The 45,447-nt window shown below is 53.7% G+C and carries 38 protein-coding genes and 2 pseudogenes (1 of these 40 only partly in view); 13 read left to right on the forward strand and 27 right to left on the reverse strand.

The genetic code is table 11. The features are described from left to right. The 5 genes from SACSAC_RS07795 to SACSAC_RS07815 form a co-directional block, all read right to left on the reverse strand. Positions 1-267, reverse strand: partial view of a site-2 protease family protein gene (locus tag SACSAC_RS07795; protein WP_037285116.1) — the start only. Its footprint begins 843 nt before the window's first position; 267 of the gene's 1,110 nt are visible here — the first part of the coding sequence; it begins with the start codon at positions 265-267; the stop codon falls past the left edge of the window. Positions 268-321: 54 nt separating this feature from the next. Next, entirely contained in the window at positions 322-1,620 is a 1,299-nt protein-coding gene (locus SACSAC_RS26925) for an ABC transporter permease (protein WP_051506959.1), read from the reverse strand. Then, entirely contained in the window at positions 1,617-2,513 is an 897-nt protein-coding gene (locus SACSAC_RS07805; RefSeq protein WP_037285117.1) for an ABC transporter ATP-binding protein, read from the reverse strand. The genes SACSAC_RS26925 and SACSAC_RS07805 overlap by 4 nt, the downstream gene beginning before the upstream one ends. Positions 2,514-2,971: 458 nt before the next feature. After that, positions 2,972-4,468, reverse strand: a complete 1,497-nt coding sequence (locus SACSAC_RS07810; RefSeq protein ID WP_037285119.1) for a sensor histidine kinase — start codon at positions 4,466-4,468, stop codon at positions 2,972-2,974. Continuing rightward, on the reverse strand, positions 4,465-5,142 hold the full coding sequence (locus SACSAC_RS07815) for a response regulator transcription factor (protein WP_037285121.1): 678 nt from the start codon (positions 5,140-5,142) through the stop codon (positions 4,465-4,467). Before SACSAC_RS07815 ends, SACSAC_RS07810 begins: the two co-directional genes overlap by 4 nt. Positions 5,143-5,415: 273 nt before the next feature. On the opposite strand from SACSAC_RS07815, the gene SACSAC_RS07820 reads away from it, so the two are divergent. The 3 genes from SACSAC_RS07820 (at position 5,416) to SACSAC_RS07830 (ending at position 8,571) form a co-directional block, all read left to right on the forward strand. Then, on the forward strand, positions 5,416-5,799 hold the full coding sequence (locus tag SACSAC_RS07820; protein ID WP_037285123.1) for a hypothetical protein: 384 nt from the start codon (positions 5,416-5,418) through the stop codon (positions 5,797-5,799). 196 nt (positions 5,800-5,995) lie between these two features. Beyond that, positions 5,996-7,786: an alpha-glycosidase gene (locus SACSAC_RS07825; protein ID WP_037285124.1), complete on the forward strand. Its 1,791-nt coding sequence runs from the start codon at positions 5,996-5,998 to the stop codon at positions 7,784-7,786. Between the two features lie 167 nt (positions 7,787-7,953). Continuing rightward, on the forward strand, positions 7,954-8,571 hold the full coding sequence (locus tag SACSAC_RS07830) for a hypothetical protein (protein ID WP_037285126.1): 618 nt from the start codon (positions 7,954-7,956) through the stop codon (positions 8,569-8,571). Between the two features lie 27 nt (positions 8,572-8,598). Here SACSAC_RS07830 and SACSAC_RS07835 read toward each other — a convergent pair whose 3' ends face one another. After that, positions 8,599-9,087: a GNAT family N-acetyltransferase gene (locus tag SACSAC_RS07835; protein ID WP_051506960.1), complete on the reverse strand. Its 489-nt coding sequence runs from the start codon at positions 9,085-9,087 to the stop codon at positions 8,599-8,601. A gap of 40 nt (positions 9,088-9,127) precedes the next feature. Then, entirely contained in the window at positions 9,128-9,640 is a 513-nt protein-coding gene (locus SACSAC_RS07840) for a GNAT family N-acetyltransferase (protein WP_037285128.1), read from the reverse strand. Between the two features lie 192 nt (positions 9,641-9,832). On the opposite strand from SACSAC_RS07840, the gene SACSAC_RS07845 reads away from it, so the two are divergent. Continuing rightward, positions 9,833-10,558: a serine/threonine-protein kinase gene (locus SACSAC_RS07845; RefSeq protein WP_037285130.1), complete on the forward strand. Its 726-nt coding sequence runs from the start codon at positions 9,833-9,835 to the stop codon at positions 10,556-10,558. A gap of 488 nt (positions 10,559-11,046) precedes the next feature. Here SACSAC_RS07845 and SACSAC_RS07850 read toward each other — a convergent pair whose 3' ends face one another. Then, complete coding sequence (locus SACSAC_RS07850) at positions 11,047-11,775, reverse strand: amino acid ABC transporter ATP-binding protein (RefSeq protein WP_037285132.1); 729 nt, start codon at positions 11,773-11,775, stop codon at positions 11,047-11,049. Then, positions 11,768-13,240: an amino acid ABC transporter substrate-binding protein/permease gene (locus SACSAC_RS07855; RefSeq protein ID WP_037292363.1), complete on the reverse strand. Its 1,473-nt coding sequence runs from the start codon at positions 13,238-13,240 to the stop codon at positions 11,768-11,770. Before SACSAC_RS07855 ends, SACSAC_RS07850 begins: the two co-directional genes overlap by 8 nt. A gap of 537 nt (positions 13,241-13,777) precedes the next feature. Between SACSAC_RS07855 and SACSAC_RS07860 the strand changes: the two genes are divergently transcribed. The 3 genes from SACSAC_RS07860 (at position 13,778) to SACSAC_RS07870 (ending at position 19,775) form a co-directional block, all read left to right on the forward strand. After that, on the forward strand, positions 13,778-14,908 hold the full coding sequence (locus SACSAC_RS07860) for an NADH-dependent flavin oxidoreductase (RefSeq protein WP_037285134.1): 1,131 nt from the start codon (positions 13,778-13,780) through the stop codon (positions 14,906-14,908). A gap of 788 nt (positions 14,909-15,696) precedes the next feature. After that, complete coding sequence (locus SACSAC_RS07865) at positions 15,697-17,151, forward strand: sensor domain-containing diguanylate cyclase (RefSeq protein ID WP_037285136.1); 1,455 nt, start codon at positions 15,697-15,699, stop codon at positions 17,149-17,151. 272 nt (positions 17,152-17,423) lie between these two features. Beyond that, a complete protein-coding gene (locus SACSAC_RS07870) occupies positions 17,424-19,775 on the forward strand; it encodes a glycoside hydrolase family 65 protein (protein WP_037285137.1) in 2,352 nt (783 codons plus the stop codon). Positions 19,776-20,316: 541 nt separating this feature from the next. Here the strand turns inward: SACSAC_RS07870 and SACSAC_RS07875 are convergent. Further along, positions 20,317-21,054 carry a transcriptional regulator gene (locus tag SACSAC_RS07875; protein WP_245608603.1) on the reverse strand — a complete coding sequence of 246 codons (738 nt, stop codon included), beginning with the start codon at positions 21,052-21,054 and terminating at the stop codon, positions 20,317-20,319. A gap of 584 nt (positions 21,055-21,638) precedes the next feature. Here SACSAC_RS07875 and SACSAC_RS07880 point away from each other — a divergent pair. From SACSAC_RS07880 to SACSAC_RS07890, 3 genes are all read left to right on the forward strand, one after another. Further along, positions 21,639-23,762, forward strand: coding sequence for a BglG family transcription antiterminator (locus SACSAC_RS07880; RefSeq protein ID WP_037285139.1), 2,124 nt, complete (start codon positions 21,639-21,641; stop codon positions 23,760-23,762). After that, on the forward strand, positions 23,759-25,723 hold the full coding sequence (locus tag SACSAC_RS07885) for a PTS mannitol transporter subunit IICBA (protein WP_037285141.1): 1,965 nt from the start codon (positions 23,759-23,761) through the stop codon (positions 25,721-25,723). Before SACSAC_RS07880 ends, SACSAC_RS07885 begins: the two co-directional genes overlap by 4 nt. Positions 25,724-26,068: 345 nt before the next feature. Beyond that, entirely contained in the window at positions 26,069-27,217 is a 1,149-nt protein-coding gene (locus SACSAC_RS07890; protein ID WP_037285143.1) for a mannitol-1-phosphate 5-dehydrogenase, read from the forward strand. A 152-nt stretch (positions 27,218-27,369) separates the two neighbouring features. On the opposite strand, the gene SACSAC_RS07895 is transcribed toward SACSAC_RS07890, so the two are convergent. The 5 genes from SACSAC_RS07895 to SACSAC_RS07915 all read right to left on the reverse strand — a co-directional run bounded on the left by SACSAC_RS07895 (position 27,370) and on the right by SACSAC_RS07915 (position 33,221). Then, positions 27,370-28,476 (reverse strand): metallophosphoesterase, encoded by a 1,107-nt coding sequence (locus SACSAC_RS07895; RefSeq protein ID WP_037285145.1) that lies wholly within the window; start codon positions 28,474-28,476, stop codon positions 27,370-27,372. A gap of 485 nt (positions 28,477-28,961) precedes the next feature. Then, on the reverse strand, positions 28,962-29,777 hold the full coding sequence (locus SACSAC_RS07900; RefSeq protein ID WP_037285146.1) for a carbohydrate ABC transporter permease: 816 nt from the start codon (positions 29,775-29,777) through the stop codon (positions 28,962-28,964). Between the two features lie 27 nt (positions 29,778-29,804). Then, positions 29,805-30,689, reverse strand: a complete 885-nt coding sequence (locus tag SACSAC_RS07905; RefSeq protein ID WP_425414799.1) for a carbohydrate ABC transporter permease — start codon at positions 30,687-30,689, stop codon at positions 29,805-29,807. A gap of 13 nt (positions 30,690-30,702) precedes the next feature. Further along, positions 30,703-31,974, reverse strand: a complete 1,272-nt coding sequence (locus tag SACSAC_RS07910; protein WP_037285148.1) for an ABC transporter substrate-binding protein — start codon at positions 31,972-31,974, stop codon at positions 30,703-30,705. After that, the gene (locus SACSAC_RS07915) at positions 31,971-33,221 is read right to left on the reverse strand and encodes an LLM class flavin-dependent oxidoreductase (protein WP_037285150.1); all 1,251 of its coding nucleotides are present in this window, start codon (positions 33,219-33,221) and stop codon (positions 31,971-31,973) included. Before SACSAC_RS07915 ends, SACSAC_RS07910 begins: the two co-directional genes overlap by 4 nt. Before the next feature lie 186 nt (positions 33,222-33,407). Between SACSAC_RS07915 and SACSAC_RS07920 the strand changes: the two genes are divergently transcribed. The 3 genes from SACSAC_RS07920 (at position 33,408) to nspC (ending at position 37,006) form a co-directional block, all read left to right on the forward strand. Beyond that, a complete protein-coding gene (locus SACSAC_RS07920; protein WP_037285152.1) occupies positions 33,408-34,283 on the forward strand; it encodes an AraC family transcriptional regulator in 876 nt (291 codons plus the stop codon). Positions 34,284-34,641: 358 nt separating this feature from the next. Next, entirely contained in the window at positions 34,642-35,841 is a 1,200-nt protein-coding gene (locus SACSAC_RS07925; protein WP_037285154.1) for a saccharopine dehydrogenase family protein, read from the forward strand. Positions 35,842-35,863: 22 nt separating this feature from the next. Next, a complete protein-coding gene (gene nspC / locus SACSAC_RS07930) occupies positions 35,864-37,006 on the forward strand; it encodes a carboxynorspermidine decarboxylase (protein ID WP_037285156.1) in 1,143 nt (380 codons plus the stop codon). Positions 37,007-37,314: 308 nt separating this feature from the next. Here the strand turns inward: nspC and SACSAC_RS07935 are convergent, their stop codons facing one another. The 12 genes and pseudogenes from SACSAC_RS07935 to SACSAC_RS07990 all read right to left on the reverse strand — a co-directional run bounded on the left by SACSAC_RS07935 (position 37,315) and on the right by SACSAC_RS07990 (position 45,043). Beyond that, positions 37,315-37,809, reverse strand: coding sequence for a glycosyl-4,4'-diaponeurosporenoate acyltransferase CrtO family protein (locus SACSAC_RS07935; RefSeq protein WP_037285158.1), 495 nt, complete (start codon positions 37,807-37,809; stop codon positions 37,315-37,317). A 121-nt stretch (positions 37,810-37,930) separates the two neighbouring features. Then, entirely contained in the window at positions 37,931-38,800 is an 870-nt protein-coding gene (locus tag SACSAC_RS07940) for a DUF3349 domain-containing protein (protein ID WP_037285160.1), read from the reverse strand. Between the two features lie 589 nt (positions 38,801-39,389). Next, complete coding sequence (locus SACSAC_RS26930) at positions 39,390-39,881, reverse strand: CPCC family cysteine-rich protein (protein WP_051506961.1); 492 nt, start codon at positions 39,879-39,881, stop codon at positions 39,390-39,392. A 12-nt stretch (positions 39,882-39,893) separates the two neighbouring features. Further along, positions 39,894-41,021: pseudogene (locus SACSAC_RS07955) on the reverse strand (suppressor of fused domain protein). 127 nt (positions 41,022-41,148) lie between these two features. Beyond that, a complete protein-coding gene (locus tag SACSAC_RS07960; protein WP_051506962.1) occupies positions 41,149-41,487 on the reverse strand; it encodes an SMI1/KNR4 family protein in 339 nt (112 codons plus the stop codon). Positions 41,488-41,551: 64 nt separating this feature from the next. Continuing rightward, positions 41,552-41,818 (reverse strand): hypothetical protein, encoded by a 267-nt coding sequence (locus tag SACSAC_RS07965; protein ID WP_037285164.1) that lies wholly within the window; start codon positions 41,816-41,818, stop codon positions 41,552-41,554. Between the two features lie 7 nt (positions 41,819-41,825). Then, the gene (locus SACSAC_RS07970; protein WP_037285166.1) at positions 41,826-42,245 is read right to left on the reverse strand and encodes a hypothetical protein; all 420 of its coding nucleotides are present in this window, start codon (positions 42,243-42,245) and stop codon (positions 41,826-41,828) included. A 55-nt stretch (positions 42,246-42,300) separates the two neighbouring features. Then, positions 42,301-43,380, reverse strand: coding sequence for an RHS repeat-associated core domain-containing protein (locus SACSAC_RS07975; protein ID WP_037285168.1), 1,080 nt, complete (start codon positions 43,378-43,380; stop codon positions 42,301-42,303). An 82-nt stretch (positions 43,381-43,462) separates the two neighbouring features. Then, positions 43,463-43,819 (reverse strand): ribonuclease toxin immunity protein CdiI, encoded by a 357-nt coding sequence (gene cdiI / locus SACSAC_RS07980; RefSeq protein ID WP_037285170.1) that lies wholly within the window; start codon positions 43,817-43,819, stop codon positions 43,463-43,465. Positions 43,820-43,836: 17 nt separating this feature from the next. Then, positions 43,837-44,277 carry a CdiA family toxin C-terminal domain-containing protein gene (locus tag SACSAC_RS28290; protein WP_211251382.1) on the reverse strand — a complete coding sequence of 147 codons (441 nt, stop codon included), beginning with the start codon at positions 44,275-44,277 and terminating at the stop codon, positions 43,837-43,839. Positions 44,278-44,280: 3 nt separating this feature from the next. Next, positions 44,281-44,655: pseudogene (locus SACSAC_RS27940) on the reverse strand (polymorphic toxin-type HINT domain-containing protein); the annotation flags it as partial. A 172-nt stretch (positions 44,656-44,827) separates the two neighbouring features. Beyond that, positions 44,828-45,043 (reverse strand): pre-toxin TG domain-containing protein, encoded by a 216-nt coding sequence (locus tag SACSAC_RS07990; protein ID WP_156950969.1) that lies wholly within the window; start codon positions 45,041-45,043, stop codon positions 44,828-44,830. Positions 45,044-45,447 lie beyond the last annotated feature (404 nt).

Genomic DNA, 45,447 nt, shown 5'->3' on the forward strand with positions numbered 1-45,447 from the left:
AGGTCCCCAATATAACCGGGTCACGCGGCTGCGGACCGCAATCGCGCCAAGGATATGCCCGAGCTCATGAATCAGAATCGCGATCAGCGCGATCGCGGCGGCGCCGAGGATCACCGCTGCCGGATTCCAGCCGCCGAAGGCCTGCCGGGTCGCGGATTCCAAGACAATCCTTTCTTGAATCCCGTCCCGGCTTAGCCGAACGGCGACGGTGGCCACAAACGCGCCGGCGCAAGCTCCGATCAACAACGGAAACACTTTTCTGAACATAAGCCGCACTCCTTTCCTTCACCTTTATTACCCCTGCTGCATCGTTGCTCTTCGTTAAACCGCGTCTTTGGCTTGGCCTTTGGATGGCACGATCTTGGCACGGGCAGCTTTGTTTCCTGCGGAGCCGAGCATTTTCAGCATCATGCCCACGGAAGGTTTCTGTCCGTAGAGCAGCACGCCGTTACGGTAAACTTTGCCCGACAGCCAACCGACCAACAGCGTCGATACGGCCAAGATCACGATCGGAAGCACGATTTCCGGCAGCGCCGGTTCGCCTGCGCCTACTCGGGTTAGCAGAACCATCGGCGTCAAGAACGGAATGTAGGAAGAAACGACAGCCAATGTTCCGTTGGGATTCGCCAAGATCATCAAGGCGACGATAAAGCACGCCATCAGCAGCATCGACACCGGCATCATCGCTTGATTCAACTCTTCGCTCCGGCTGACCATCGAACCCGCCGCCGCAAACAACGTCGCATAGAAGAAATAGCCGAGGATGAACAATGCAGCCGCAACAACCAGAGTTTGGCCGCCCAGAATCGATAGATCGATAGACAAGTTGCCGATCGACAGCGCTTCTCCCGTTCCGCCGAAGCTCATCAGCAGCACGCCGAAGCCCGCGATAATGGCAAACTGGAGAATTCCCGCTACGCCGACGCCGAACACCTTGCCTGCCAGCAGTTGACCGGGGCTGACTTTCGTAATGAGAATCTCTTGAATGCGCGAGCCTTTTTCGACCGAGACCGAAGTGGCGACGTTGCCCGCGAACAGATAGATCATGAAGAACATCAGGGTAAGCAGCGCATAGACCGGCATGTAAGTCTGGGTGAACGACTTGCCTCCGGCGTTCAACTCGTTCAGTTCCAAGGAAGGCCGGGCCGTAACCGAAGCCGCCTGCTCTGAAGACAAGCCGAGCGCTTCGACGCGTTCCTCCACGTTCAACCGTTCCACGTAAGCCGATAGATTCGGCGCGAACGGAACATCTTCCTGACGGTTCACCGACAACGTGATTTGCGGAGCCGCCGACGCTTCGGCCGCAGGCGCAATCGCGACGATCGCGGACAGTTCTTCATTTTGCAGCAATTTCGCTTGGTCAGCCTGCTCGCTCTCCGGCACTATTTTCCATTCATATAACGGGGATACGGAAGCTCCCAATCCTTCCGCATCGACCGGCAGCGAGGTGGTATTGACGACCGCAACCGTTCCTTGCGTCGATGTTCCTCCGCCCGTGAGTCTCGGAATAAGCACGATCGCCGCGATCAGCGCGACAAGCAGCACCGTCATCCACAAAAACGATTTGGAACGAACCCGTTCCTTGAACGAATAGCCGAATACGATTCCGAATGATCTCATACCGCTTCCCCTACCTTTTCAATAAAGATTTCATGCAGCGACGGTTCTTTCAGTTCGAACTTGAGCATCGGCACGCCGGCTTGACCGAGTTCGCGCATCAGTTCGTGTGCCTGCGCTTCGTTGTTCACCTTGAGCGTCCATTCCTGCGCGTCCCGGCGAATGTCGGTCAGGCCGCGCGTTTCCAGAAACGGCATTAGATCCGCTTCGCTGCGCAGGATCAGATTGCTGCGTCCGTACGAGCGCTTGATCTCGGACAGGCGTCCGTCGATCTGCACCCGGCCCCTTTTCAAAATGCAAATCTGTTCGCAGAACTGCTCGACCTGCATCATCTGGTGGCTGGAGAAGACCAACGCTTTGCCTTTCGCGATCTGTTCTTTCACCACCGAAGCGAGCATGTCCGCATTGACCGGATCAAGTCCGCTGAACGGCTCGTCCAGAATGACCAACTCGGGATCGTGGATCAGCGCCGAGATAATCTGCACCTTCTGCTGATTGCCCTTCGACAGCTGCTCGACGCGCTTGTGTTCGTGCTCCGCGATGCCGAGACGCTCCAGCCAACTTTTCAAAACGCTTTGCGCCGCGGTTTTCTTCATCCCTTCCAGCCGCGCCAGATAGATCAACTGCTCGCTCACCGTCTCTTTCGGATACAATCCTCGCTCCTCCGGCAGATAACCGACGCTCGGACGATTGCTAAGAAAAGGTTTGCCGTTCCACAGCACCTCGCCGTGTTCATGTTCCAACAATCCCAGCACAGACCGGATCGTCGTCGTTTTCCCCGCTCCGTTCCCGCCCAGCAGCCCGAAAGCTTCGCCGGATCTGACCGTCAGCGATATATCGTCCACGACTTTCACCTCGCCGTATTGTTTGCCCAAATGCCTGATTTCCAATGTCATCCCGTTCTCCCCTTTCGAGTGGTGCGCGTCTGCGCGATGTATAAATTCGAGTGAAACGCATAATCAAATTCAGGTGTATATAGAGTGATTAGTGTGTATGTCTATATGCACACTATATTTGCAGAAGGGTGATTTTGTCAACGGTTTGGATAAAAAAAGAGGATCGGATCAGAAAAATACGTAAGCAAAAAAGTAGAATAAACCGCGCGGTTGCAGCATTTTCAAGGGTAACAAAATAGTTCGGAATTTTTGGGGGTCCAGGGTTCGAGCTGTGTATAGGTGTGCTTACGAGTGTGTATAGAGGTGTGCTCATTGAGCTTAAAAAAGACAAACAGCAAAAAAGCGTGCCGCAGCAGGCACGCTTCGGAATGGTACTTTTCAGAAACTCATGGAGACCCTATCGATCCCATCCTGTCCCCTGCATCCCCGTGTACATAAATTTGAACCAAATTACCGAGTTAAGGATAAATGGCGATCACGGTTCCGTCGGGGCTGCCGTGGATGCTCCAGCTCATATTCATTTCGCGGATCATGAGGTCTACGATGGACAGGCCGATGCCGGCTCCGGCAGAAGGACTGCGCCGAGTCTCCGGCTTTACGGAGTCGGATTCCCCGGACGCATCAGGCGCGGCGGAGAGATTGCCGAGCGAAGGAAGACCCGGGCCTTTGTCGCGGATCAGCAGCGGACGAACTCCGCGGTCGTCGGCTTCGCCGAGCGACAGGCCGATGTATCGTCCTTCTTTCGCATGGCGGACGGCGTTTTGGAACAGATTGTCGAGGATGCGGACGAACCATTCGCGGTCGACGTTCCAGAGCAGCGCTTCGTCGGGCAGGTCGGCGTCGACTTCCATGCCTTCTTTTTCGAATACCGGATACCATTGCGCGGCGGCGGTTCGAACGATGCGCAGAATGTCGGTTTCCTCCAAGCGCATCGGATAACGTCCTGCGGCGATCAACGTGTAGGACAGCAGATTATCGATCAGTCCGCCGAGGTCGTCCAGTTTGCGCGACATCAGCCGCAGCGATTCTTGGCCGCGTTCGCCCAAAGGTTCGCTTTCCAGCGAATAGGCGTGGCTGCGAATAACCGTCAGCGGCGTTCGAAGATCATGCGACAGATTGGCGATCAGCTTTTTGCGCAGTTCTTCCTCTTCCCGCTCGCGTTCGCGGCTGTCGCGCAGTTTATGCACCATGGCGTTGAACGTGTCTTCCAACGCCGCCACTTCGTCTCGATGCTTGCCCGGGCCCACCGGTAAAGGAAGACCGGCTTCGTCGTAGGCGGTCATGGCCTCCTGCAAACGAATCAGCCGTTTGCGAATCCGGTAGAAGAACGCCCAGGACATGAAGGCGAACAATACGAACAACAGCAGGAACAAGGATACCGCTACGATTTGCGGGAATCTGTCGTTTTGGTCAGGCACGTTCGTATCCATATGCTCGCGCAAGATCTCGGCAACCAAGAAGCCCTGCCGGGCATCCCGCATCCGGTCTTCTCCTTCTCCGATAAACGCGACGACGGAAAAACTGCGGGAATTGTAGGCGGTTGCTCGCTTCATATACTCGGCCGTCCAGCCGGGCGTCCATACGTCAGGAATTCCCGATTGCTGCGGATCTTCCAGGATCGTGCGGCCTTCGGCATCGACGGCGGCGACCGAGATCAACGGATTTTTGATACGAAAAGCCTCGAGCGACTCCACGATTTCTTCCGCCGAAGCCCCATCCAGCTTAGCCGCCAGTTGATGCCAGCCCTCCTCCAGGGCCGACAACGAAACATATTGCTGATCGGGTTCGATTTCCTGACGACCCGGCTGCCAAACGAAATAGGTGTAGCCGAGGTAAATCACCATCACGAAGATCAAAATCATCGGCAGCAGAAAAATGGCAAAACCGATCAGCATCAGATAACGGGCCATTAACGAATGACGAAATTTTTCAGTCGATCCTTTGCGCCGCTTCATCCCCGCACCCGATATCCGATCCCCCGAATGGTTTCCACGATCTCCGGATTGCCGGGATCGCGTTCGATTTTTTCCCGCAAGTACCGAATATGCACCATCAAGGTCTTGTCTCCGTCGATGTAAGGTTCTCCCCATACCGCTTCATAGATCTGTTCTTTCGTCAGGATTTGTCCCAGATGGCGCAGGAAATACATGAAAATATGAAATTGTTTGCCCGTCAACGGAATCTCTTCGCCGCTTTGCGCGTCTTCGATCCGATTCTCGTGTTCATGCACCAATAAATGCCCGATACGCCGGGCTTCCGGCTCGGCCGGACCGCTTCGCCGCAGCATGACTTCGATCCGCGCCGCCAATTCGTCCGGGTGAAAAGGCTTGGTCAAATAATCGTCGGCAAATCGCAGCGCTTCGAGCTTATCATCAATAGCGGTTCGAGCCGATAACATCATTACGGGCAGTGTCGGATGGTCGCGCTTCAGGCGCTGACCGACCGTAAAACCGTCCAGTCCCGGCAGCATGATATCCAATACCGCCGCATCGCATGCTCCGGCCGCGTCGGACGCGCCGTCGCCGCTTTCCAGCCAGACCACGCCGTATCCGCGCTCTTCAAGGTTACGCACGACCCATTCGCCGATCTGACGCTCGTCTTCGATGTAGAGTACCGTTTTTTTCGTCACAGATAGTATCCTCCCGTTTTCGGCGCTTCGGTAAAAAAGCTTGATTCGCCTTTGCGCCGCCTTGCGTCCATGATACCAGCATTTATTCTTTCAGGCACATTGAAAGCGCTCTTTTAAATCTTCTGTTTCGCTGAAAATCCCGTTTCTTGCAGCTGTGCACCCGGGTAATAACAAGTACTGTTTTCGCTTATTTTCCGACATCCATTCTCCATTACGTCCACTTCGCTGCTTGAATATAATCTTCCATCCCATGATCCGAGGAGGAACCCCGTCATGACGCCGATCACTATCACGCTGCTGCTCGCAGCTGCCGCACTGGCCGGTTCGACCGCCGCCTGGCTCATTGTCCGTTCGAAGCTTATGCGCAAAAAAACAAGCAACATCGTCGATCTGGCTGCCGCCCGCCGCCGCAAAATGCGGGAAGCTTCGCTGAATCCGATCCGGACCGACGTGCCCAAGCGAAAATCCGGCTCGGTTTCCGGCGCGGAAATTCGCGGGTTCACTCCGAAAAACGGCGATGCGCGTCTGCAAGCCTGCATCCGCTGCCAGAAGAAAAGCGACACGGTAGGCTTCTACGTCGATGAATACGGCAAGTTGGTCGGCGTGTGCAACGAATGCCGCAAATCGGCCAAAAACCGGGATCTGATGCCTCTATAGCAGCCGAATCAAAAGACGTCTTTCAGGCTCGTCCCCCTGCCGTGCGCGGTTGGGGAACGGGTTTTTTTCTCGTCCCTGCTTTTTTGCGGACTCCGCTTTGTTTCTCGTTTCCCTTTTCACGGGTATACCATCTTGTCGGTGCATGCGCGCCATTTCATCATTCCACTATTCCAACAACTCAAGGGGGACTTATCTCATGCTGCTCGAAGCGATCGAACACCGGCCGAAAATGAACTGGGCCTACACGGTAGACAAAGAGACGATTCACCTGCGAATCCGCACGAAAAAAAGCGACGTGGAGCGGATCTTCGTGATCGGCGGAGACAAATACGCGTGGGACCGGACGAAACAAGAGATCCCGATGCGCGTATTCGCGTCCGACGAGCTGTTCGACTATTGGGAATGCGAAGCCAAGCCTCCCTACCGCCGCCTGAAATACGGATTCAAGCTGGAAAGCGGCAGCGAGACGGTATGGATGAACGAGGACGGCTTCCACCATACCGAACGCACGTCGTCCGACGATTTCTACGAAATCGCCTATATCAATCCCGAAGACATCATCAAGACGCCGGAGTGGGCCAAAAACGCCGTGTTTTATCAGATCTTCCCGGAACGTTTCGCCAACGGCGATCCGTCGCGCGATCCCGAGAACGTGCAGCCGTGGGGCGGCAAGCCCGAAGTGGACAGCTTCTTCGGCGGCGACCTGGAAGGCGTGCGGCAGCATCTGGACTATATCGCGGATCTGGGCATCAACGCGATCTACTTCACCCCGATCTTCGAAGCGCCGAGCAACCATAAGTACGATACGCAGGATTATTTGAAGCTCGACCCGCATTTCGGCGATATCGACACGCTCAAGCAGCTGATCGAAGAATGCCACGGCCGAGGAATTCGGGTTCTGCTGGATGCGGTATTCAACCATTCGGGCAAAACGTTCAAGCCGTTCGTCGACGTGAAAGAAAACGGCGCGGATTCGGCGTATGCCGACTGGTTCCACGTCCGCGAGTTTCCGATCGAGGTTAAGGACGGCATCCCGAGCTACGAGACCTTCAGCTTCGAGCCGAACATGCCGAAATTCAACACGGGACATCCCGAGGTCAAAAAATACCTGCTCGAAGCCGCGCGTTACTGGATCGGCGAAGTCGGCTTCGACGGCTGGCGGCTGGACGTGGCGGACGAGGTGGATCACCGCTTCTGGCGCGAGTTCCAGACGGTAGTCAAAGAAGCCAACCCGGAAGCCTACATCGTCGGCGAACTTTGGCACGAGGCCACGCCGTGGCTTCAGGGCGACCAATTCGACTCCGCGATGAATTATCCGTTCACTTACGCGGTTCGCGACTTCGTCGCGCTCGGCAAAACGGATGCGCAAAAATTCGCCTATTCGCTGTCCAAGCAGTTGGCCCGCTATCCGCTGCCGGTCAGCCAAGCCGCGTTCAACCTGCTGGACAGCCACGATACGGAGCGGATGCTGACCGTTGCCGGCGGCGACAAAAATAAGCTGAAGCTGGCCGTCGCCATCCAGATGACGTATCCCGGCACGCCGTGCGTGTATTACGGCGACGAGATCGGCATCGACGGCGGAGCCGATCCGGACTGCCGCAAGTGCATGGAGTGGGACGAATCGAAGCAGGACCGCGAGCTGCACGAATTTTATAAAACGGCGATCGGCCTGCGGCACGAATATGCCGCGCTGCGTACGGGACGCTTCGACGTTCTGCACGCGGAAGAAGGCGGACACGCGCTGGCTTACCGCCGCGAAGACGAAGAGGCTGTGCTGATCGTCGCGCTGAACGCGTCGGACAAAGCGCAGACGATCGAGATCGACGCGGACGGCGGCAGCGGCACGAAGACGGCCAAAGTCTGGAGCGTGCTAACAGCGGGCGGCGTCAAACCTTCGCTCAACGCGGAAGACCGTCTCGACGCGAAAAAAGGACGCTTGACCGTCGAGCTGCCGGCTTACGGGTATGCGGTGTTGAAGGCGGAGTAGCGCGAAGTCAAAGGTAAGGCGGAACAAAATTGAACGCATAAAAAGCCCGGGTCCAACGGAGTTTTCCGTTTGCCCGGGCTTTTCGCGTTCAATTTCGGTTTTGCGGGTAATCCAAAATGACAATCCCGATAAAAACCCGAATCTGCCGCCGAAAAGGAGAATCCGATATGTCCCTGTCTTCCAGCGTAGTGAAACGTCTGGCCGCCCGTCGCAACGAAGATCCCGATCTGCTGGAGCGCACCTCGTTTCCGGCCGAATTCCGCATTTCTTGGGGAGGTTACGCGCTCGCCGTTCTGGGAATCGCGATGGGCATTTCTTTTATCGCTGCCGGTTTTTATCTGTACTCCGAGGATAGCAGCAATCTCTACGCGCTGTGGCTCCCGGTCGTGATCGGCTCCCTGTTCGCCCTTCTCGGCGCTTACCTGATTTACGCCGGGCGGCAATTCCGCTTCATCGTCGAACCGGATCGGATTCGTTTTCGGGAACACGCGAAATGGACCGAATTTTCCGCAGCCCATATGACGGTCGAAGAACGCAACGGTTTTCTTGTGCTGCATTATCCCGGAGGAAAGCATACGGTCAACACGATGGTCCGGGATTATCCGCTGCTCGCTTCCCTTCTACTGCGTCTTGCCCATCAAACCGGGCAGGACGGAGACCTTTCGTACGACGAAGCCCGGAGAGAATCGAAGGCGCGCGACGAAAAGCGGAACCGGAAAGGACTTGTCGTCGTTTTTGCCGTCCTGCTTCCGCTGCTTGTCGTTTACTATGCCTTCGTTCAATAGGACGAAGCGAACGTCTTTTGACCGGCTTCACTTCAACTCGAACAACTGAAACCGCCGATCGCTTTCCATTTGTTCCAGCAAAGGGGCTGCCCCGGTCAGATCCCGAATCACCCGGTCCCAGAATTTCTGCGCCGGGATGTTATTCGCGAGCTGGTGCAGCCCCCACCGGCCCGGCTTCGTACTGAAAACGAGCCTGGCCGCGCGCATTCCGATCCCGGAGCGGCGGTATTTGCGCATAATGAAAAACTGCGACAAATACGCCGCTTCGTTTTCCCAAAATTCGTGCACCATCGCGAATCCGGCAATCTGCCCGTCCGCCAAGATGAGGTATGCACAGTTGCCGCCCCACTTTTTCCAATACAATTCGAACTCCGGGAAATACGGATATTCGCCGTCCGAACGCACGTCCATCCCCGTAAACTCGCTAAAATCATACAGGTACAGCTGCCATAACTGTTCAAACAGCTTCCTGTCCGTACTGCGCGCTTTCCGAATCTCTACGTTGCCGATATCCATTGCAGGTCCCCTAATCTATGTAGTCTATGCATTGCGCGCGTTACCTTAACTCAATCCAATACTTGCAGGAAGCAGTTGCCGACTGTTCCGGTTTGCCGCCGCAGCCTTCAATAATGCTTCGCGAAGCGGCGTTTTCTGCGTTGCAGGTCAGCAGCACTCGGTCCAATCCGCCTTTTTCGGCTTCGAGCAGCAGTTCCTTCAGCATCTGACGTCCGTAACCTTTGCCCCTCGCGGAAGGTCGGATCACGTAACCGATATGTCCTCCATGCTCCCGCAACGCGTCGGTTAGCGAAAATCGCAGCTTCCCGTATCCTACTGGATGCTCCCCGTCATATAGCCAATAAATCCGCTGGCGCACATACCCCGGCGGCAGATGATCTCCGATCGCAATCCGGGCATTTTCCGCAAGCTTGGCTTGGTAATCCTCTTCCGTATCCGTGTAAAGACCGTTTACAAAGCCATTTTCCCCCGGACCGATCTCTTGGATCATGACTCGGATTTCCGGCGTTTCTTCCGCTTGCAGCGGCCTGAGCCGAATCGAATGTTCGCGCATGAATCTGCCCCCTTTGCTTATCTGCCTTCGTATCGTGTATCCTCTAATTTACCAAATGCCTTTCCAAAAATCTATTCATTACAAGAACGATACTCCGCCTCAAGACGGTTGCCCGGATAGTCTCGGCGGACTATGATAAGAAAAACAACAAGGCAGGGTCAAGCGCCCATTTCCTCCAAGGAGTGAACAACCATGATGCACAGCGGCGAGCAAGAACCCTCGATCCGCCTGATTGAAGATACGCTGCTGCCCGACGTTCAACTGGAGAGCATCGATCCGTTCAACCCGGTTGTCGTGCATCTTACGCCGACAGATTGGACGCTGCTGGGTGCCGGCAATTACGCCGCAGTCTTCGAGCATCCGTCGCTTCCCGGCAAAGTCGTCAAAGTCTATGCGCCCGGACGGCCCGGTTGGCGGGAAGAATGCGACGTCTATGAACGACTCGGCACGCATCCTGCTTATTCGACGCTGTACGCGGCGAACGTGCTAGACAATAAATATTATCTGGTCCTGAAAAAGCTCGAAGGCAAAACGCTCTACAACTGTCTTCGCGACGGTACGTACATTCCTTCAAAAGCCGTGCGGGATATCGACAGCGCGCTCGACTACGCCCGCTCCCGCGGACTGAATCCGAAAGACGTCCACGGCAAAAACGTCATGCTCAAAGACGGACGCGGCCTCGTGGTGGACATCTCCGACTTCCTGCAAGCCGGACCGTGCGTGATGTGGAAAGACTTCAAGAAAGCTTACTTTAAGCTCTACAAGCCCTTGATGCCGAAAAAACATACCTTCCCCATGCCCGACTGGTCGATGAACGCGATTCGCTACGTTTACCGCCGCCTGCGCAAAAAAGCCCGCCTCGACGGCCGGCATCCGCAGGGAAAGAGATATAAGGTGAAGGCTCGGAAGTCGAGTTAAAGGACGACTCGGGGAGAGCGGAAGGAATCGGATCGAAGGCGCAGGAAGTCAAACGAAGTCGGAGACAGGCAGACGGGATAAACATCAAAGTCGCGGAAAAGCGTCATAACCTCAGAAAAGCCTAATAGTAGCAGAAGGTCGTCGAGCAGGAAGAACAGGCGAAGGCAGGCAGCAAAGCAAACGAGCTACATTGCCTTTTTGGCTGTGTAGAAGGGTTCGATTGGCGCTTTGGAAAAGCTATGTTGATCTTTTGGCAACGTAGAGCATACTTATAGCTTGGATTCGCTGCATTGAAGGTCTCCACGTTGTCGAAAAGTCAACGAAGCTCGAAAATCAGCAAATTTCCGTCTTCTACGTTGTTTGAACGACAATGTAGATGTCTGTCCGATCGAAAAAACGATCGAAGTGCGCTACCCGATATGTCTCCGGCGTAAATTCCGGACACGCGCAAAAAAGGCCGACTCCACCGCGAGTCGGCCTTCCCTTTTTTACAAGACTTTTTCCAAAAAGCTAATCGTCCGCTCGTGTTTCGGACTGCCGAACACTTCCTCCGGCGTGCCTTCTTCCACGATGTAGCCGCCGTCCATGAAAATAACGCGGTTGCCGACTTCGCGGGCGAAGCCCATTTCGTGCGTAACGATGATCATCGTCATGCCTTCGCGGGCCAAGTCCTGCATAACGCCGAGTACTTCGCCGACCATCTCCGGGTCGAGCGCCGAGGTCGGTTCGTCGAACAACATCACGTCGGGGTTCATCGCAAGCGCGCGGGCGATCGCCACGCGCTGTTTCTGACCGCCGGACAGCGATGCAGGGAAAGCGTTGGCTTTATCGGAAAGACCGACGCGCTCCAGCAAGCTCATTGCCGTTTTTTCGGCTTCGGCTTTCGTTTGCTTTTTCAACTCGACCGGCGCGAACGTAATGTTCTGAAGCACCGTCTTGTGCGGGAACAGATTGAAATGTTGGAATACCATGCCGATATTTTCGCGAATTTTGTTGATATCCGATTTTTTGTCGCTCAGGTCGTGGTCGTCCACGACGACTTTGCCTGCCGTGATTTCTTCCAACAGGTTCAAGCAGCGCAAGAAGGTGCTTTTGCCGGAGCCGGAAGGTCCGATGACGCATACGACTTCGCCTTCTTGGACCTCCATATCGATGCCTTTAAGCACTTCGTTGCTGCCGTAGCTTTTTTTCAAGCCTGTGACTTTAACTTTACCCACGGCTTACTCTCCTTTCGAGACGATCCGCAATCTTTGTGAGAATCGTAATGACGATCAGGTACATGATGCCGATCGTCAACCAAACTTCGAACGATTGGAAAGTTCGCGCCACGACCAGTTTACCGGACTGCGTCAGTTCGACCAAACCGATAATGGACATGATCGACGTATCTTTCAACGTAATGACCATTTGGTTGATAAACGAAGGTACCATGACTTTGATTGCCTGCGGCAGGATGATTTTGCGCATCGCCGTTCCGTAAGGAACGCCCAACGAGCGGGCAGCTTCCATCTGCCCTTTGTCGATCGATTGAATGCCGCCGCGAATGATTTCCGTTACATAAGCGCCCGCATTCAGGGACAAGGCAAGGATAGCCGCTGTCCAGATCGGCATCGTGAAGTTCAACGCCTGCGGAATCGCAAAGTAGATGAAGAAGGCCAGAATCAGCAACGGAATACCGCGGAAAATATCAACAAATACAGTAGCGATACCGCGCAGAACTTTGTTGTGGCTTACCTTCATCGAACCGAAGATCAGACCGAGAATAAAAGCGAAGAACAATGAAATGAGCGTGTAGTATATCGTATAGCCAAGCCCTTTGAGGAAAGCCGGCATGGAAGTCCAGATCAGTTCGAATCCGCTCATTTTCGCCGTGGCCGCGATTTCGATCTCTCCGCCTTCCGAAGCGAACGAATCGCCCAGGTAACTCGCTACGATTTCTTTATACTTGCCGTTTTCTTTAATGTTTGCCAAGCCTGCATTGAACATTTCCAGCAGCTCGGCATTTTGGCCTTTGTTCACGGCGAATCCGTAAGAGCCGCCCGGTTCTTTCGGCAAAGGCATCTTCATGCCGTTACCCTGCGCGATTCCGAAAGCGACAACCGGATAATCCTCGAAGTAAGCGACCGAACCGCCCGCTTTGACTTCTTCGATCAACTGCGGGGAATCGTCGAACGTAATAACGGTAAACCCGTACTGATCCTTAATGGAATCTGCGAAGGCCGCGCCTTCCGTGCCGGTTTTGACCGCTACGCGATGCCCGCGCAAATCTTCGTAAGACAAAATTGCGCTGTTGTTCGCATCCACGCCCATGATCGGTCCCGAGTCGAAATACGGCTCGGAAAAGTCGAACGTCTGCTTGCGTTCGTCGGTAATGCTCATGCCGGCGATTACGCCGTCTACGTTACCGGATTGAAGCGCTTGAACCGCCGCGTTGAACCCTAAAGGCTGAAGACGATACTCAAACCCTTGATCCTCGGCGATCGCTTTGAGCAAATCCAGGTCGATCCCGACATACTCTCCGCTTGCATCCTGGTACTCGAACGGCGGGAACGTCGTGTCCGTCGCGATCGTGTACGTTTTCTTCGCTTCGGCGGCTTGTGCCGATGGCACCAAACTTCCCGCGAACGAGAAGAAGAAAATCAATAGAACCAAAAACCCCGTAATCTTTTTCTGTGTACGCATATTTTCCTCCAGTCGCTTTGCGCGGCTTTTGAATTTTCTCTCCATTTTACATGACCTGTGAACTATTGACTACGCTTATCCATTAAAAATTTTAATAAACCGCATAAAATTCCTTAATGGACCTATCGCACGGTGTAACGTTACATGTCGTGTAACTTGGATACGAAAACGGCTTCGGCTCGGGTTACTTTTGCACGTTTGCGGCATCGATTTTGAAAGAAAAACACCTCCGAACCACGATCTTTTTTTATTGTTCTTCGATTGTTAAAACCCTTCGGCTTTCAACATTGAACGATTTCTCTGAAAAAGTTGAACGATTTCGTTTTCGCCTATTCTCTTCCTATTGGAAATTTAAAGCGTTATCCGCCTCAAGAAACTTAAATTTTCATTTTAAATTGACCATAATTTAGTTTTTTAAAATTTTTATCTCGTTTTGGCTCATCAGGCATTGAAAATTAGAAACCTTGTTACTATAATATACCTATGTGCTTTTGATAACGAAAAAAAATCCGACTTTCAGAAAGGAAGTTTTTTATAATGACAAACGCTAAATTCGCCAAGCTGTTCGACAAGGTTCAATTAAACGACGGCATCACCCTGCAAAACCGTATCGTACTCGCGCCGATGACTCACTCTTCGTCCAACGAAGACCTGAGCGTATCGGATGCCGAGCTGAGCTATTACGAGCGTCGCACGGGCAAACTGGGACTCGCGATCACGGCAGTCGCACACGTAATGCCGGGCGGCATCGGTTTCCAAAACCAATTCGCGGCATTCGGCGAAGAGAATCTCCCGGGCTTGACCAAGCTTGCGACATCGCTCAAAAAAGGCGGCGCCAAAGCCGTTCTGCAAATCTTCCACGCCGGCATTCAAGGCCCTCGCGCACTTGTGCCGAACGGCGACGTTGTCGGACCGAGCGCAATCGAATTGCAAGACGGTTCGCAATCGCGCGAACTGAGCCACGACGAGATCGAATCGATCATCCTCGATTTCGGCCGCGCAACCGAACTTGCGATTCGCGCGGGATTCGACGGCGTCGAAATCCACGGGGCCAACGGCTACCTGATCCAACAATTCTTCTCCGGTTGGTCCAACCGCCGCGAAGACAAATGGGGCGGCAGCGTTGAGCAGCGCCTGACGTTCCCTCTGGCCGTCGTGGACGAAGTGCAGCGCGCCGCTTCCGAGCATGCCAAAACGCCTTTCATCGTCGGATACCGCTTCTCGCCGGAAGAGCCGCAAGAAGAAGGCCTGACTATGGATCATACCTTCACGCTCCTGAAAGCACTGGCTGCCAAAAACCTCAGCTACCTGCACGTATCGCTGATGGAGTACAACTCCAAACCGCGCCGCGGCGGCGATCTGGAGCGTACGCGCCTGGAACAAATCGTCGAAGTATCCGGCAATGTTCCGGTGATCGGCGTCGGCGGCGTTCATACGCCGGAGCAAGCCGTTGAAGCCATCGAACTTGGCGCAGCCATGGTTGCTCTGGGCCGCGAACTGATCGTTGAACCGGATTGGGTCGAAAAAGTCGAGCAAGGACAAGAAGCGGACATCGCCGTGACCTTGACGACGGCCGATCAAAACCGTCTCGTGATCCCGGATCAACTGTGGGGCATGATCGTAGGTCTTCCGGGCTGGTTCCCGGTCGTCGAACCTGCGGCCGAGTAAGGCTTGCTTCAACTCTCCCGTGAGAAAAACGAGCAGCAGTCGGACGGACGCGTTCCGTCGTGGGAAGCTGCTCCCCTTTTTCACGGATTGATATAGATGAATAAGAACCCCGTATTCGCCGATCGGCGGGTGCGGGGTTCTTTTTTTCGGACGTGACGAGCGGCAGATGTCGGCTTGGCTAACGGATCGTATGTCCTTTACAAGCCCAAATCAACCCACTTCGCGATTTTAATGGATTGCATATCCGTTAACCGTTGATTTTGCTGCTTTCCTCCTCGAAATCCGGCCTTTTTTTTGCGCTAAGCGTTATCTCGCTCCGTTAGATTTTTCAAAAGCTCAAAATTAGCCTCTAAGCGTCTCCTCGTTCCGTTAGAGTTCCAGCTTGAGCCTATAGGGCATTTTCCGTGCTCGCTTCTCTCCGGCTTTCGCCGATTCGACACACTCCATGCGCCTGCGTTCGCCTGCGCGAAGCACCTCTTTTTCCTACAAATTTTGGGATTTATTTTACATCCATTGGAACTTTTCGTCCCTTTTTCTTATTGCTTCCGGTTAAAAAATCCCATACCTTTACATCATGGGGGTTGTATGCGCTGTCGAGAACGTTCCGATATCACTGCGATGCAGGTTTCGGCTCGCGGCATGAAGGCTGCTATCCCTCTTCGCCTTTGCCTCCGGGTCGAATGCCGAATATCGGCCGGGTTCAATTCGAGCCTCAAGCCGCCGATATTCTTATGAAGGGTTTAATGAACACGGTCAATACTTGATTTACGGGGAAAGGAAGGCTCTTCTTGAACATACTTTTTTATCATGATTCGCAGGATCAGCTTTTCCATATCACTCCGCGTCAACGTCGGGTCGCTTTGTCGCTTTCGTTAATTATGGTTGCTTTCACGTTGATCGCTCTCTTTTTCGCGCAGCTGAAACTTCCGGTGTTGGCCGTTTTTTTTCCGGTCATCAGCGCTTGGGGCATATTCGGGGACATGCTGACGGCTTTTATTTTGTTCAACCAATTTCGGGCTTCCCGCATTCTTCCGCTTTTGATTTTGGCTTGCACGTTTTTATTGACGGGTTTGCTCAGCCTTTTTTACCTGCTTGCGCTGACCGATATGATGCCGATCGCCGGAATCCTGTCTCCCGGCTCGCAGAGCGCGGTCTGGCTGTGGTGTTTCTGGCATACGGCTTTTCCGCTCGGCATTCTGGCTTTCGCTTGGTCGATGCGCGCGAGGAGAGATATCATTCCCCTCGACCGGATTCCCCGACATCTTTTCGTCGCCACGTTATCCGTTCTTGTCGTCGCGGCGTCGATTTTGCTGTTGGTTACGGCAGGGCGCGATTTTCTTCCCGTCATGATCGAAAACGGCAACTATCACAGGCTGATCCAATCCGGAATCGGGCCCGCATTGTGGATGGTCAGCGCGGCGGCTTTTTGCTTTTCCGCGTTTCCTTACAAAAAAAGAGGCGTCCTTCGCGTCTGGCTCAGCGTCTCCACGCTCGCTTTCCTGCTCGGCATCACGTTGAGCCTTGCGGCCGGAGAACGTTACACGATCGGTTGGTACGGCTCTCGAATCGATTCGCTGATCGCGTCGACGGTCGTCGTGATCGCGATCATCAGCGAAGTGAACAAAGTATTCGTCCGGCTCAGCCGACAGCACGAAGAACTCGAAGAGTCCAAGCAGGCGCTGGAATCGGCCAACGAACAGCTTAAGGAACTCGCCGGAATCGACAGCTTGACCCGCATCGCCAACCGGCGAAAGTTCGACGAGGTGCTGAGACAGGAACTGAACGCGCCGCAGCGGGCCAAAGAACATCTGTCCCTGCTCATGATCGATATCGACTTTTTCAAAGCGTACAACGACAACTACGGCCACCTCGGCGGCGATATGGTGCTGCGCAGCGTGGCGCCGAAGCTTGAATCCGAGGCGCTGGCGCACTTCGGCTTCACGGCCCGTTACGGAGGCGAAGAGTTCGCCATCATCCTGCCGGGACATAGCGAGCGCGAAGCCGAGCAGATCGCCGAGTTGATGCTGGAGTGCGTCCGTTCGCTCGGCATTCCGCATCATTACTCCGGCGTGTCCGACCAGATCACGATCAGCATCGGCGGCTGCACCTTACACCCTGGGGAAAAGGCCACGCCTCACGACCTAATCGGACGTGCCGACGAAGCACTGTATCAGGCCAAAGCCGAAGGCCGCAGCCGGTTTATTTTCGCCAAACCGGTGCGTCCCAGGCGTCCCTTCTCCTGAGCATGAGGTATTCCTTCGTTAACCGCATAGCCTTTTCGGTTCATGCCTGAGCATGAGTTATTCCTTCGTTAGCCGTATAGCCTTTTCGGTTCATGCCGCAGCCCTGCACCGCCCGACCCGGGTACGTGCAGGGCTGCTTTTTGCGAAAAGATTCGTTTACATCGCCTTGCGTTTCAATTAACATGTAGGCAGCAAAAATCCCCTTTTACCCTTCCGGCAACCAGAACTTCCCGCACGCTTCATACCATCATCCGACGAGGAGAGATTGAGCGATGAAACCGTATCTGAAGGTCAACGAATGGCGCATTATTGAAGACAGCTTCGATCCCGAGCGCAATGAAGTATCCGAGAGCGTATTCAGCATCGGCAACGGCTATATGGGACAGCGCGCGAATTTCGAGGAACGCTATAGCGGCCCGTCGCTTCAAGGAAGCTATATGGCAGGCGTTTATTATCCGGACAAAACACGGGTCGGCTGGTGGAAAAACGGCTACCCCGAGTATTTCGCCAAAGTGCTCAATTCCGTGAACTGGATCGGCATCGACGTCGAGATCGACGGCGAAACGTTGGACTTGTCCGCCGCAAAGGTCGAAGATTTCGTGCGCACGCTGGATATGAAGGAAGGCACACTGAGTCGTTCATTCACGGCCACCCTCTCCAATGGTAAAAAGATACGGATCGAGTCGCTCCGCTTCGTCAGTGTTCCCTTCAAAGAGATCGGCGCCATCCGCTACACGGTCACTCCGCTCGGCGATGCCGCGCAGCTCAAGCTGACTCCGTATCTGGATGCCGACGTGGCGAACAAAGACTCCAACTACGACGAAAAGTTCTGGGACGGCATCGCGCAGGACTCCGGCGTTGATTACGCAAGCGTCGAAGTGCGCACCAAAAAGCTCGATTTCCGCGTCGCGTCGCATATGGTCTACGAGCTGGCGGCGTCCGGCGAGGCGGATCAAGAGTTCCACGTGGAAGCGGAAACGCACAAACGGGACAAATTCGCGGGATTGACGCTGTCGCTCCGGGCCGAAGCCGACCAGAGTATCACGCTGTACAAATACGTCGCCAACGTCACCTCGCGCGATCACGAACCGGATACGCTGGCGGGGAAAGCGCAGGAGTTGGCGGAACAAGCGCTGGAACGGGGCTTCGACGCTTTGCTGGACGCTCAACGCGAAGCGTGGGCGGTCAAATGGCGCGACGGCGATATCGTGATCGAAGGCGACGAGAAAGCGCAGCAGGCGATCCGGTTCAACATTTTCCAACTGCATCAGACGTACACGGGCGAAGACGATCGGCTGAACATCGGACCGAAAGGCTTTACCGGGGAAAAATACGGCGGCAGCACCTATTGGGATACCGAGGCGTACTGCATTCCTTTTTACCTGAGTACGGCTGACCACAGCGTGGCGCGCAATCTGCTCGTATATCGCTATAAGCATCTGGAAAAGGCGAAAGAGAACGCGGCCAAGCTCGGATTCGCCAAAGGCGCGCTGTACCCGATGGTCACGATGAACGGCGAGGAATGCCACAACGAGTGGGAGATCACGTTCGAGGAAATTCACCGCAACGGCGCCATCGCCTATGCTATCTACAACTATGTGGAGTACACGGGCGATTCCGCGTATCTCGGCGAGTACGGATTTGAGGTATTGGCCGAGCTGTCGCGTTTCTGGGAGGAACGGGTCAACTATTCGGAGCGCCGCGGCGCGTACCTGATTCTCGGCGTGACCGGTCCGAACGAGTACGAAAACAACGTCAACAACAATTGGTACACCAACCGGATGGCGGCTTGGACGTTGGAGTACACGACGGAAGTCGCGCGCAAGCTGAGATCGGAAGAGCCGGAAGCTTTTGCCGCCGTGGCGGAGAAGATCGGACTGACGGATACGGAATTGGAAAAATGGACCGACATTTCGGAGCGGATGCTGCTGGCGGAAGATCCGGAGAGCGGCGTCTTTTTGCAGCAGGACGGCTTCCTCGACAAAGACATCCTTCCGGTATCGCAGCTCGATCCTTCGCATCTGCCGATCAACCAGAAATGGTCGTGGGACCGCATTCTGCGTTCTTGCTACATCAAGCAGGCCGACGTGCTTCAGGGGCTCTTTTTCCTCGGAGACCGCTACGATCTGGAGACTAAGCGCCGCAACTTCGACTTTTACGAACCGATCACCGTGCACGAGTCTTCGCTGTCGCCGTGCGTCCATTCGATTCTTGCAGGCGAGCTGGGCTATACGGAAAAAGCGTACGAGATGTACCTGCGCACTTCGCGGCTGGATCTCGACAATTACAACAACGACACGGAAGACGGCTGCCACACCACCAGCATGGCCGGAACGTGGATGTCGGTCGTCCAAGGCTTCGGCGGCCTGCGCGTGCGCGGCGGACGGCTGGTGCTGAACCCGTTCAGCCCGGAAAGCTGGACGTCGCTGTCGTTCAAAGTCCGTTTCCGCGGGGCGAGGTTGAAAGTGACCGTGTCCGGCGGCAAAGCGATCGTGGAAAACGAAGGTCCGGAAAGCGCGGCATTGACGCTGTACGGCCGGGAAATCGAGCTTTCGGCCGGCGAAAGCGTGTCGGGCGAACGCGACCCGCAAGCGGGCGCGCCGGACGAGACGGTGCGGGGTTAAGCGGCGAAAAGCAGGCGGAAGCAGGCTGGAGCGCTGCCGAGGCGCAAGAGCAAGCGAAAAAGCGTCCTTCGTCGAAGGGCGCTTTTTCGTGCGGCACGGCACGGCACGGCACGGCACGGCACGGCACGGCACGGCACGGCACGGCACGGCACGGCACGGCTAACGGATTGTATATCCCTTAAACCCTCAAATCAACCCCTTCCGAGATTTTAACGGATCGTATATCCGTCAGACGTCTATTTTGCTGCTTTTTCCAACAAAAACAAGCCAAATTCCGTTCTAAGCGTCATCTGAATCCGTTAGAATTTTAAAACGATCCAAAACGGACGCTAAGCGTCATATCGATCCGTTAAAATTCCGGCTTGGCGAAATATCACGCCGATAAGGCCGAAAATCCGATTTCCGATTTTCGATTTTCGGTTTCCACTTTCCGCTTTCCGCTTCATTCACGATTTCACGGCCGACAACAACGACTCCGAAGATACGGTTGTTCTAAGCGACGTTACTCTATCGCCTAGACCGATCGATCGCCGACGTTGCTCTACCGCTGACCTTTTTCCGCCGGGATCGCCGCTGCCGTACGCTGCGTTAAGCTGCCCGCGCTCGCTCCCCCCGTCTTCCAAACCGATGCCGCCAGCCGATACGTCCGGTACCGCTGCTTATCGTTTGCAATCTCCATGCGATTGCTCTCGGCGAGCGTTTTCAGGATCAACCGCGCATGCCGATCCGTTACGCGCAAATGCCGAGCCAATTCGCCTGCGCTGAAAGGCACCATCAATCTGCGGGCATGTCTCAGCGTCTCTTCTTCCGGCCAATTCATCCCGTCCGCTGCCGGATCGAATGACAGAAACCGACCGACGAACGCAAGAACCAACTGCCGACAGCGTTCGGGTTCTTCGCGGATCGATAAATAAGCAACATGCAGCAGCGTCCAGCCGTCGAGTCCGAGCAGGCTGTGCCGCCAACACAAATCTTTGAACCGTCTCGTGTCGAGATCGCGCGCATGCGAACCGTAACCTTGAATCTCGATCGCCCCCTTGGCTCCGCCGGGGCGGTAAGCCAGATCGATATACCGATAGCCGCCGTGATAATCTCTTACTTCCCATTCGGCATGAAGATCGTCCAGATTACCGAATGTCGGAAACCAAATTTGCGCCAAAAATTCGATCGTGCCATGTCCGAGCCCCCGCTGAAGCAGCTCTTTGCGACGAACTCCATGCTCTTCCCCGATTTGCCGCTCCAACCATTGCCTATACGCTTTATCAAAATCTTCGGCCATGGACCGCTCCTCCTTTTCCTGTTCGAGAGAACGCAAAAAGGCCGCTCCCGATACCCTGTATCGAAAGCGGCGCGTGCTTCGCGTCCGTCTGCTTTCAGTGTACCTCCGCGCGAACGACAGAGCAAGCCGAATCGGAGAACCTGGCTGCAGTACTCGCGATCAGACATCGATTCGAAGGAAAACACGCCGAATATGAAGGATTGATGCCGAACTCTTGCTATCATCAAAAACCATCCTCATCCATCCGATACATATATTAAGCGATTATGCATATTGAAACCCATGAAAAAAACTGCACGTTTTTGCACGTAAAATGATTGATTTCTTGATGCTTTGAGTAATAATGCTATGAAAAATCATTTGCTTGGTAGGGAGAGGGGCTTGGAGTTCTTCGGCTTTGTCACTATTGATTCGGGACAAATCCAGGCATCTTTCCTTTGCCATTCCGAGACGGGGTGCTTAAAATTTGAGTAGAGGACGAGATCCTGCCTGCTGCGGCTTATGTCGCGGCGAATCGTCTCCACCCCGTTCCGGGGTAAATGATATCGCTTTCAAAATAGAGGGTTGAAAAAGGAGGAATCCGCGTGGACAAACCGACCGGACGGCTGCTACCGATCCTGAAGCGTCTTCTCGCTTCACGGGGGGAGTTCGTTACGGTACGGGATCTGTCGGATGAATTGGACGTCAGCGAAAGAACGGTCAAACGCGAACTTCCCGGCGTGGAACACTGGCTCTCGGCAAGAGACGCCCGGCTGATCCGCAAACCGGGTGCCGGAGTCAAACTGGAAGTCGCCAAGGCGCAGCTTGACGCTCTTATAGAAGAACTGAGCGCGGCAGGCCCGGTCAGGGACTACAGTCGAGACGAACGCCACTATTTCCTGATTAGCGAGCTGTTGCTCGCGGCCGAGCCTGTCAAATCGTACAGTTTCGCTTCACAGTTCAAAGTTACCGAGAGCACGCTGAGCACCGATCTCGACCGGGCGGAAGAATGGCTGCAGCCGTTAGGCTTGCGCCTGATTCGCAAACCGGGGTTCGGCGTTTACGTCGAAGGTAGCGAGAATGCCATCCGTTCCGCGCTAATCCAACTTGTTTATGAAAGTGTCGCCGAAGACCAAGTCGCCGAGTTGGTAAGCGGAAGCGTCGGAAACGAGGCCGCAGACCCGACAAGGGTCCGCTCCCATATCCGCAGCCGCCTGCTCAACCTAATCGACGAAGGCGCCGCCGAGCAGCTGCAACAGATGGTCGAAGAGTTGGAAAACAGCCTCGATCTCAAGCTGACCGACAGTGCCTACATCGGCCTGGCGGTCCACCTCGCGCTTGCGATTCAACGCATTCGGGCCGGACAACGCATTGTGATCGACGTTCATGTACTGGACGGCCTTCGCAAGCTCGGCGAGTTCGAAAAAGCCAAACGGCTTGCGGCAAAACTGGAAACCATGCTGGGGATCGAGATTCCCGAAGACGAAGTCGGCTACATCACGATGCATCTCAAAGGGGCGGAAACGCGTCTGGATCGGGATCACGACAATTATTACGACTACGTCAGCTTCGAACTCGTCCGCCTGGCTCGCAACATGTTGAAGACAGCCGAAGCCGAACTCGGTTATGAGCTGAAAGGCAGCAGCAAACTGTTCGCCGGATTCGTCCATCACCTGGGCCCGGCCGTCGAACGGCTGAGATTGGGTCTGGACATCCGCAACCCGCTGCTGGGGCAGATTCGCGAACAGTACGCCGAAGTCTTCGCCATTGCCGAGAAATGTTCGAATATTCTGGCCGATTACGTGAATCGCGACGTGCCGGAATCGGAAATCGGCTATATCGCGATGCATATCGGCGCGATGAGCGAATACGCCAGAGCCGAACGTCCTTCGCCGAAAGTGCTGATCGCCTGCGCAAGCGGCATGGGCACCTCGGGCCTGCTGATGGCGAGGGTACGCAAAGAATTCCCCGCCTTCAACCTGATCGGCATCGCTTCCGCTTCGGAAGCCGCCGAGAATCAAGAAGCGGACTTTATCGTTTCCACCGTCGACGTCGAGACCGAAACTCCTGTCGTGCGGGTGTCCGTGCTGCTTTCTTTTAACGACGTTGAGGCCATACGGCGCTTCGCGGATGAAGAGCAGCGGCGTTTCGTCAAAAAGAAAACCCGGCAGAATTTGCAAAACGATCTCGTCGGAACGTTGGATGAACACAAGCAGACGCTGGAAGGCATCCTCGACTTGATGAAAAACGTCGATATCGCGGATGCCTTTACCTCCCGGGACGTAGGCGAACTGATCGCGGCTATCTCGCGGCGGTTTACCGAAAACGCGGACGATGCGGCCGTGCTCGAACGCGAGCTGCACGAACGCGAGCGTCTCGGCGAAACCGTTCTCTCCCAAGACGGGCTGATTCTGCTGCACTGCCGCTCGGAAGTAATCGGCAAACTCATATTGGGTATCTTCCGCTTCCCGGACGGCTTGGCCGCCGAGTCGGAAGACAAGCCGATCACGCTGAAAGCGGCACTCCTTCTGCTGGCGCCGAAAGCCAGCGGCAAGTCCTACCTCCAGGCGGCCGGAGAAATCAGCAAATCGCTGATCGACCGCCCCGGATTTGCCGCCAGACTCTCTTCCTCCGAGCCGGATGCGCTCCGAAGAGAGATCGCGGACATGATGAGAGAGCTTTATGCAAGAAAAATAGAACAATACACATTGGAGGTTGAACAATTATGAGCAGCGTATCGACGCCTGAAAAATCGGGCGGACTCAGAGACGGCGTACAAAAGTTCGGACGTTTCCTGAGCGCGATGGTTATGCCGAACATCGGCGCGTTTATCGCGTGGGGTCTGATCACGGCCCTATTTATTCCTAAAGGCTGGTTCCCGAACGAGCAGATCGGATCGCTCGTCGGTCCGATGATTACTTACCTGCTGCCTCTTCTGATTGCTTATAGCGGCGGTAAGATGGTTGCGGATCATCGCGGCGGCGTGCTTGGCGCTATAGCCGTCATGGGTGTTATCGTAGGGGCTCCCGATACGCCGATGTTCCTCGGAGCAATGGCTATGGGACCTCTCGCAGGCTGGGTAATCAAGCAATTTGACCGCATGGTAGAAGGCAAGATTCCGGCCGGCTTTGAAATGCTGGTCAACAACTTCTCGGCCGGCATTCTTGGCGCGGGGTTGGCAATCGGCGGCTATTACGGCGTGGGACCGTTGTTCGAAGCTTTCACTAGCGTCCTTGAATCCGGCGTTCAACAGATTGTAAACTGGGGACTCCTGCCGCTGGTCTCGCTTTTCGTAGAGCCGGCGAAGATTCTGTTCCTGAACAATGCGTTGAACCACGGCATCTTCACTCCGCTCGGTACCGACCAAGTAGCGGAACTCGGAAAGTCCGTGTACTATCTGTTAGAAACCAACCCGGGTCCGGGTCTCGGCGTTCTTCTCGCCTACTGGGTATTCGCCAAAGGTTCGATCAGAAGTTCGGCACCGGGCGCGATTGTGATCCAATTCTTCGGCGGTATTCACGAAATTTATTTCCCTTACGTGCTGATGAGACCGGTTCTGCTTCTGTCCGTTATTCTGGGCGGCATGGCTGGCGTATTCACGTTCGTGGCGACTGGAGCCGGTTTGTCCGGTGCCGCGGCACCGGGCAGCATTATCGCAATTATGGCCGTAACGCCTAGAGGCGGTCACCTTGCCGTACTGGCCGGTGTAGCGGTTGCAACGATCGTTTCGTTCCTGGTCTCGGCGCTCTTCCTGCGTAACTACAAAGCAGACGACGAAGCGTTGGACAAAGCACGCGATGCTTCCAAAGCTATGAAAGGCACTAACGCTGCATCGGCAACAACAGCAGGCGTAAACGTACGCGTGAACGGCAAAGTCGAAAAAATCGTCTTCGCTTGCGATGCCGGCATGGGTTCGAGCGCAATGGGGGCTTCGTCCTTCCGCAAAAAAGTAAAAGCGGCAGGTCTGCCGATCAACGTAACGAACACCGCGATCGAAAACATTCCTGCGGATGCCGATATCGTCGTGACCCAGGAAAACCTGACGAGTCGCGCACGGGCAAAAGCTCCGAACGCGCATCACGTTTCGATCGACAACTTCATCAACAATCCGGTCTACGAAGACCTGATCGAAGAGTTGAAAGCTTCCCAATCCGGTGCTTCCCCGGCTGAACGCAACACGACGGCCACGACGCCGGATGCGCAATGGGACATCGACAATGCTTTGGACAAAGCCGCTCCCGGAGCAGGCGCCGTCCAATCCGACATCCTGCGTAAAGAAAACATCCGCCTCGGCCTGCCGAGCGTAACGAAAGAAGAAGCGATCCGCGAAGCGGGACGTTTGCTTGCGGCATCCGGTTACGTTAAACCTGGTTACGTGGATGCCATGATCGAACGCGAAGGCGTAGCGTCGACTTATATCGGCAACGGCGTAGCGATCCCTCACGGCGTGGGCACGGCCAAGCACGAGATCGAAAACTCCGGCATCATCGTTCTCCAATATCCTAATGGTGTCGAGTTCGAAGCCGGAACGGCTTACCTCGTCGTCGGCATCGCAGGCGCTCGCGGCGAACACTTGAAGATTCTGACGAAGATCGCGGAAGCAATCGAAGACGAGTCGACCGTTCAACGCCTGGCCCAAACCAAAGACGTCAACGATATCTACAACACCCTGAGCGTACAACCCGAGTAACAATCGAGACGTTTTAAAAGTCGGCCGGCAGAGATCCCCCTCTGCCGGCTTCGGCTTTGACTTTTTCCTTTGATAACCTTGACGTTGTAAGGCTTGTACTTACGAGCTTTTGCTCATCCCTAATTCATGATTGGTCTCAGCTTTTTACAGGTCAGTTTTTCACCCTACCGTTTCCCTTCCCCGGAAACGGTTTGATATCTTTTTATTCCCACACTCTTTTTAGGAAGATTATTCTTCCACATCCCGGACGCGAGTATGTTGACTAAAGCGACTTTTGGCTTTGCGCAGCAAAACAACCCGAGCGCCAGGCAACATACTCGCGTCCCCTCCTGGAGGTAACAACCCATGACTAAAAAAGCCATTCAATTCGGAGCCGGCAACATCGGCCGCGGTTTCATCGGAGCCCTGCTCGTCGAAGCAGGCTACGAACTGGTCTTCGCCGACGTCAACGAAGCCATGATCAACGAACTGAACGAAAAGCACGGTTACGCCATCCATATCCTCGACCTCGACAAGCGCGAGATTCCGGTAACCGGCGTGTCCGGCGTTCTGTCGAACAGCCCCGAGATGTCGAAGCATATCGCCGAAGCCGAGATCATCACGACGGCCGTAGGTCCCAACGTACTGAAATTCATTGCCGTCAATATTGCCGCAGGCCTTGAAGAACGTGCCAAATCCGGCGCAGGCTTCTTGAATATCATCGCCTGCGAAAACATGGTCGGCGCAAGCTCGCACTTGAAAGAGCAAGTTTACACGCACCTGTCCGACGAAGCGAAAGCTTACGCAGACGAGCATGTCGGCTTCCCGAACTGTTCCGTCGACCGCATCGTGCCTCCGTTCAAAGGCGATAACCTGCTCGACGTGGGCGTGGAATCGTTCTTCGAGTGGATCGTCGAAGAACCTGCGTTCAAAGGCGGCGTTCCGGCGATCGAAGGCATGAAGCTGACCGATACGCTGGTTGCTTACGTGCAGCGCAAACTGTACACGCTGAACACGGGCCACGCGATCACGGCTTACCTGGGCTACCTCAAAGGCCTGCCGACCGTCGACAAAGCGATCGAAGACGAATCGGTACGCGCAGTCGTGCGCGGCGCCATGGAAGAAAGCGGCGCGGCGTTGGTGAAAGAACACGGCTTCGACGCGGGCGAGCATGCGAAATACATCGATAAGATCGAAAAGCGTTTCCGCAACCCTTATCTTAACGACGACGTGAGCCGCGTAGGCCGCGAGCCGCTGCGCAAGCTCGGCCCGAACGACCGTCTGAGCGGCCCGGCGCGCATGGCGCTGAGCCTGGACCTGCCGATCGACAACCTGCTGACCGGCATCGCGGCAGCTCTGCATTATAACAACCCGGAAGACAAGCAATCCGTCGAGCTGCAAGCGTCCATCGAAGAAAAAGGTCTGGAAGGCGCAATCGCCGACGCGACCGGATTCACGGAAGACAGCGGCGAAAACGCGAAGATCGCGGATGCTTACGAGTCGCTGAAAAATTAATATTGTTCAAGGCGAGAAGGCTGCAACCGGCTTTCGGATTGCCTTGCCAAACCTTCGTCATACGAAAAAGAGACTGCTCGGCTTACGCCGCAGTCTCTTTTTTTGCGTCAGGAACATATCTTTTTTCAAATCATGCTGCCGTCGCTTCGCGATCATTCGAAATTCACGTTAATCACGGCCAACTCCGACCGCGTTCCCATCCGCAGCGGCAGTCCCCAGAATCCGTAACCGGACGTCACGATCGAATGCATCTGCCCTTTTTGCAAATAGCCCCAATCGTTCTCGTAGATCCGGTTCGTGATAAAGTTGGCCGGGAAAATCTGTCCGCGGTGCGTATGTCCCGACACTTCGAGATCGATTCCCGCCGCTTCGGCCAGCTCCAGCTCGTACGGCTGATGATCCAGCAGGATCAGCGGCGTCGCCGGATTCGCTTGCGCGACCAGCTCGGCTACCGACATCCGCCCGGGATCGGTCCGATCTTTGCGGCCGATCAGCGTCACCGGGAGTCCTTCGCTGACCACGTCGTCGTATAGCATGATCATGCCGCTGTCCTCCAGCGTGCTGATCAGCGACGTGTCGCCCGCCTCCAGACGGTCATGGTTGCCGAGCGACGCGTAGACCGGAGCTTCGATCCCGCGCAGAATCTCCGGAATTCCCTGCTTCACGTACTGCACGATATCGTCGTCCACCAGGTCGCCGGGAAACAATACCAGATCCGGCTGCTGCTCGTTGATCATTTTCACGAGACGCTTGGCGTGCGACGGCCCCGACAGCGCGCCGAAATGCGTATCCGCAGCCATGACGATCTTCATCGACTTTCGGCCGTCCAGCGAAGGCTTGCCGATCGCGACGTCATACGTCTTGATCACGGGGCTGTACGCGCTGTACGTACCGATTCCGCCCAATACCACCGTCAGCGCCAGCGCCGCGGCAGTCGCCGAACGGGCCAATTTGCGGCGGTCGATCCGGGTGAACAGTCTGAGCAGCAGCACGGTCGCGTTCGTTACCGGCAGCACCAACACCATCAGGTAAGCGAACACCAACCAGATTCCCGCGCTCCAATGCGCCCAAGCATACTCGCTGAACGCGAACCGGAAAAACATCGACCAAGCCGCGACCAATAACCCCGCCGACAGCACGACCAGCCAGCGTTTTTTTACGTCGGGCTTGAATGCTTTGATCCCTCTCCACAGATTCCACCCGATATACAAAAGAAACCCGTGATACACGAGCAGCGAAATGATAATGCGAATAACCAAACCCTTAGGCTCCTCTCAGCTTTCGACAAGCGCAGATCCCATCATCGGCCCTTATGCGTTTTCTTTCTATTATACGAAGTTGCCGACCATGAAGTCGAGCCGCGCTCCGGACGGTTGAACAGGAGATGTACGTCATCCTCCTTTTGAAGCAAAATATGCAGCACTCCGTTTACAAGCAAAGCAATCGTAATTGAAGCGAGACGAACATTCGTGAACCGCTCTAACCGCAACATAACTACGAAAATACAGTTATCGTCTATTGAAGGTTTATGGAAAAAGAAATAACTGCATATCTCCATTTATTTGAGCAGAAAAAGAAGCACTCTTCGAAAAAAGAGACAATTAACTGTATTTATGCAGGTATCGGTCTCAAATCGCCGAATTCGCAGAAATTAAATGGAGATATGCAGTTAATTTAAATAAGGCTGTTCCGCCCCTGTCACAGGTTCCGGAACAGCCTTTTATCCCGACTTTAGATCAAGCCCTTACCCTTTGATCGCCCCCGCCGTCATCCCCGCGATAAAGTATCGTTGCAGGAACAAAAACAGCACCACCATCGGCACCGCCGACAGCACGACTCCGGCGAGCAGCGTCGTATAATTCGTCACGTACTCCCCCCGGAACTGCATCAGCGCGAGCGGCAGCGTCAGCTTCGAATTGCCGTTGATCAGCAGCATCGGCATCAGCAGGTCGTTCCACGACATGACGAACAGGAACGTCGCGCACGCCGACAAGGCGGGCGCGGACAGCGGAATCGCGATCCGCACGTACAGCCGCCATTCGCTTGCGCCGTCGATGCTGCCCGCTTCCAGCACTTCGCGGCTTAGCGAGCGCATGAAGCCCGTCAGCATGAATACGGTCAGCGGCAGGAACAGCGCCACGGACACGATGACCAAGCCGAGCAAGTTATCCGACCAGCCGAGCTTGCGCACCAGCGAGTACAGCGGCAGCATGTTGACCTGCGTCGGCACGATCAGGCCAGCGGCGTACAGCGCGAAGAAAAACGCGCCGATCCGGCCGCCGAAACGCACGATCGCATACGCGATCAGGCTGCCCAGCAGCAAAGACAGCGATACCGTGCCGAGCGTTACCAGCGTGCTATTGCCGAAGTAGCGCAGCATCGGCTGCTGATCGAACAGCGCGACGAAGTTTTCCAGCGTGAGCGGCTTCGGCCAACCGAGCGGGTCGGCGAAGAAGGCCGTCGTCGGCTTGAAGGCCGAGATCAGCACGAAATAGAGCGGCGCGGCGATGATCGCCGCGTACAGCAGCACGAGCAGCCGTCCCAGCCATTTGAATGCCATAAAGTAGTCCTTCCTCCTTCCCCTGACTTACGCCGCCCGGTCCGTGCGCAGCGCTTTGAATTGCAAATACGTCAGTACGGCCAGCACGACCAGGAATATCATCGACCCCGCCGAAGCGAGTCCGAATTCGTAGTTGCCGAACGCCGTATGGTAAATGTACGTGGACAGAATCTCCGTCGCGTTGTTCGGGCCTCCGTCCGTCATGACGAAGATCAGGTCGAACGCTTTGAACGACTGGATGGTCGTATACGCGATCACGATCGCCGAAGCCGGAGCAAGCAGCGGCCACGTGATATGGCGGAACAACTGCCAGCGGTTGCCGCCGTCGATTCGCGCCGATTCGTACAACTCGCCCGGAATCGCCTGCAAACCGGCGATGAACACGATCATCATCTGTCCGGCGTGCGCCCATACCTGCACCGCTGCGATCGCGTACAGCGCGATATGGCGGTCGCCGATCCAGTTTTGCGTCAGGCTGTCCAATCCTGCGCCGCGCAGGCCCAGATTGAGCATGCCGATCGTCGGATCGTACACGAACGACCAGATCAAGCCGACCGAGACCGACGAGAGGATCGCCGGCAAAAAGTAAAGTGCGCGCAGGAAGACGCGCGTTCGCGTATTGCGGGACAGCAGCATCGCGAGCACCAGCGACACGATCGTCTGCACGATCACGACGCTTAGCATGAACTTAACGTTGTTCAGCAGCGTTTTGCGGAACACGAGACTGTCGAAGCTGTCTTTGTAATTGCCCAGACCGACCATCCGGTACGAATCGGACACGCCGTCCCAGTCGGTAAAGGAGTAAAACAGCCCCGACAGCGTCGGATACGCGAACAGGAACAGATACAGCAGCGTGCCCGGCAGCAGGAACAGCCACAAGGCACGCTTATGTTTCATTCTTTTGATATTCATGGGCAGGCCGCGCTTACGACTTGCTCAAGTTTTGATCGATGACGGCTTGGGCTTCCTGCGCGGCTTCCTCCGGCGTGGAACCTCCCAATACCGCTTGGATCGAATTGGTGACGGCTTTTTGGTTATCGCCGTTTTTGATCGTGAAGCGCGGTTGGAACAGCGTCTTTTTGCTTGTCCAGTCTTCGGCGACCTTCAGCTCCGGGCTATCGTACGATACGCCGTCGACCGTCACGTTTTGGCCGGTCGCGTTGGCGTATTCGCCCGCCACGTCCGGCTGGCTCAGGTACTCCAGGAACTTTTTCGCTTCTTCCGGGTGCTTGGACTTGCTGTTTACCGCGAGCATGAACGTACTCGTATGCACGCCTTCGTACTTGGCTTCGCCCGCGCTCACCGTGATCGGGGCAAGCAGCGCCTGCTCAAGCTCCGGATTTTGCGCCGCGTTCTGCGCGAGCTGGTACGAACCGCTGGCGAGCATGCCCGCTTTTTCCTGAACGAACAACGCGCCTGCCGCGGCGTCTTTCGTGCCGAGCGCGTCGGGCTGGAAGTAGCCTTTATCGTTCAATTCTTTGATCTGTGTCAGCGTTTTGACCCACCATTCGTCGGTCAGCTTGGCTTCGCCCGCTTCCACTTTTTCGAAAATGTCGTCGCTCGGCTCGTTGTTCATCACCATCGTGTTCATGAACTGGCCCGGACCGATATCCGCGCCCGCGAACGCGATCGGGATAACGCCGTTGTCTTTCAGCGTTTGGCATAAAGCCAGGAAACCTTCCCAATCGGCAGGCGGCGTCAGGCCGTATTTTTCGAACAGCTTCACGTTGTAGATCGGATCGTTGTAAACAAGCTGGTACGGCACCGCGAGCTGTTTGCCGTCCTGCTGTCCGGCCGCGATCAAGTCTGCGTTGAAGCTGTCAAGGAACGACGAGCCGCTCAGATCCGTGAATACGCCGGCTTTCGCCAGAGCGTCGAACTGCGCGCCGGGGAACGAAGCGAACACGTCGCCGACCGAACCGTCGGACAGCTTCGCCTGCGCCGTCGATTGATACTGGTCGGACGGCAGCGTCTGCATCTCGACTTTGATCGTCGGGTTCGCCGTTTCGAACTTGTCGATGATCGTATCCAGTGCTTTGACGTCTTCGCCGCGCCAATGCAGGAAGTTGATCGTGACGTCGCCGCCCGAACCGGAAGCTGCCGAACCGCCTCCTCCGCAAGCGGAGAGCACCGCCGTCAGCGCAAGCGCGCCCGATGCCAACAAATAACGAACCTTTTTCCCGGATTTCCCCGTCATCGTACAACCTCCTTTTGAATGTCAGCCCATTTTTGTTTGAACAACGGCAATGCTTCTTTTCCGAAAATCTCGGCTTCTTCCAAGTGCGGGTAGCCGGACAGGATGAACGTGGATACGCCGAGTTCGGCATATTCGATCAGTCGCTGCGAAACTTGATCCGCCGTGCCGACGATCAGGATCGCGCCGCCGGAGCGGACGACCGACAATCCCGTCCACAGGTTGGGACCGACGACGAATTGTTCCGCTTTGGACAGCTCGCGCAGCTCGTTCTGACGGCGTTGGTTGGTCGCGTCGGTCGCGGCGAATTCTTTTTCCGCGCGCTCGATCGCTTCCGGGGACACTTTGCTGATGATCTCCCGCGCCGCTGCCCATGCTTCTTCTTCCGTGTTGCGGACAAGCACCTGCGCGCGCAATCCGTAACGCAGCTCGCGCGGCGCTCCGGTTTCTTGTTCGTAGGCTTTGCGCAGTCCTTCGATTTCCGCGATCTGCTCTTCGATCCATGCGTGCGGCTCGCCCCACATCAGGAACGTGTCGGCATGCCGGATCGCGACTCTTTTCGCGCCTTCCGAGCTTCCGCCCAAGTAGAACGGAGGATGCGGATTTTGCACGGTGCGCGGTGATCCCGAAGCGCGTTCGAACGTGTAGTGCTTACCGCGGAACGGCTCGGAGCTTGACGAAACGGCCTGCTCGTTTGCCGAAGCGTCGACGTCTTTTTTCGTTGCTGCCGGAGCCGTGCCGTTCGCGCCCGACACCGCCACGAATTCCGAAGCCTGCGGTTTGTCGCCGTTCGCCCATGCGCGCTTCATTACTTCCAGATACTCGTCCGCCCGTTCGTAACGCTCGTCGTGCGAACGCGCCAGCGGATCGCCCAGTTCTTCGAGATCCTGCACGGAGCTTCCGGTCACGACGTTGATCATCGCCCGGCCGCCGGACAGTTGATCCAGCGCCGCGCCCATGCGCGCCGACAACACAGGAGCCGTCAGGCCAGGTCGTACCGCCACGAGCGGACGCAGCGTTTGCGTGCGGCTCATGACCGCCGAACCGACGACCCAAGCGTCCAAGCACGCGCCGCCGGTCGGAATGAGCACGAATTCGAAGCCCGCCGTCTCCGCCGCCTGCGCCACCTCCGTCAAATAATCCAGCGTCGCCGGACGTTCCGGTTCCACGCCTACATGGGCTCCGTCTCCCGCCGTAGGCAAAAACCAGCCGAACTTGATCTCCCGCTTGCTTCCTTCACCTGCTGTCATCGTCGCTCCCGCCTTCCAGTCGTTTTATATTTTTGTATTTTAAATTTTAAATATATTATCCCAACTAAACAAGTTGGATTAGTTTTGTTAGAATGATAACAACGCTTACGCCAATAGTAAATGTCATTTCGCCATTCGGCCTTTTTGTCATTTTGTATGCACCCTTGCGAAAAAGGAGCTTTGTTCATGCCGATCGACACCGAATATATGAAAGAAGACCATCACGAGTATTTGCGCATCCACTTTTTCACGCCGTCGGATTACGAAAAGTGCGGTCCGGCCTGGCCGATCCGTCTCGGTTCGAATCTCGCCAAGCCCAACTATCACATCGGGCCGCGCACGACCGCCTACTATTACCTGCTGCTCGTACTCGACGGGCGCGGCACGTTCGTTCACGGCGACCGGACGTATTCGCTTGCCGCGGGCGATATGTACTGCCTTTTCCCCCAGGTGATGCACGAATATTGGACCGACGCTGAAGCCCCGTTGCGCAAAATATTTTTGGCGTTCGACGGAAAAATGGCGTTGGAGCTGCTTCGGCGGATCGGCCTGACGCCCCAGCGTCCGCATCTGCCGTCCGCGCTCGTGGAAGAAGCGGCGGCAGCGATGCGTTCTTTTCTGGAAAAAACGTCTACGGAGCACGCCGAAGCGTCCGATCTGAGCCGTCTGTCGGAGTTCTACCGCATTTTCGCCGCGTTGGAATCGACGGCGTTTCCCGAAGGGAGCGAGCCGGACGGCGTCTCTTGGCTTCAGCGCGGTCTGGATTATATGGAGATTCATTACGCGGACGGAATCACGATCGAGGAAGTGGCACGGCACGCGGGCGTCGGACGAACCCATTTCAGCAAAAAGTTCCATGAGCGCTACGGCCATACCCCGGTCAGCCATATGCAGCAGCTCAAACTGGACGAGGCCCGAATGCTGCTGGAGCAGACCTCGTATTCGCTGTCGGAGATCGCGCATTCGGTTGGCTACCCGGATCTGTTTTCCTTTTCCAAAGCATTCAAAAAGCACACGGGACTTCCGCCCAAGCAATACCGGCAGCAGCATGCGCCCTTTTAACAGAAACGTTCTGCTTGCCCTCATCCTCACTGGGTAATAAATAGAGGGAGAAACGCCTTACGGCTTCTGCGGACTCGCTGTGTTTCGATACGGCTCCCAAATAGCCTGCTGAGTGGACAAAACGGAGGAATACGACGAATTACGGAGGATTTCTGTTAAAACCGTGTACAAATCCCGGGACGATTCCGAAAAAAGCCGTTTTTTTCGCGTTTTTCTTGTGTTTTTGCCGAATAGTTTGTATAATCCTTCTTGTTGATTTTTTAACCGCAGTTCATTTCGTTATGTAAAAACTGATCTAGTACTGTGTAAAATTCATGTAAAATCCATCTTTTTAAACGGACTAAGGGGGGACTTGATTTTGGGAAAAGCATTGATTATCGGTGCCGGCGGCGTAGCTAGCGTTGTCGTGCATAAGTGTGTCCAGAATCCGGACGTATTTGAGGAAATTTGTATCGCGAGTCGTACGTTGTCGAAGTGTGAAGCTTTGAAAACGAAATTGGACGGAGGACGCACGAAGATTTCGGTTGCGCAGGTCGATGCCGACCGCACCGAAGAAGTCGTGGAGCTGATCAAAAGCTTCGGGCCGGATATCGTAATCAACGTGGCGCTCCCTTATCAGGATCTGACCATTATGGACGCGTGCCTGGAAACTGGCGTTCACTACTTGGACACTGCCAACTACGAGCCGCTCGACAATCCGAAATTCGAATATAAATGGCAGTGGGCGTATCGCGAGAAGTTCGAGAAAGCCGGCCTTACGGCGGTTCTCGGCAGCGGCTTCGACCCGGGCGTAACCGGCGTATTCAGCGCCTACGCGCTGAAGCACTACTTCGACGAGATCCACCAGATCGATATCGTCGACGCGAACGCGGGCGATCACGGCTATCCGTTCGCGACCAACTTCAACCCGGAGATCAACATCCGCGAGATCACGGCAAAAGGCCGCTACTGGGAAAACGGCGAATGGATCGAGACTGCGCCTCTTTCCGAGAAAAAAGTCTACGACCTGCCGCAAATCGGACCGAAAGACATCTACCTCTTGTACCATGAAGAGCTGGAGTCCCTCGCCGAAAACATGCCCGGCCTGAAAAAAATCCGCTTCTGGATGACGTTCTCGCAAAACTACCTGAACCACCTGAAAGTGCTCGAAAACGTCGGCATGACTTCCATCGAGCCGATCGAATTCGAAGGCCAAAAAATCGCGCCGCTTCAGTTCCTGAAAGCCGTGCTGCCGGACCCTGCTTCGCTCGGACCGCGCACGAAGGGCAAAACGAACATCGGCTGCATTTTCCAAGGCACGAAAAACGGCGAACCGAAAACGTACTACGTCTACAACGTATGCGATCACGAAGAGTGCTACCGCGAAGTCGGTTCGCAAGCGATCTCGTACACGACCGGCGTACCGGCCATGATCGGCGCCATGATGGTCCTCAAAGGCCTCTGGAAAAAGCCGGGCGTATACAACGTGGAAGAGTTCGATCCGGACCCGTTCATGGAAGAACTGAACAAACAAGGCCTGCCGTGGGTAGAGGACTTCTCGCCGACGCTGCTGGACTAAGGCGTAGGAGGACATTATCATCATGACAGACATCGATTTCAGCGCCGTCCCGTCGCCTTGTTACGTCGTGGACGAGCGTCTGCTCACCAAAAACCTGGAACTGCTCGGCTCCGTGCAGGAACGCACCGGCGCCAAGATCCTGCTCGCCCAGAAAGGATTCTCCATGTTCGCGGAGTATCCCCTGGTCGGCAAATATCTGGCGGGCGTGACGTCCAGCTCGCTGTTCGAAGCGCGTCTCGGTTACGAGAAAATGGGCAAAGAAGTGCACGTGTACGCTCCGGCTTACGTCGATCGCGAGTTCGACGAACTGCTGAGCTACACGGACCACATCGTGTTCAACTCGTTCGCCCAATGGCGCAAGTTCAAGGACAAAGTCCTGAACTACCCGGGCCGCAAGATCGAAGTGGGCCTGCGCATCAACCCGGAATATTCCGAGCTTGAAGTGCCGCTCTACGATCCGTGTTCGCCGTACTCCCGCATGGGCATCACGCTGGAGAATTTCGACGAGAGCGATCTGGAAGGCATCGACGGCCTGCATTTCCACACGATGTGCGAGCAAAACTCCGATACGCTGGAAAACACGCTCAAAGTCGTCGACGAGAAATTCGGCCACGTCATTTCGAAAATGAAATGGCTGAACTTCGGCGGCGGCCACCATATCACGCGTCCCGACTACGACGTCGAGCGCTTGATCCGCTGCATCGAGTTCGCTCGCGACAAGTACGACGTGCAGGTCTACCTGGAGCCGGGCGAAGCGATCGCGCTGAACACGGGCTACCTGGTGGCTACCGTGCTCGACACGATGAAAAACGGCATGGACATCGCCATCCTCGATACGTCGGCGGAATGCCATATGCCGGACGTTCTGGCGATGCCTTACCGTCCGAACATCGACGGTGCCGGCATGCCGGGCGAGAAAGCGATCACGTACCGTCTGGGCGGCATGACCTGCCTCGCGGGCGACGTGATCGGCGACTACTCGTTCGACCGTCCGCTCGAAATCGGCGACAAGCTGGTCTTCGGCGACATGGCGCACTACACGATGGTCAAAAACCATATGTTCAACGGCGTGAACCTCCCTTCGATCGCTTCGTACAGCGACGAGGAAGGCCTTAAAGTGATCCGCGAGTTCAAGTTCGAGGATTACAGTTCGCGGTTGTCTTAAGGTTTATGCGAAAAAAGCCCGGCTCCTTGTTAAGGATGTCGGGCTCAGTTTGTTCTCGAAAGTCACATATGCGCGGGAAGCCAGAAGGCTCCGAGAAAAATTCGTTCCGGTCGCGTGTTGAAATCAGGAAAAAGGATTAAATTTTAAGCGGAATTTTCCCGATTTCAAAGGCGATCACTATCGTTCCTTCACTGAATTTCTCTCTCCGCCTTCTGGCTTCCAGTCACGTTAGTCTTTCTTTACACGCTGAGCCCGACTCCTTTTTGAGGATGTCGGGCTTTTTTTATTGCTCGAAATAGTATGTCGGATCAGGCCCTGCTCTGGTTCTTGCGCGCCAGACGCGATCTCAAGCGGATCAGCCGCGGTCGGTTGTATCTCTGAATCAAGCAAAACGGGATCTGCACTATCACGTTCACGATTGCGCATATGAAAAACACGAGCGCATACTCGTCAGGATTGATCCAGATGCAGGCAAAGCCCAGAATCGCCATGCCCAAGTGCCCGATCTCCCCGTATTTCGTTTCTAAAATAAATCGTTCAGCATAAGCCGCAGTGAGTTCGTTGTCGAGATTTCTTTTTTGAAATTCCCATAGCCCCCCGCCTTCCGGAAGACGGTCTTTCCACCGATCAAGACGGATTTTTTTGTACAATCTCCGTTCGAACGGACGCTCCGAGAAAAACCAATCGTTTTTCTCGTACCAAGACTTCGGCAGGAATCGAACCACATGGGCCGTGCCCAGGCAGCAGACCAACCAAAATACCGTGTTGATGACAATCATCCATATCATAAATCCAGCACTCATTTTTCACCGTCCTTGTGTGAGGAAGCCCGAATGGTTCAGCAATCAAAGGATTGAAATGACTTTGCCGATAGCTATGATCCTGTTCCCGATATTCAGAGTAAAAGGGTATCCGATAAAAAGCTTATTTATTTGAAAGCCAACTTTTATCCAAGATCGTATTGCCGTGGTCGAGCATTTGTTGAATCACTTTTTCTGCGATACGCTCCTCCTCGATTAAAACCATCGCCCGAGCATCGACTTCCATGATCGCGTAGCGGTTAGGTTGTACTTCATAAAGCGCGTAGCGATGTTGATTTACCGTCCACATGTGTTCAAAATCGCTAAGGTCTACTTCTTCCGTCCATGTAGCGATCCCTTGAGCGATCAGCTTTTGTTTTACCGAATCGAACGCCTTATCGTTTGGTCGGTGCGTCGTGACGGATTTGTAGATATCGTTCAACGCTAAAGCATTTTCTTTACCCGTGAAAAGGGACAGGACTTCTGCCAAATTCCGATCGGACATATGCTCGTGCAATACGGAGATCAGCGGCGCGTACTCCGATTTCGGAATGACGCCGAGCGGATACTGTTTTACCAGCATCCGATAGATCCCGCGCAACGCATAAGGAACTTTACTGTCGTCGAAATTGAGTAAGGAGACGTTGAATCCCTTCTCCGTTGCCTGCCTGATCAGCATTTCGGCTTCTTCTGCCAATAGGCCATCAATCACCCATTCATCAGAAATTTTAAATCGATCCAACAACTCGGCATTCGCGAATTTCGTTAAAGGAGGATGGAGCTTTTTCAGCGTAACCAATTGTTGCACCGGAGACTTGTCTGCTGCCCGCTTTATTTTCACCGCAAAGTGTCTAGGGTAACAACGGGCTTGCGGACCATAATCGGAGACGGCGCAGCTTATTTCGGCGGGCAGCGGATTGTGATGAGCCGAAAGGGTTCCGTCGGTTTGGATCCGTTCGAGCTCGGGTTGGTTATGGCTGTCTTGATTCGTCATCGGAAACTCCTTTCGGAATCGTGAAGGTAAGGTGTTGCAAATTGAACTTGTATCGCGACTCGAAAACGACGTTCTCCGCATGAAAAGGAGTAATCGGACGGCTTTGTAGTAGAAGCTTTTTACCTTTCATGTTGATCCATCCTCGAATTCCTTCGTTTGCGCACGTGAAAGTTCCCGGTATCCAAAAGTCTCGGAGCAGCGTCTCATCGTCTTTTAGCAAATCATGCAACAGGACGTCAAACGAAAATTTCCCGACGCGAACATCGCTGTTTTCTTTTATAAAAAGTTCGTTGTCACTCACCGCTGCCGCTTCTTCTCCCAATGTAGCCGGACGGATATTCGCGACTTTGTACACAGCTTTTAAATGCGGAGCCGCTTGTATAAAACCGCCTTCGTTAATCAGCTCAACTTTCGCTCCAGAATGCAGACCTACATACGTTCCCGATGCCAAAGAATCTTTGTCTAACGTGCTGATCAACGAAGGAATCACTTTTGTGCCTTTAAGTTTCAGCGGCTTTTGCTCATGCTCGATACAGATAAATATAGCGGATCATCTCCTTGCAGATCGCGGCCGACGGGTCTCGTTTCGCTAGTTACTTTGATTCGGGCCTTCAGAGGCTAAGCCTAAACGCTTCCGATAATCGGCAATGCTGCCTCTGTTGATGGATCGATAGGCATGGATGTCGGTCGTTCCGTCGTCTTCCCAATTGCAAAAGGAGCAAATGTCATAGCCCGTGCCTTGGAGGGGATCAAAGCGTTCGGTTAGAGTATGGAATCCGCAGCACGGACATGGGAGCAGCGGTTCGTACAACACTTGTCCGATCTCCAGCCAAACATCCGGCCTGTCCTCCAAGTCAGAAACGCGAAACTGCTGTCGAGGAAGATCGGCAGACGACCAGAGATCGATCGCGCCGCAGCGTGCTCCGTCGAATAAATTCAGCACTTCCCGGTAATCGCCTGCTTCGAATGTCGCGTGCTTTTCTAACGCAGCGGCATCCGCTATTTTTCCGATTACGATGTGTTCCGGAGATTTTAGCAATTCGGTTCTGAGTTTCTCGATGATTGGATTGAGTTCATGCATTTGGGCTCTCCCTTATAAATGCTTATTCGCGGTAGCATTCGGTCGGCTTACATTCAAGACATCCGATACTCCTTCTTCGCGCAGGATATCGATCAGGTATTGCGCTCCGTGTTTAAGAGCAAGATTGCGTTCTTCTTCATAGATCGGGATTAACGTGTAAAATTGTACGTTTTTCCCGTTGGTATGGAGCGGGCGCAAGCCTTCCTTTTGAGGCGAGACCAATAAGATACTGGAGAGCTGAGTATTAGAAGCAAAAGGCCGCGGCGGCTCTCCGTTAGGCAGAATCGTCCCCTCCTCCACCCATCCGTCGTAAAGGTGGGGAATATGTGCGACCTGCCGCAGCCAGCTAAGAGGCCACTGCTGATTGAGCGTCTAGGTCGAAGGAAGCTTGAGCACCAACTCCGCGTATTTGTACCTGCCTTCCTCGTTCGAATAATCCATCGGCTGATCGCTCATGCCCGTTGTTGCCAATGTGATAAAAGAGTTGTGCGGCGAAGGAGGAATCACATGAATGCAAATCGCTACGCGGCTTCCGGGAAGTATTTCGTTGAGCGTCGTTTCGGCGGGTCCAAAGTGAGTCGTAATATGCTCCAACACATTGTCATTCTTCTCGTGCCGATGTTTTGTCCCGAGGTCCGGTTCTGCGGTTCGATTTTGCAGCATCTCGACGATCCGGGTTTGACCGAATTCTTTCGCGAAGTTCAAGGCATCCATATCGTTCATGGATTCGCCGTTATATTTGACCTCGGTATCGATGCCGGAGTCGATTAATACTTTCGCGACATCGAAATGGCCGTTACTGATCGCGCCGAACAAAGGATTTCTTACAGGCGAACTGACGTCCAGCTCGGCTCCGCAAGACAACAAGTACTTAACGATCTCCGCCTGCCCCGCAGAAGCCGCCTTATTCAATGCTCCTCCGCCGTAAACGCCTCCGAGTCTGTTCACGTCCGCGCCGAGTTCGATCAGTTTTCGGACGATCGCCAGTTCTCCTTTGGAAGCGGCGACATGAAGCCAGGTTCCGAAAGGGGTTTGCATGTTCAAGCGTTCGGTATCCGAACCTATTAATTCCGTTACTTTTTCAACGTCGCTCGCTTTGATCGCCGAACGAATGTCTTTTTGTACTTGAAGGTCGTTCATGTTGTGTAAGCCTCCGATCAACGACTGATTTGCCTTAAGCCTACTTCCATAAGAAAAGCGTACAGATTGCGATACTTGGTTGAGTTAACCTGCTCGGTCTCATGATCATATTCATATATGCGTTCACTCAGCAGTCCGTTTCAATCATATAACCGTAATAATCGCCAGCATGATTGTCTGAGAAGGCGATAAACCCTTGCGTGCGCCATAAATTTAATATTTGGTTTTGCCTGATGATATTCCATTCACTATGAGCTGCAACTGAGTAGACCACCGTAAATGCAAAATATCCGCCGCCAAAAAGCTTCACGAACTGTTGATATTCTTCCGGTAAACTTACGTCTAATTGCTTCTCAACACTCGCGATATCAGCTTTAGTTCCCGGCGGGTCTGCTTGCAGTTCAAACCATAGCGGGTTAGAGGTTTTCAGTTGATTAATCTGTTGAATGAACTCACTGTATATCAACGTTCTGCTCCTTTTCTCCGGGTTCAGGAATTGATTTCAAAGTGCCGCCGATCAACGGATGCGTTCATGACTCCTGCTCATAAACAGCAAATCTTTTCCCATCCACCACAATCGCAGTATCCTCAGGCACATGAAATCTTTTCAGAATCGTTCGAATCTCTGCAACTAAACTGGGATCGTCTTCGAAAACCTCGATGTCTACGTTAAACCCAGTGCTTCCTACGCCTCCGCCCGACACTTCTCCTCTATCTTGCAGCATCGCATCCAGCGCATCTTCGATTTCGTCTTTTGATACCGCCGATCCGCCGCCGACATAAATGAAAATATCCATGCTGCATCTACACTCCTAAAATCTCTTTAACCCCGTATTCAGCCGATTCGCGAATGTAAAGGTCAGGATGGTTTAAGTATCTTTTGATTATCGGCAAATAGTTAATTTCGTAAGTGAAACTTAGGATGTCGATCGTTCTGCCTAAACACTCTTCAGGAATACGATCTATGTTTTGGCTCAGTCGTGTAAAATCGATTGCCGTAATGTCCTGAAATACAGCCGCCTTTGCCAAACTTTCAAAAATCTCGATCTTCACTGCCATATCCGACTCGGTCAATGCAGCATTCAGTAGTACATCGATTAGCAGCTCAAAAGATTCGATGTTTTTATCAAACGAGTCGAATTGATCTTTTAAATATTCGAGAGCGTTCAGCTTTTCTGTTGTCGATCCGCTCGTGAGGGTAGACTTTAAGTAGGCGGCATTCAAAATTCACACCTCCATGATTTTATTCATGCCACACCGTCCGCCTCTTCAAGACCATTTATGCATGATCAACCCGATCCCATAGATTATCTGTATATTCATAAGTCCATAAGTCTGCGTAAAGGCCCGACTTTTCGATCTTATATATAAGCGCTTCTTCTTTTTTCTCGCTTCCTATATCCATGTATACATCGTACGTACAATTCACGAAAAAGCTTTGCCCGTTTCTCAACTGTGAGGATATATCTTCTCGAAGCGAAAGGCGGATCGCATGCTCGACATCCCTGCCGGATAGAACCGTATCTTCTTTTAACATACGAGCAAATTTCGTTCTCATAGGGTCCCACTTAGGAAGATCTCTAACCAGTTGTCCAAACCCTTCGCTTGGTAGACCAAAATCACTCTTCCAAGGGTCAACATTCTTAGCAAACCGACTTCCTGCCTCTATAGCTTCAACAGTTAATTTTTTCCCTAGTATCTTACCGAACGGAATCACGCTCGCCACCGTTCCAACTCCAGTCGCCACGCGATCCGTCACCGACATCTGCTGGCCGGTGATCAGATCCACCCCGCTGAACACTTCCTGAATCCCTTTGATCGTTCCGACGAATGGAGTAGCATCCGCGACGAAGCTCAACCCCGTCTGCCACCACGTCGCTCCATCCGCACTGAGTCCAAATGGATCGATAAACGATACCGGATTGCCATTAACGTACGCATACCGGTTCATCGTCAATCCGTTGCCGATGCTTCCGCTCAACACATCCCGATTCACAAACCGCTTAATCTCCGGATTGTAATAACGGGCACGCATCTGGTACAGACCGTTGGTATCTGTCTGTACCCCGTCGCGTCCATTGTACTGGAACGGCTGCGTGCTTGCACCTTCGTGGCTCAAGCGTTCGCCGTACGTATTATACGTGTACGTATCGGTCACTTGCCCTTGCTCGTCGGTCAGAGCGACCGTGCTGCCGCGTAGATCGTAGTGATACGTCTGGTAGCTGCCTGCTGCATCTTCGCGTCCGATCAGACCCAAGCCGTATACGTACCACGCTTGCGGCGTTCCGGCTGCGTCGGTTTCCATCAGGACTTGCGACATCACGGCGTGCGGGTTGATTTCTTTATTTTGATTCACCATTTTATTGGTTAAATATTCAAAAAGAACCTTGAGGACAGATATCCATCAAGGTTCTTTTTACGATCAATATCATAGCTTAAAATTAATGCAACCGATATCGTTCTCTAATGCTAGTTAAATTAAGATCTATCTTGCTACGATCATCTGGAAAGGTGTCTAGGTAATTTTCACAGGCCTTATTAAGATAGTAATAAAACATTTCATAATTTAAGATTACTTCTTCATCAATTAAAGAAAACCTAACACCATCAAATTTTTCTTCACACTCTTCAATATCATCAGGAAATGAACAATCTACGTCATTTATACCCGTACCAATACCTGCTGACATTTGTTCAATCACTTCCACAAAATCTGAATTGGAAATAGCATTAAAAAAAACAATCGCCGGAAGATGAAGCGGGTTTAAAAGATCTTCACTACTCAACTTGGTTCGCATGAATAAAAATTCCTCTCTTAAAATTCTGGGAAGAAAGATACTACGTTACCGTCTGAATCAGCATATCCCATCCACTTGATGCCTTTACTATCGTAACCTTCCCACTCTCTTCCCAGCTTTCCTTTGGAAATAGCACTATTCACTGCTTCTTTACCAAACTTAATATAATCAGCATCAGAAATGACTTTAGGATCGTAGATAGTTTTAATATATTTCTTTGCTCTCCATCCAATAACTTCTCCTGTTTTTCCATCCAAAGAAGGTATCTGATATGTGACTTTTTCAATCCCTAGCATTGATGGATGCTTCTCAATATTTAAGGTATTAACATTGTTTTTGTAGAATTCTTCTCTATTATGCGCGCCACCAATACCTCTACTTCTAGGCACTTCAGGATCAAAGTACTTTAAGTGATTTGCTAATTTCACATCACAAGCATCAGTATTCGTATTATGCACCCAGATCCCCAGGTCGCTCACGAAGTACGTATGGAACTCATCCACCGTCATGTTGTACACGCGGGCGCTACGCTGCTCCAGCTCGATCTGCTCGATCTCAAGCTTTGTGCCATCCGCTTGCGTCAGCTTGTCTCCGACCTTGAGATCTTTGACGTACGTCCATCCTTTTCCTTCGACCCAGAACGGATGGTTATACGTCGATTCGATCTCTTAGCCCCCCACATGGATCGTGTAGATTTCGTCCGCGATGTGATTGAAGGTCGCCGTAACGGTCTTGTAGCCTTCTTCTCCGGTCACGTCGTCTTTGGACAGCACCTGATCGCCGATTTGGATATCTTCGATGTTTTTATCGCCTTGGTCGGTCTTTACTTGCGTCCCGGCCGTAAAGCAGTTACAGTCGGGAAGCTTTGCTTTCTTTGTTTAACTTCCCGATCAACCAGGCCCCACCGTCGATACTTTCCTTCGTCAGGTACTTCCCGATATGCTTACCAAACGGAATCACACTCGCGACCGTTCCGACTCCGTTCGCGACGTGATCCGTTACCGATAACTATTGACCCGTAATCAGATCCACACCGGTAAAGACTTCTTGAATTCCTTTCAACGTACCGACGAACGGTAAGGCGTCTACACCGAAGCTGATCCCCGTCTGCCACCACGTCGCTCCATCCGCACTGAGTCCGAACGGATCAATGAACGATACCGGATTGCCGTTGACATACGCATACCGGTTCATCGTCAATCCGTTGCCAATGCTACCGCTCAATACGTCCCGGTTTACGAACTACTTGATAGTGAACTTCCCGACTGCGTTATGTGTGTCAAGAAGATCCATAAAGATTATAAGGTACGAAAGTATAAAAATGGGTTGATTATGGTAATACGTAACCACAACCAACCCACTTAGTACAACAATATAAGAGTATAAGAATATCAAATTCGCACAAAACTCAAATATTTAAAGAGCGTTATTCAAGTTCAACACTTTCCAAAATGAAATTATGAATCACTTACTTGGTGCTCGTAAATTAATAGTATCTCTTCTTTGAAATCTTCATACATTAAAAATGATTCTTTCAATATCATTTTTAAGTCTTCGTAGTTACGAAAAATGGGATATTTGATATTTTGATCACTGTCACCCATCAATGTTTTTAATAAGATCCAAGG

This window comes from Saccharibacillus sacchari DSM 19268 (assembly GCF_000585395.1).
GTDB lineage: Bacteria > Bacillota > Bacilli > Paenibacillales > Paenibacillaceae > Saccharibacillus > Saccharibacillus sacchari.

What these genes read in the sequence shown, in the direction of transcription:
- SACSAC_RS26925 (WP_051506959.1), bottom strand. Translation starts at nt 1,620, where the DNA reads ATGAGATCATTCGGAATCGTATTCGGCTATTCGTTCAAGGAACGGGTT.
- SACSAC_RS07805 (WP_037285117.1), bottom strand. Translation starts at nt 2,513, where the DNA reads ATGACATTGGAAATCAGGCATTTGGGCAAACAATACGGCGAGGTGAAA.
- SACSAC_RS07810 (WP_037285119.1), bottom strand. Translation starts at nt 4,468, where the DNA reads ATGAAGCGGCGCAAAGGATCGACTGAAAAATTTCGTCATTCGTTAATG.
- SACSAC_RS07820 (WP_037285123.1), top strand. Translation starts at nt 5,416, where the DNA reads ATGACGCCGATCACTATCACGCTGCTGCTCGCAGCTGCCGCACTGGCC.
- SACSAC_RS07825 (WP_037285124.1), top strand. Translation starts at nt 5,996, where the DNA reads ATGCTGCTCGAAGCGATCGAACACCGGCCGAAAATGAACTGGGCCTAC.
- SACSAC_RS07830 (WP_037285126.1), top strand. Translation starts at nt 7,954, where the DNA reads ATGTCCCTGTCTTCCAGCGTAGTGAAACGTCTGGCCGCCCGTCGCAAC.
- SACSAC_RS07835 (WP_051506960.1), bottom strand. Translation starts at nt 9,087, where the DNA reads ATGGATATCGGCAACGTAGAGATTCGGAAAGCGCGCAGTACGGACAGG.
- SACSAC_RS07840 (WP_037285128.1), bottom strand. Translation starts at nt 9,640, where the DNA reads ATGCGCGAACATTCGATTCGGCTCAGGCCGCTGCAAGCGGAAGAAACG.
- SACSAC_RS07845 (WP_037285130.1), top strand. Translation starts at nt 9,833, where the DNA reads ATGATGCACAGCGGCGAGCAAGAACCCTCGATCCGCCTGATTGAAGAT.
- SACSAC_RS07855 (WP_037292363.1), bottom strand. Translation starts at nt 13,240, where the DNA reads ATGCGTACACAGAAAAAGATTACGGGGTTTTTGGTTCTATTGATTTTC.
- SACSAC_RS07860 (WP_037285134.1), top strand. Translation starts at nt 13,778, where the DNA reads ATGACAAACGCTAAATTCGCCAAGCTGTTCGACAAGGTTCAATTAAAC.
- SACSAC_RS07870 (WP_037285137.1), top strand. Translation starts at nt 17,424, where the DNA reads ATGAAACCGTATCTGAAGGTCAACGAATGGCGCATTATTGAAGACAGC.
- SACSAC_RS07875 (WP_245608603.1), bottom strand. Translation starts at nt 21,054, where the DNA reads ATGGCCGAAGATTTTGATAAAGCGTATAGGCAATGGTTGGAGCGGCAA.
- SACSAC_RS07885 (WP_037285141.1), top strand. Translation starts at nt 23,759, where the DNA reads ATGAGCAGCGTATCGACGCCTGAAAAATCGGGCGGACTCAGAGACGGC.
- SACSAC_RS07890 (WP_037285143.1), top strand. Translation starts at nt 26,069, where the DNA reads ATGACTAAAAAAGCCATTCAATTCGGAGCCGGCAACATCGGCCGCGGT.
- SACSAC_RS07900 (WP_037285146.1), bottom strand. Translation starts at nt 29,777, where the DNA reads ATGGCATTCAAATGGCTGGGACGGCTGCTCGTGCTGCTGTACGCGGCG.
- SACSAC_RS07905 (WP_425414799.1), bottom strand. Translation starts at nt 30,689, where the DNA reads ATGAATATCAAAAGAATGAAACATAAGCGTGCCTTGTGGCTGTTCCTG.
- SACSAC_RS07910 (WP_037285148.1), bottom strand. Translation starts at nt 31,974, where the DNA reads ATGACGGGGAAATCCGGGAAAAAGGTTCGTTATTTGTTGGCATCGGGC.
- SACSAC_RS07915 (WP_037285150.1), bottom strand. Translation starts at nt 33,221, where the DNA reads ATGACAGCAGGTGAAGGAAGCAAGCGGGAGATCAAGTTCGGCTGGTTT.
- SACSAC_RS07920 (WP_037285152.1), top strand. Translation starts at nt 33,408, where the DNA reads ATGCCGATCGACACCGAATATATGAAAGAAGACCATCACGAGTATTTG.
- nspC (WP_037285156.1), top strand. Translation starts at nt 35,864, where the DNA reads ATGACAGACATCGATTTCAGCGCCGTCCCGTCGCCTTGTTACGTCGTG.
- SACSAC_RS07935 (WP_037285158.1), bottom strand. Translation starts at nt 37,809, where the DNA reads ATGAGTGCTGGATTTATGATATGGATGATTGTCATCAACACGGTATTT.
- SACSAC_RS07940 (WP_037285160.1), bottom strand. Translation starts at nt 38,800, where the DNA reads ATGACGAATCAAGACAGCCATAACCAACCCGAGCTCGAACGGATCCAA.
- SACSAC_RS26930 (WP_051506961.1), bottom strand. Translation starts at nt 39,881, where the DNA reads ATGCATGAACTCAATCCAATCATCGAGAAACTCAGAACCGAATTGCTA.
- SACSAC_RS07965 (WP_037285164.1), bottom strand. Translation starts at nt 41,818, where the DNA reads ATGGATATTTTCATTTATGTCGGCGGCGGATCGGCGGTATCAAAAGAC.
- SACSAC_RS07975 (WP_037285168.1), bottom strand. Translation starts at nt 43,380, where the DNA reads ATGGTGAATCAAAATAAAGAAATCAACCCGCACGCCGTGATGTCGCAA.
- cdiI (WP_037285170.1), bottom strand. Translation starts at nt 43,819, where the DNA reads ATGCGAACCAAGTTGAGTAGTGAAGATCTTTTAAACCCGCTTCATCTT.